At 63.3% G+C, this 49,354-nt stretch carries 44 protein-coding genes and 1 tRNA gene (1 of these 45 only partly in view); 37 read left to right on the top strand and 8 right to left on the bottom strand.

Annotated features, from left to right (window positions below):
* From FJ960_RS08890 to FJ960_RS08870, 5 genes are all read left to right on the top strand, one after another.
* The coding region (locus FJ960_RS08890) for a zinc-binding dehydrogenase (protein ID WP_140713236.1) at positions 1-747 on the top strand (747 nt) is incomplete at its 5' end.
* Between the two features lie 139 nt (positions 748-886).
* Positions 887-1,528 carry an ABC transporter permease gene (locus FJ960_RS30135; protein ID WP_140503823.1) on the top strand — a complete coding sequence of 214 codons (642 nt, stop codon included), beginning with the start codon at positions 887-889 and terminating at the stop codon, positions 1,526-1,528.
* Positions 1,422-2,000, top strand: a complete 579-nt coding sequence (locus FJ960_RS30130; RefSeq protein ID WP_281405561.1) for a hypothetical protein — start codon at positions 1,422-1,424, stop codon at positions 1,998-2,000. Before FJ960_RS30135 ends, FJ960_RS30130 begins: the two co-directional genes overlap by 107 nt.
* Positions 2,001-2,403: 403 nt before the next feature.
* Complete coding sequence (locus FJ960_RS08875) at positions 2,404-3,189, top strand: DeoR/GlpR family DNA-binding transcription regulator (protein ID WP_140713234.1); 786 nt, start codon at positions 2,404-2,406, stop codon at positions 3,187-3,189.
* Positions 3,190-3,271: 82 nt separating this feature from the next.
* Positions 3,272-5,749, top strand: coding sequence for an FAD-dependent oxidoreductase (locus FJ960_RS08870; protein ID WP_140713232.1), 2,478 nt, complete (start codon positions 3,272-3,274; stop codon positions 5,747-5,749).
* Here the strand turns inward: FJ960_RS08870 and FJ960_RS08865 are convergent.
* The gene (locus FJ960_RS08865; protein WP_140713230.1) at positions 5,746-6,615 is read right to left on the bottom strand and encodes a LysR substrate-binding domain-containing protein; all 870 of its coding nucleotides are present in this window, start codon (positions 6,613-6,615) and stop codon (positions 5,746-5,748) included. The two genes, FJ960_RS08870 and FJ960_RS08865, sit on opposite strands and share 4 nt — an antisense overlap.
* Positions 6,616-6,760: 145 nt before the next feature.
* On the opposite strand from FJ960_RS08865, the gene FJ960_RS08860 reads away from it, so the two are divergent.
* From FJ960_RS08860 to FJ960_RS08815, 10 genes are all read left to right on the top strand, one after another.
* Positions 6,761-8,461 carry a Na/Pi cotransporter family protein gene (locus FJ960_RS08860; RefSeq protein WP_140713228.1) on the top strand — a complete coding sequence of 567 codons (1,701 nt, stop codon included), beginning with the start codon at positions 6,761-6,763 and terminating at the stop codon, positions 8,459-8,461.
* Between the two features lie 142 nt (positions 8,462-8,603).
* Positions 8,604-9,803, top strand: a complete 1,200-nt coding sequence (locus FJ960_RS08855; protein ID WP_140713226.1) for a 2-aminoethylphosphonate--pyruvate transaminase — start codon at positions 8,604-8,606, stop codon at positions 9,801-9,803.
* Between the two features lie 25 nt (positions 9,804-9,828).
* On the top strand, positions 9,829-11,085 hold the full coding sequence (phnA, locus tag FJ960_RS08850; protein WP_140713224.1) for a phosphonoacetate hydrolase: 1,257 nt from the start codon (positions 9,829-9,831) through the stop codon (positions 11,083-11,085).
* A gap of 234 nt (positions 11,086-11,319) precedes the next feature.
* Positions 11,320-12,777, top strand: a complete 1,458-nt coding sequence (gene phnY / locus FJ960_RS08845) for a phosphonoacetaldehyde dehydrogenase (protein WP_140713222.1) — start codon at positions 11,320-11,322, stop codon at positions 12,775-12,777.
* Positions 12,778-12,850: 73 nt separating this feature from the next.
* Positions 12,851-14,209 carry an aspartate aminotransferase family protein gene (locus FJ960_RS08840; RefSeq protein ID WP_140713221.1) on the top strand — a complete coding sequence of 453 codons (1,359 nt, stop codon included), beginning with the start codon at positions 12,851-12,853 and terminating at the stop codon, positions 14,207-14,209.
* A gap of 2 nt (positions 14,210-14,211) precedes the next feature.
* Entirely contained in the window at positions 14,212-15,225 is a 1,014-nt protein-coding gene (locus tag FJ960_RS08835; RefSeq protein ID WP_140713219.1) for an NAD(P)-dependent oxidoreductase, read from the top strand.
* Between the two features lie 252 nt (positions 15,226-15,477).
* The gene (locus FJ960_RS08830) at positions 15,478-16,509 is read left to right on the top strand and encodes a 2-aminoethylphosphonate ABC transporter substrate-binding protein (protein WP_140713217.1); all 1,032 of its coding nucleotides are present in this window, start codon (positions 15,478-15,480) and stop codon (positions 16,507-16,509) included.
* 32 nt (positions 16,510-16,541) lie between these two features.
* Positions 16,542-17,687 (top strand): ATP-binding cassette domain-containing protein, encoded by a 1,146-nt coding sequence (locus tag FJ960_RS08825; protein ID WP_140713215.1) that lies wholly within the window; start codon positions 16,542-16,544, stop codon positions 17,685-17,687.
* The gene (locus FJ960_RS08820; RefSeq protein WP_140713213.1) at positions 17,680-18,537 is read left to right on the top strand and encodes a 2-aminoethylphosphonate ABC transporter permease subunit; all 858 of its coding nucleotides are present in this window, start codon (positions 17,680-17,682) and stop codon (positions 18,535-18,537) included. Before FJ960_RS08825 ends, FJ960_RS08820 begins: the two co-directional genes overlap by 8 nt.
* Before the next feature lie 2 nt (positions 18,538-18,539).
* Positions 18,540-19,337 carry an ABC transporter permease subunit gene (locus tag FJ960_RS08815; protein ID WP_140713211.1) on the top strand — a complete coding sequence of 266 codons (798 nt, stop codon included), beginning with the start codon at positions 18,540-18,542 and terminating at the stop codon, positions 19,335-19,337.
* A 549-nt stretch (positions 19,338-19,886) separates the two neighbouring features.
* On the opposite strand, the gene FJ960_RS08810 is transcribed toward FJ960_RS08815, so the two are convergent.
* The 4 genes from FJ960_RS08810 to FJ960_RS08795 form a co-directional block, all read right to left on the bottom strand.
* Positions 19,887-20,597 carry a GntR family transcriptional regulator gene (locus tag FJ960_RS08810; RefSeq protein WP_140713260.1) on the bottom strand — a complete coding sequence of 237 codons (711 nt, stop codon included), beginning with the start codon at positions 20,595-20,597 and terminating at the stop codon, positions 19,887-19,889.
* Between the two features lie 156 nt (positions 20,598-20,753).
* Positions 20,754-22,226, bottom strand: a complete 1,473-nt coding sequence (locus FJ960_RS08805) for an amidohydrolase family protein (protein ID WP_140713209.1) — start codon at positions 22,224-22,226, stop codon at positions 20,754-20,756.
* Positions 22,216-23,412: an amidohydrolase gene (locus FJ960_RS08800; RefSeq protein WP_140713207.1), complete on the bottom strand. Its 1,197-nt coding sequence runs from the start codon at positions 23,410-23,412 to the stop codon at positions 22,216-22,218. Before FJ960_RS08800 ends, FJ960_RS08805 begins: the two co-directional genes overlap by 11 nt.
* A 40-nt stretch (positions 23,413-23,452) precedes the next feature.
* On the bottom strand, positions 23,453-24,823 hold the full coding sequence (locus FJ960_RS08795) for an amidohydrolase family protein (protein WP_140713205.1): 1,371 nt from the start codon (positions 24,821-24,823) through the stop codon (positions 23,453-23,455).
* 163 nt (positions 24,824-24,986) lie between these two features.
* Here FJ960_RS08795 and FJ960_RS08790 point away from each other — a divergent pair, with 163 nt between their 5' ends.
* From FJ960_RS08790 to FJ960_RS08750, 9 genes are all read left to right on the top strand, one after another.
* Positions 24,987-26,558 carry an ABC transporter substrate-binding protein gene (locus FJ960_RS08790; RefSeq protein ID WP_140713203.1) on the top strand — a complete coding sequence of 524 codons (1,572 nt, stop codon included), beginning with the start codon at positions 24,987-24,989 and terminating at the stop codon, positions 26,556-26,558.
* A gap of 119 nt (positions 26,559-26,677) precedes the next feature.
* Entirely contained in the window at positions 26,678-27,643 is a 966-nt protein-coding gene (locus FJ960_RS08785) for an ABC transporter permease (protein ID WP_140713201.1), read from the top strand.
* A complete protein-coding gene (locus FJ960_RS08780; RefSeq protein WP_140713163.1) occupies positions 27,643-28,542 on the top strand; it encodes an ABC transporter permease in 900 nt (299 codons plus the stop codon). The genes FJ960_RS08785 and FJ960_RS08780 overlap by 1 nt, the downstream gene beginning before the upstream one ends.
* Positions 28,542-30,266, top strand: a complete 1,725-nt coding sequence (locus FJ960_RS08775; RefSeq protein ID WP_140713161.1) for an ABC transporter ATP-binding protein — start codon at positions 28,542-28,544, stop codon at positions 30,264-30,266. The genes FJ960_RS08780 and FJ960_RS08775 overlap by 1 nt, the downstream gene beginning before the upstream one ends.
* Positions 30,267-30,277: 11 nt before the next feature.
* Positions 30,278-31,720: an amidohydrolase family protein gene (locus tag FJ960_RS08770; protein ID WP_140713159.1), complete on the top strand. Its 1,443-nt coding sequence runs from the start codon at positions 30,278-30,280 to the stop codon at positions 31,718-31,720.
* A gap of 84 nt (positions 31,721-31,804) precedes the next feature.
* Positions 31,805-32,572 carry an aspartate/glutamate racemase family protein gene (locus FJ960_RS08765; RefSeq protein WP_140713157.1) on the top strand — a complete coding sequence of 256 codons (768 nt, stop codon included), beginning with the start codon at positions 31,805-31,807 and terminating at the stop codon, positions 32,570-32,572.
* Positions 32,569-33,228: an ankyrin repeat domain-containing protein gene (locus FJ960_RS08760; RefSeq protein ID WP_140713155.1), complete on the top strand. Its 660-nt coding sequence runs from the start codon at positions 32,569-32,571 to the stop codon at positions 33,226-33,228. The genes FJ960_RS08765 and FJ960_RS08760 overlap by 4 nt, the downstream gene beginning before the upstream one ends.
* A gap of 45 nt (positions 33,229-33,273) precedes the next feature.
* Entirely contained in the window at positions 33,274-34,500 is a 1,227-nt protein-coding gene (locus tag FJ960_RS08755; protein WP_140713153.1) for a cyanate transporter, read from the top strand.
* Between the two features lie 44 nt (positions 34,501-34,544).
* Positions 34,545-34,847 carry a transposase gene (locus FJ960_RS08750; RefSeq protein ID WP_140503780.1) on the top strand — a complete coding sequence of 101 codons (303 nt, stop codon included), beginning with the start codon at positions 34,545-34,547 and terminating at the stop codon, positions 34,845-34,847.
* A 43-nt stretch (positions 34,848-34,890) separates the two neighbouring features.
* Here the strand turns inward: FJ960_RS08750 and FJ960_RS08745 are convergent.
* A tRNA-Ser gene (locus FJ960_RS08745) sits at positions 34,891-34,980 on the bottom strand.
* Positions 34,981-35,426: 446 nt separating this feature from the next.
* Here FJ960_RS08745 and FJ960_RS08740 point away from each other — a divergent pair.
* From FJ960_RS08740 to FJ960_RS08730, 3 genes are all read left to right on the top strand, one after another.
* Positions 35,427-36,095, top strand: coding sequence for a 50S ribosomal protein L21 (locus FJ960_RS08740; protein WP_140509965.1), 669 nt, complete (start codon positions 35,427-35,429; stop codon positions 36,093-36,095).
* Between the two features lie 97 nt (positions 36,096-36,192).
* Positions 36,193-36,462: a 50S ribosomal protein L27 gene (rpmA, locus tag FJ960_RS08735; RefSeq protein ID WP_015315190.1), complete on the top strand. Its 270-nt coding sequence runs from the start codon at positions 36,193-36,195 to the stop codon at positions 36,460-36,462.
* 117 nt (positions 36,463-36,579) lie between these two features.
* Positions 36,580-37,167: a GNAT family protein gene (locus FJ960_RS08730; RefSeq protein WP_140509963.1), complete on the top strand. Its 588-nt coding sequence runs from the start codon at positions 36,580-36,582 to the stop codon at positions 37,165-37,167.
* 183 nt (positions 37,168-37,350) lie between these two features.
* Here FJ960_RS08730 and FJ960_RS08725 read toward each other — a convergent pair whose 3' ends face one another.
* The gene (locus FJ960_RS08725; RefSeq protein ID WP_140713151.1) at positions 37,351-38,220 is read right to left on the bottom strand and encodes an endonuclease/exonuclease/phosphatase family protein; all 870 of its coding nucleotides are present in this window, start codon (positions 38,218-38,220) and stop codon (positions 37,351-37,353) included.
* A 132-nt stretch (positions 38,221-38,352) separates the two neighbouring features.
* Here FJ960_RS08725 and obgE point away from each other — a divergent pair, with 132 nt between their 5' ends.
* From obgE to FJ960_RS08700, 5 genes are all read left to right on the top strand, one after another.
* Positions 38,353-39,384: a GTPase ObgE gene (gene obgE, locus FJ960_RS08720; protein WP_140713149.1), complete on the top strand. Its 1,032-nt coding sequence runs from the start codon at positions 38,353-38,355 to the stop codon at positions 39,382-39,384.
* 4 nt (positions 39,385-39,388) lie between these two features.
* Positions 39,389-40,615 carry a glutamate 5-kinase gene (gene proB / locus FJ960_RS08715; protein ID WP_140713147.1) on the top strand — a complete coding sequence of 409 codons (1,227 nt, stop codon included), beginning with the start codon at positions 39,389-39,391 and terminating at the stop codon, positions 40,613-40,615.
* A gap of 3 nt (positions 40,616-40,618) precedes the next feature.
* Positions 40,619-41,905, top strand: a complete 1,287-nt coding sequence (locus FJ960_RS08710) for a glutamate-5-semialdehyde dehydrogenase (protein ID WP_140713145.1) — start codon at positions 40,619-40,621, stop codon at positions 41,903-41,905.
* Between the two features lie 331 nt (positions 41,906-42,236).
* The gene (locus FJ960_RS08705) at positions 42,237-42,824 is read left to right on the top strand and encodes a nicotinate-nucleotide adenylyltransferase (protein ID WP_140510005.1); all 588 of its coding nucleotides are present in this window, start codon (positions 42,237-42,239) and stop codon (positions 42,822-42,824) included.
* A gap of 71 nt (positions 42,825-42,895) precedes the next feature.
* Positions 42,896-44,194 (top strand): MFS transporter, encoded by a 1,299-nt coding sequence (locus FJ960_RS08700; RefSeq protein WP_140713143.1) that lies wholly within the window; start codon positions 42,896-42,898, stop codon positions 44,192-44,194.
* Here the strand turns inward: FJ960_RS08700 and FJ960_RS08695 are convergent, their stop codons facing one another.
* Positions 44,195-45,046, bottom strand: coding sequence for a mechanosensitive ion channel domain-containing protein (locus FJ960_RS08695; RefSeq protein ID WP_027141726.1), 852 nt, complete (start codon positions 45,044-45,046; stop codon positions 44,195-44,197).
* Between the two features lie 242 nt (positions 45,047-45,288).
* On the opposite strand from FJ960_RS08695, the gene rsfS reads away from it, so the two are divergent.
* The 5 genes from rsfS to FJ960_RS08670 all read left to right on the top strand — a co-directional run.
* On the top strand, positions 45,289-45,666 hold the full coding sequence (rsfS, locus tag FJ960_RS08690; protein WP_140713141.1) for a ribosome silencing factor: 378 nt from the start codon (positions 45,289-45,291) through the stop codon (positions 45,664-45,666).
* Between the two features lie 82 nt (positions 45,667-45,748).
* Complete coding sequence (gene rlmH, locus FJ960_RS08685; protein WP_140509951.1) at positions 45,749-46,231, top strand: 23S rRNA (pseudouridine(1915)-N(3))-methyltransferase RlmH; 483 nt, start codon at positions 45,749-45,751, stop codon at positions 46,229-46,231.
* 155 nt (positions 46,232-46,386) lie between these two features.
* Positions 46,387-47,724, top strand: a complete 1,338-nt coding sequence (locus FJ960_RS08680; protein ID WP_140713139.1) for a murein hydrolase activator EnvC — start codon at positions 46,387-46,389, stop codon at positions 47,722-47,724.
* A 1-nt stretch (position 47,725) separates the two neighbouring features.
* Positions 47,726-49,057, top strand: a complete 1,332-nt coding sequence (locus tag FJ960_RS08675; protein ID WP_027141729.1) for a S41 family peptidase — start codon at positions 47,726-47,728, stop codon at positions 49,055-49,057.
* A gap of 177 nt (positions 49,058-49,234) precedes the next feature.
* A protein-coding gene (locus tag FJ960_RS08670) for a divergent polysaccharide deacetylase family protein (protein ID WP_140713137.1) crosses the window boundary here: on the top strand, positions 49,235-49,354 show its 5' end (the start). The gene runs 1,062 nt beyond the window's last position; only the first 120 of its 1,182 coding nucleotides appear in the window; its start codon is at positions 49,235-49,237; the stop codon falls past the right edge of the window.

Genomic DNA, 49,354 nt, shown 5'->3' with positions numbered 1-49,354 from the left:
GGCAAGGACAAGATCTTTCATTACATGGGCTGCTCGACCTTCTCCAACTTCACCGTGCTGCCGGAGATCGCGGTCGCCAAGGTCAATCCGGACGCCCCTTTCGACAAGATCTGCTACATCGGCTGCGGCGTCACCACCGGCATCGGTGCGGTCATCAACACCGCCAAGGTCGAGCAAGGTGCGACATCAGTGGTCTTCGGCCTCGGCGGTATCGGCCTCAATGTCATCCAGGGCCTGAAGCTTGCCGGCGCCGATATGATCATCGGTGTCGATTTGAACAACGACAAGAAGGAATGGGGCGAGCGCTTCGGCATGACGCATTTCGTCAATCCGAAGGAGATCGACGGCGACATCGTCCCTCACCTCGTCAACATGACCAAGCGCGGTGCCGACCAGATCGGCGGCGCCGACTACACATTCGACTGCACCGGCAACACCAAGGTGATGCGCCAGGCGCTGGAAGCTTCGCATCGCGGTTGGGGCAAGTCGGTCGTCATCGGCGTCGCCGGCGCCGGCCAGGAGATTTCGACACGGCCGTTCCAGTTGGTCACCGGTCGCAGTTGGATGGGCACCGCCTTCGGCGGCGCACGCGGTCGCACCGACGTGCCGAACATCGTCGATTGGTACATGGACGGCAAGATCCAGATCGACCCGATGATCACCCACACGCTGAAGCTCGAGGACATCAACAGGGGATTCGACCTCATGCATGAGGGCAAGTCGATCCGGAGTGTCGTGGTTTACTGAAGACGGCCACACGCCGCCGGCCATCCGGCCAGCGACCCCAGGAAGACAACCGTCTCGGAAGTCGGCGCCATGATGATCGGACGTAGGGAGGAGGCTATTCAATCATCCCCTTCGAACCAAGAACCGAGCGCGATGGCCCATGGCCGCCGCGTCCTTCGCCATGGCCATTGCCGCCGGACTTGCCGTGTCCGCCCTGCTGCCCGCCTCGACCGGCGCCAATGTCGGCCAGGTTTTTTCAACACTCGTGCAAGGCGCCGTCGGCTCGCCCAAGGCGATAGCCACGACGCTGGTCAAGGCGACGCCGATTATCCTTACCGGCCTGGCCACCGTCATCGCCTTCCGCGCACAGTTGTGGAGCATCGGCCAGGAAGGTCAGGTGTTTGCAGGCGCCATGGGCGGCTATCTCGGCGCGCAGGTGCTGGCCAGCCTGCCAGGCGTGGTGTTCTTCCCTGGCGTGCTCGTTTTCGGCATGGCGGCCGGCGTGGCGCTTGGCTGGCTCGCCGCGGTGCTCAAGAACCGTTTCGGCGTCAATGAAATCATCTCGACGGTGATGCTCAACTATCTCGTCGTCTACCTGCTCTCCTGGATGTTGCAGGGCGGCCCGTGGGGTGAGAGCGGCGGCACGATTTCTACCAACAGTCGCCAATGCTGCCCACCGAAGCCTTCCTGCCCGCATTGTTTGGCAGCAGCAGGTTGCATGCAGGCGTGCTGTTGCCCTTCTCACCGCCGCCATCTGCTCAATGGTGCTGTCGCGGACGCCGCTTGGCTACGCGATCCGTGACCTTGGCTACAATCCAGAGGCGCTTCGGCACAAGGGCGTCAACATCGGCCGCACGGTCACCATCATCCTGATGGCAAGCCGGGCGCTCGCGGCACTTGCCGGCGCAATCGAGCTGTTCGGCGTGGCGCATAGGCTGCGCGCCGACAACCTTGTCCGGCTTGGCTATGCCGGCATCATCGTTGGCATGATCGGCGGCTTACGACCGCTTGGCACGGTCATGGCAGGGCTGTTCTTCGGAGGGCTGGCCAGTGGCGCCGTCTATATGCGCGTGCTTGGCGATGTGCCCGCGGCACTGGTGCCGGCCATCCAAGGCATCAGCTTGGGGTGGTTGCGGCCGTTTCTGCCTACCACCTGGATGCCGGATGTCGTCTTCTCGGCAAAAAGCGGCCAGTCGCTCGTTTCGCTGATCGCTCGTTTCACGCCGCTCGGGGAGCGTTTGTCCATGAGCTGGGGCATGCGAGACATAGTCTGAAGCGTCGGGTCATGCTTTTTGTTTCGAAATTTGATCATTGCGTCGTCGATCTGCTTTGTCGCCAGCCTATGGGTGAGTCACCGATGATCATTTCCGCTGTCGTCGCAAATTATCCGGGCGAGGATTTGTGCGCATATCGATTTTGGCAAATTACGCTTCCACTGCCTGCCCGTGACAAGTGAACCATGTCACCGCAGGAGGCGGAACTCTGTCCACGGATACCGAAATTGGTGCCTGCTCGCCACATGCAGGTTTCCTCTCAGACGAGCTGGCGGCGAAGCTCGCCGGGCGCCGTGCGGTTGTGTTTGCCGATTAAGAAGCGATGGTGGTATCGACCATCAAGTTGGGCACACCGGCAAATGCCGCATCTTGCAACATTGCCGGGGTTTGGCCAAGGTGGAGCATGTCTGAATCGCAACCTGCTGTCAGCCGAGTCCTTGCGTCCCGTCGCCATGCTGAGATCCTGAAACGCGTTCGCGCCCAGGGATCAGTCAGCATTGCTGAACTCGCCGGCTTCTTCGATGTCTCGCGCGAAACCATCCGTCGTGATCTGAAGCTGCTGTCGGATCAGGGACAACTCGACATTGTGCACGGTGGTGCTGCCCGCTTTGAACCGAGCGAACCGGCGATGAGCTTGCGCAGCCAGGAAAACGCTCATGGCAAGGCGGCGATCGGCAAGGCGGCCGTCGGATTGATCAGGAATGGCATGGTGGTCTTTCTCGATTCCGGCACCACCACCTTGGCCGTCGCGCAGGCCATGATCAAGTTGCGCGATCTTACCATCTGCACGGCAAGCCTGAAGATAGCGCTGCATCTGTGCCATGTCCCGGGCATGCGCGTGCATATGCTGGGCGGCGAAATCGATCCGGGCGAGGAGGCGGCTTCCGGCATCGACACACTCGATGCAATGGGCCGCTTTCGCGTCGACATCGCCTTTCTCGGTGGCGGCGCCCTGTCGCCGGAAGGCGACGTGACGGACTTCACCCGTGCCGGCGCCGAGCAGCGCGGCCGTATGATCGCGCTCGCCGGCAAGGCTTATTTCGTGCTCGATAGCAGCAAGTTCGGCAAGCTGACACCGCTCAGGATTCCGAATTTCGAACGGGCTGCCGGCGTTATCGTCGACGCCAATCCCGGACCAACGCTTGCGGAGGCGCTTTCGCGAAAGGGGCCAGAGCTCCTCGTTGCTTGATGTGATATTTTGTGACTTTTTGAGTTGATATTTGGTTTCTCTGTGTTAGTGTCCCGACCATCCCTCCAATGGCGGAACGCTCATGGCAAATGAATTTCCCACCCACGCTCGCGTTGTCATCGTCGGTGGCGGCATCATTGGCTGCTCGGTCGCCTATCATCTGACAAAACTCGGCTGGACCGATGTTGTCCTGCTTGAGCAGGGACAACTCAGCGGCGGCACCACCTGGCATGCCGCCGGTCTTGTCGGTCAGTTGCGCAGCCATTCGAACATGACCAGCCTGATCAGATACTCCACCCAGCTTTACAGCGAGTTGGAGGCCGAAACCGGCCTTGCCACCGGCTGGAAGAATTGCGGCTCGCTGTCTGTTGCGCGCACCGCTGATCGCATGACGGTGCTGAAGCGCACGGCCGCGTCGGCGCGTGCTCAGGGCGTGGAGATCGACGTCATCTCGCCCCGGGAGGCTGCAGATCTCTGGCCGGTGATGGCGACGGACGATCTCGTCGGCGCCGTCTGGCTGCCGGGAGACGGCAAGGCCAATCCCACAGACTTGACGCAATCTCTGGCCAAGGGCGCGCGCAACCGCGGCGCTAGGATATTCGAGCGGGTGAAGGTCACCGGCATCACGGTGAAAAACGGCGTCGCCTGCGGCGTCGAAACGGAGCGCGGCGACATCGCCACCGAGATCGTCGTCAACTGCGCCGGCCAATGGGGGCGCAAGGTGGGTTTGATGTGCGGCGTCTCGGTGCCGCTGCATTCGGCCGAGCATATGTACATCGTCACCGGCAGGATCGAGGGCGTGCACCCGGACCTGCCTGTGATGCGCGACCCTGACGGCTTCATCTACTTCAAGGAAGAGGTCGGCGGCCTGGTGATGGGCGGCTTCGAGCCGCATGCCAAGCCGTGGGGCATGAATGGAATCCCTGAAAATTTCGAGTTCGCGCTGTTGCCCGACGATTGGGACCAGTTCGAAATCCTAATGGAAAACGCGCTGGTCCGCGTGCCGCAGCTGGCGCATGCCGAGGTCAAGAAATTCTACAACGGTCCCGAAAGCTTCACGCCGGACAACAATTTCATCCTCGGCGAAGCACCGGAACTGAAGAATTTCTATGTCGGCGCTGGCTTCAATTCGATGGGCATCGCCAGTGCCGGCGGCGCGGGCAGGGCACTGGCCGAATGGATCGTCAACAGCGCACCGACCATGGATCTGTGGCCGGTCGACATCAGGCGCTTCGCCTCGTTCAACAACAACCCGCGCTGGCTGCATGACCGGGTCAAGGAGACGCTCGGCCTGCACTACGCCATGCCATGGCCGAACCGGGAACTCGACACCGCGCGGCCGTTCCGCCGCTCGCCGCTCTATGACCGGCTGGCCGCCAGGGGCGCCTGCTTCGGCTCCAAGATGGCCTGGGAGCGCGCCAACTGGTTTGCCGCACCGGGAGAGAAGCCCGAGAATGACTATGCCTTCGGCCACCAGAATTGGCACGAGGCGGTCCGCCGTGAGATGAAGGCGACGCGCGAGGCTGTCGCCATCTTCGACCAGACGTCTTTCGCAAAACTGCTTGTCCAGGGCCGCGACGCTTGCGCCGTGCTGGACCGGATCTGCGCCGGCAATGTCGATGTACCTATAGGCACGTCGGTCTACACGGGTGTGCTCAACGCGCGTGGCGGCTATGAAAGCGATCTCACCGTGATGCGGCTGGGCGCGGAAAAATTCCTCATCGTCACAGGGTCCGCGCAAGCGGTCCACGACGCCGACTGGATCATCAAGAACATTCCGGCCGATGCGCATGCGATCCTGACTGACGTCACCTCCGCCTACGCCGTGCTGGCCGTGATGGGGCCACGCTCGCGCGATCTCCTCGCCAGACTGTCGTCGGCCGATCTCTCCAACGCGGGCTTTCCCTTCGCCACCATCCGCGAGATAGATATCGGCCATGCCACCGCCTATGCCAACCGCATGACTTATGTCGGAGAGCTCGGCTGGGAGCTGATCGTGCCGACCGAATTTGCCGTCGGCGTCTACGAGGCGCTGCATGATGCCGGCCGCGAATTCGGAGTGCTGGACGCCGGCTACTATGCGCTCGACGCCTTGCGCATCGAAAAGGGTTTTCGCGCCTGGGGTCGGGAATTGACCCCTGACATCAACCCTTGGCAGGCCGGGCTCGGCTTTGCCGTAGCCATGGACAAACCCGGCGGCTTCATCGGCCACGAGGCGTTGGTCAAGGCAAAGTCATCGGCGGCACCAGTAAAGCGCGTCGTGCTGTTCACTCTCGACGATGCCGAACCGATGCTGTGGGGCGGTGAACTGATCCTGCGCGACGGCAAACCGGTGGGCGAAGTCCGCTCGGCTGCCTACGGCCACACGCTTGGCCGCTCGGTAGCGCTCGGACTGATCGAGAATGAAGCTGGCGTCGATGCCGCGTTCGTCACCGGCGGACGTTTCGAGATCGACCTTGCCGGCGTGCGCCATACTGCCACGGCGCATCTGCGCAGTCCCTACGATCCAAAGTCGGAGCGGGTGAAGGCGGATGTGGTGGAGGTGAAAGCTGCAGCTTAATCCACCGACATGGAACGCGCCATGTCGAGAAAAGTGCGCACGAGCTTGCCGCCGCTGCGTTCACGCAGGCAGATCAGCGCTTCGTCCATCAAGGTCTCGGGGGCGTCGATGGTAATCGCCACCAGCCGCGAATCCTGGCCGAACTCGGCCGCCGAGACAAAGCCGATGCCGGCGCCCGAGGCGACGATTTCGCGGACCGCCTCGCGGCCTTCGGCCTCGATCACGGGTCTCAATTCGATCTTCGACACCGCGGCGAGTTCTTCGAGCTTCTGACGCGTCTTCGAGCCGCGCTCGCGCATCACCAGCGATTCCAGCGCGAGTTGCTTGAGGGTCAGCGATTTCCTACCCGCCAGCGGATGATCGATGGAGGCGAAAGCGATGATCGGCGTGGAGTTGAGCTTCAGCACTTCGAAGTCGCGCCCCGTAGGCACCTCGCCCAGCACGCCGATGTCGGCATCGTAGCTGTAGAGGCTGCTGATCACCGTCTCGGTGTTGCCGGCGCGCACCGAAACCTGGACACCGGGATAGCGCGCCCGGAAGCTGCCGAGGATATGAAGAAGATGATGCGCTGCATCGGCCACGATGCGCAGCGTGCCGGCGCGCAGGGCGCGCGATTCCGTCAACAGTTCGAGTGCCTGTTGCTCGGTGTCGAACATGCGGTGGGTTATTTCGAGCAGCTTCTGGCCCGAATGGGTCAGCGTGACCTGCTTCTTGTTCCGGTTGAAGAGCAGGACGTCATACTCTTCCTCGAGCTTGCGCACCTGGTCCGAGATGGCCGGCTGGGTCAGGAACAGCGCTTCCGCAGCGCGTGAAAAACCGCCTGAAATCGCCACCTGATGAAAGGCCCGCAACTGGACGTAGCGCATCTTTTCCGCCCTTCGAGATCCGGAAGCCTATCATAAGCCACATTAATTGAAAAATAGAAATGAACGATTTGACTTATGTTCAGCCAAATCTAGCCTGAGTGAGGGTCGACGTCTTTGCCGGCCGCGGACACCCGGAGGCGTAACCATGCAATTTTCCATCATCCTGCTGCATTTGGCGGGTGCTGTCATGCTGCTGCTTTGGGCCGTGCGCATGGTGCGCACGGGCGTCGAGCGGGCCTGCGGGCCTGCATTGCGCGATGCCCTGCGACAGGCTCGCGATGCGCGGGTCAGGTCGGCGGGGATTGGCATCGTGCTTGCCGTCCTGCTGCAGAGTTCCACCGCCGTCGCCGTGCTGGCGGCAGGGTTTGTCGCCAGCGGCATGGTGTCGGTGACCGCCGGGCTGGCGATCCTGCTTGGCGCCGACCTTGGTTCGGCGTTGGTCGTGCAGGTGCTGTCGTTCGACCTCAGCTGGTTGATACCGGCGCTAATCCTGGTCGGCGGCGCGATGTTCCTGAAGTTCGAGGCACGCAGCATCAAGCAAGGCGGACGCATCATGATGGGCATCGCCTTCGTGCTGTTGTCGCTGCACATGATCGGCGAGACGACCGTGCCGATGCGGCAGAGCACATTGCTGCCCCTGGTGATCTCTTATCTGCGCGCCGACTTTTTCACCGCCTTTGCCGCTGCCGCGCTGTTCACATGGTTGATCCACTCCAGCGTGGCGGCAATCCTGCTGTTCGTCACGCTCGCCGCGCAGGGAGTCTTGCCAGTCGAGGTCGGTCTTTTCTTCATCCTCGGCGCCAATTGCGGCGGCGCGCTGATCGCCGTGTGGCTCACGCGAGGCGAGGCCGTCGAGGCGCGCCGCGTCCCGCTCGGCAATCTGATCTTCCGTGGCGCGGCAGCACTTGCCGCCCTGTTTGCGCTTCAGGCGGTGGTGTTTCCGACCCATCTGTTTGGTTCGACCGAAGGCCGGCAACTGGTCAATTTGCATCTCGCTTTCAATCTGGCACTCGTCGCCTGCTGCCTGCCTTTCACCGGCATGATGGAAAGGCTGGTGACTTTGCTGATCGCCGACAGACCGCCGGCAAAGGCACGCGCGGACCTCATGTCGCGCCGCAGCAGCGCGCTTGATCGTACCGTCATGCGCACGCCAGGTCTCGCGCTGGCCAGTGCCACCCGCGAGTTGCTGCGCATGGGCGAGGTCGTCGAGGTGATGCTGCGCCCGGTGATGGATTTCTTCGACGCCGGCACCGCCGATCAGATCCGCCAGGCGCAGAAGCTCGATGACGAGGTCAACCGCGCCCATACCGAGATCAAGCTCTACATCGCCGAGGTCAATCGCGGCAGCATGACCGCGACCGAAGCCCAGCGCGGTATCGAACTCACCGATTTCGCCATCAATCTCGAACGCGCCGGCGACATCGTCGCCAAGAACCTGCTCGTGCTCGCCCGGGAATTGCGCGACAAGAACCTGCGCTTTTCACGCGATGGCTGGAGCGAACTGTCCGGGCTTCATAACCGTGTCATGGCTAACATGCAGCTTGCGCTCAACGTGCTGGTGTCGAGCGATCTCGACTCGGCGCGGCAACTCGTCGTCGAGAAGGAGCGGATGCGCAAGCTGGAACGCATGAGCCATGATCGTCACCTGAAGCGCCTGCAATCGGGAATGCCGCAGAGCATCGACACCAGCGACATCCATCTCGAGGCGGTCGGGGCATTGAAGGAAATCAACTCGCTGATGGCGTCGGTCGCCTATCCCCTGCTGACGCAAAGCGGCGATCTGCTCGAAAGCCGGCTGGCGAAGGGCGGCGGGGTTGCGGATGAGATGGCTTCCGCGGTGGCATGACAAGGCGGAACTGCTCGATGAAGCCGGCAAACTTATCCATCGCCCAAATCGATACATCGATACAAAATAACGATTTTACAAATATGTCGTCCAGGCCGAAACTTAGGCCATATCAAAAAGCAGCGATCTGTCGGAGGACACCATGCTCGCCGAGACCAAATTTGCCGCCGAGCCGCTGGCCAGTCCGGCACTGGGCGAGCCCTATCTTCTGACCCCAGGCCCCCTGACCACGGCCTATTCGGTCAAGCAGGCCATGCTGCGCGACTGGGGATCATGGGACGGCGATTTTCGCGGCATGACCGCCGATATGCGCCGCCGCCTGCTGGCGCTGACCGGCGACACGACTGGCGATTTCGATTGCGTGCCGATGCAAGGCAGCGGCTCCTTTTGCGTCGAGGCGATGCTGGGTTCGTTCGTGCCCAGGGATGGCAAGGTGCTGGTCCTGGCCAACGGTGCCTACGGCCTGCGTGCCGCGCAGACCATGCAGTATCTTGGTCGCGCCTATATGCTGATCGACAAGGGCGACTATCTGCCGCCGCGCGGTGACGAGGTGGCGGCGGCTCTCGAGGCCGACCCGGCGATCACGCATGTCATCGCCATCCATTGCGAAACCAGTTCGGGCATCCTCAATCCGGTCGCCGAGATCGCCGAAGCCGTCCACGCCAAGGGCCGCAAGCTGCTCGTCGATTCCATGAGCGCCTTCGGCGCCGTCGCGCTTGATGTCAACGATATCCGCTACGAGGCGATGGTCTCCTCCGCCAACAAATGCATCGAGGGCGTGCCGGGCTTTGGCTTCATCATCGCCCGCAAGAGCGAATTGGAGGCCGCCAGGGGCCGCAGCCACTCGCTGTCGCTCGATGTCCATGCCCAGTGGGCGCACATGAACAAGACCGGCCAGTGGCGTTACACGCCGCCGACACATGTCGTTGCTGCCTTCCTCGAAGCGCTGCGCCAGCACGAGGCCGAGGGCGGCGTCGCCGGCCGAGGTGCTCGCTACACCAGGAACCGCGACGTGATGGTGGCCGGCATGCGCGACCTTGGCTTCGAGACCTTGTTGAAAGACCGCTGGCTGTCGCCGATCATCGTCACCTTCTTCAACCCGGCCCATGCCAATTTCGCCTTCGACCGCTTCTACGAGCTGATGAAGGACAAGGGCTTCATCATCTATCCGGGCAAGCTGACCGCCGTGGACTCCTTCCGCGTCGGCTGCATCGGCCAGATGGACGAACATGTCATGCGCCGCGTCGTCGGGGCGGCGGCGCAGTCACTGAAGGAAATGGGCGTAGACACGGCTGCCCCACCCGCCGCTGCAATCGCCGAGCGCGCCAAACTCGCCGCCTGAAGCGGCACTATTCAAGGGATTTTCGATGAACCAGATGTCTCCGATCAATGTCGCGGTCAACGGCCGCACCTACGCCTGGCCGCGTGTGCCGGCCATCGCCATCTGCCTTGACGGCTGCGAGCCGGCCTATCTCGACGAAGCTATTCATGCCGGGCTGATGCCGGCTCTGGTCAGGATCAAGGAAAAGGGCACGGTGCGCTTCGCCCACTCGGTCATTCCGAGCTTCACCAACCCCAACAATCTGTCGATCGCCACTGGTCGGCCGCCTTCAGTGCACGGCATCTGCGGCAACTATCTTTACGAGCGCGAGACCGGCAAGGAAGTGATGATGAACGACCCGCGCTTCCTGCGCGCGCCGACGATCTTCCAGGCTTTCTATGATGCCGGCGCCAAGGTCGCGGTGGTCACCGCCAAGGACAAGCTGCGCGCCTTGCTCGGCAAGGGATTGGCCTTCGACGAAGGCCGCGCGCTGTGTTTCTCGGCGGAAAAGTCGGACACCACGACTGTCGCAGAACACGGCATCGACAATGCCTCGAAGCACTTTGGCCTGCCGGTGCCCGAGGTCTATTCGGCCGAGCTGTCGGAATTCGTCTTCGCCGCTGGCGTCCAGTTGCTGAAGGAGTTCCGCCCCGACATCATGTACCTGACGACGACAGACTATGTGCAGCACAAATACGCGCCTGGCGTGCCGCAGGCCAACGCCTTCTATGAAATGTTCGACAAGTACCTGACCGAACTCGATGCGCTGGGCGCGGCGATCGTCGTCACCGCCGACCATGGCATGAAGCCCAAGCACAAGGCCGACGGTTCGCCCGACGTCGTCTATGTCCAGGACCTTTTGGACGAGTGGTTGGGCAAGGACGCCGCCAGAGTCATCCTGCCGATCACCGACCCCTATGTTGTGCACCACGGCGCCCTCGGCTCGTTTGCCACCGCCTATCTTCCTGATGGCGCAGACCGGGCCGGCATCATGGCGCGGCTGGCCAAGATCGATGGCATTATGCTGGTCGTCGACAGCCCGACGGCTTGCGAGCGTTTCGAGCTGCCGGCCGACCGCATCGGTGACATCGTGCTGATCTCGACGGAGAACAAGACCATTGGCACCAGCGAACACCGACATGATCTGGCGGCGCTCAACGAACCGCTCCGCTCGCATGGCGGGCTGACCGAGCAGGAGGTGCCGTTCATCGTCAACCGCGTGCTGCTGGATTTGCCGAACGAGCCGACGCTGCGCAATTTCGACGCGTTCCTCTACGCAACGATGGCAGCGGCGCAGGCTTGATGTCGAGCGCGATTGTCGACCCCCACTCCGCCGAGCTTCGCTCGGCACCTCTCCCCCGATCGACGGGGGAGAGGAAGGGCGCGCGGGTTGCCGATCTTGGCTTCCTTCCTCTCCCTCCGGAGAGGGGAGAGGTGGCGCCGCGCAGCGGCGACGGAGTGGGGGAAGCATCGCCAAGACGCGATGGTCGCGCCGACAAAAGTTCGATGTGGCTCACTAAGCACCGGGAAGACTCACATGACCAAGCTTGACCCTGCCATCAAAGTTCGTCATGAGCCGATGCGTATCGCCGGCAAGAAGGTCGATGCCGACGGCGTCGTCGAGGTGCGCTACCCCTGGAACGATACCGTTATCGGCACCGTGCCGGCGGGCCGCGCCGAGCATGCCCGCAAGGCGTTCGACATCGCCGCCGGCTATAAGTCGAAGCTGACGCGTTATGAGCGCCAGCAGATCCTGTTTCGCACCGCGCAAGCGCTGGCGTCGCGCCGGGAAGAGATCTCCGATCTGATCACGCTCGAACTCGGCATCTCCAAGACGGATTCGCTCTATGAAGTTGGCCGGGCCTATGACGTGTTCACGCTGTCGGCGCAGATGTGCATCCAGGATGATGGCCAGATTTTCTCCTGCGATCTCACACCGCATGGCAAGGCGCGCAAGATCTTCACCACCCGCGAGCCGCTGAGGGCGATCTCCGCGATCACGCCGTTCAACCATCCGCTCAACATGGTCTCGCACAAGGTGGCGCCGGCGATCGCCACCAACAATTGCGTGGTGGTGAAGCCGACCGAACTGACGCCGATGACTGCGCTGCTGCTGGCCGACATTCTTTATGAAGCCGGCCTGCCGCCGGAAATGCTTTCGGTGGTGACCGGCTGGCCGGTCGACATCGGCAACGAGATGATCACCAACGAGAATATCGACTTGATCACCTTCACCGGCGGCGTGCCGGTCGGCAAGATGATCGCCCGCACCGCCGGCTACAGGCGCCAGGTGCTGGAACTCGGCGGCAACGATCCGCTGATCATCCTCAACGATCTCTCCGATGACGATCTAGCCAAGGCCGCCGATCTCGCCGTCGCCGGTGCGACGAAGAATTCCGGCCAGCGCTGCACGGCGGTCAAGCGCATTCTCGTTCAGCAAAGCGTCGCCGACCGTTTCGTGCCGCTGGTGCTGGAGCGGGCGAAGAAGATCCGCTTCGGCGATCCGATGGACCGTTCGACCGATCTTGGCACCGTAGTCCACGAGAAGGCGGCGGCGTTGTTCGAAGCCCGCGTCCATATGGCCGCCGAGCAAGGTGCCGAGATCCTCTACAATCCCGGTCGCCAGGGTGCGCTGCTGCCGCCGATCGTCGTCGATCGCGTACCGCATAAGTCGGAACTGGTGATGGAAGAAACGTTTGGGCCGATCATCCCGATCGTGCGCGCGCCTGACAATGACGAGGCACTCATTGCGCTCTCCAACTCGACCGCCTTCGGCCTGTCATCGGGTGTCTGCACCAACTCGTTTCCACGCATGCAGAAATATATCACCGGTCTGCAGGTCGGCACGGTCAATATCTGGGAAGTGCCGGGCTACCGCATCGAGATGTCGCCCTTTGGCGGCATCAAGGATTCGGGCAATGGCTACAAGGAAGGCGTCATCGAGGCGATGAAGAGCTATACCAATGTGAAGACGTTTTCGCTGCCCTGGTCCTGACCGGATCACACTGACTGGCAGGACAAAACGAGGGGGCGTTCCACGCTCCCTCATTCGCGTTTCGGAGAGCGTTATGGCCGCAATATCTGAGCTTGTGCATACCGAGGGTGATTCCAACACCACGGCGGCGCGCGGCCGCTGGGACGCCGGCCAGGATGATCTGCGTATCCGCGGCCTGCTCGACCGCGATGCTGCCGCCTTCATGCACCAGAGCCTGTCCAGTCCCTGCCTGTCGACGATCGCCAAAGCGGAAGGCATCTGGATCGAGGATACGGCCGGCCGGCGCTTCATGGATTTCCATGGCAACAGCGTGCATCATCTCGGCTACGGCCATCCGAGGCTGGTGGCCGCTATCAAGAAGCAGCTTGATGATCTCTGCTTCGCACCGCGCCGCTTCACCTGCGAGCCCGCTGTCGAGCTGGCCGAAAAGCTCGCGGAACTTGCTCCCGGCGATCTCGGCAAGGTGCTGTTCACGACAGGCGGCTCGGATGCCATCGAAGTGGCGCTGAAGATCGCGCGTGCCGCGACAGGCCGCTTCAAGACGGTGTCGTTCTGGGATGCGTTTCACGGCGCCGGTTTCGGCGCGGCAAGTGTCGGCGGCGAAGCGACTTTCCGTTCGCACATCGCCGGCCCGATGATGACCGGCACCGAGCATGTCGCGCCCTGGGACGGCTATCGCTGTCCCTACGGCCACGATTCGCTGGAAGCGTCGGGGACCGCCTGCGCCAACATGATTGCCTATGTGCTCGGCCGCGAGCAGGATGTGGCGGCGGTCGTCGCCGAGCCGATGCGGGCGACGCCCAATCCGCCGCCGCCCGGCTTCTGGAAGCGGGTGCGCGAAGCCTGCGACCGGCACGGCACGCTGCTGATCTTCGACGAGATCCCGACCGGCCTCGGCAAGACCGGCAAATTCTTCGCGCACGAGCATGATGGCGTGACGCCCGACATCGTCGTGCTCGGCAAATCGCTGGGCGGCGGCATCCTGCCGATCGCCGCCGTCATTGCGCGGCGCGACCTCGACGTCACCGGCGGCTTCGCCATCGGTCACTACACCCACGAAAAGAACCCGGTGACGACTCGCGCCGCGCTGACCACGATCGACATCGTCCTTGAGGAAGGGCTGGTCGAGCGCGCGGCCGAGCTTGGCCAACATATGTTGGGACGCATGCAAGACCTGATGGCTCGCTCGGCCCATGTCGGCGATGTCAGGGGCAGGGGGCTGATGGTCGGCGTCGAACTGGTCGAGGATCGGGCCACGCGGCAGCCGGCGCGCGCGCTTGCCGAACGGGTCTTCTATGCCTGCCTGGAGCAGGGCCTGAGCTTCAAGATCAGCCAGGGTAACGTGCTGACGCTGTCGCCGCCGCTGGTCATTTCGAAGAGTGATCTCGACCGGGCGCTCGACATTGTCGAGCGCGCCGTGCTGGCGGCCTGACCATGAAGGCCGTGCGCACCGATCGGGAACTCGAATGCCCCGGGATTGACGCCGGTTTGCGGGCGCGCGGCGTGGAACTCGCGACACTGCCTGACGGCATTCCCGAAGACGATCTCATCGAGGCCGTCGCTGACACCGATCTTCTGCTCATGTGCTACACGCCGATTACGGCGCGGGTGATCGACGCCGCACCGAAATTGAAGGGCATCGTCAAATATGGCGTCGGCGTCGATGCCATCGACATCCCCGCCGCGATCCGGCGCGGCATTCCCGTCGTCAATGTGCCCGAATATGCCGAGGAGACCGTCGCCGAAGGCGCCTTCGCCCTGATGATCGCGCTTGCCAAGCGGCTGCCCGCTATCACGGCGGCAGTGTCGCGCGACGGCTGGGTCTGGCCCACGCAACACTGGCTCGGGCGTGACATTTCCGGCGCCACGCTGGGGCTCGTCGGCTGCGGCAAGATCGGCCGCAGCATGGCACGCATGGCAGGCCAAGGGTTTCGCGCCCGTGTGCTCGGCTTCGATCCCGGTGTCGATGCCGCAAGCATGCATGCCGCCGGCATCGAGAAGGTCGACGACCTCAAGACGATGCTTCGCGTCTGCGATTTTGTCTCGATCCATTGTGTGTTGAACGACAAGACGCGCGGCCTGATCGGCAAGGCGGAACTCGCCTGCCTGAAGCCTTCCGCCATCATCGTCAATGTCTCGCGCGGTGCACTCATCGATGAGGCGGCGCTTGTCGAGGCTGTCGTCGCCGGGCGCATCGGCGGCGCCGGGCTCGACGTCTATTCGGTGGAGCCGCTCTCCAGGTCGGCCCATCCGATGCGTGCGCTGTTCGATCGCGACAACGTGATCCTGTTTCCGCATCTCACTTTCTTCACGCACGAAGCAATGCGCCGGCTTGAGGAGGACACGCTCGCGCGTTGTTTCGAGATCATCGAGGGCCGGCCAGTGACCATCCGCTCCCATGACCCGCGTTTGCGGGCGCAGACGGCTGGCGTTCTGTTCAGCGGATAAAGCATATATTTCAATAGGATAGATGCCCTGTGCGTGGGCGCGATCGCGCCCGCGACAGGGATGCGACAGTTCCATGACAACTATCAGTAGAAGCTCGTCTGTCATAAAATAAATAGATTTTACTTATCGATTGCCGATCCCCAAAGTTGTCACAACGACGACATCCAATCGGCTCAACGTCCGCCAGAGATATGAAGCCGATCGGTCCTAGTGCATCGCAGAATGTGCCATCAATCAAAGGGGAACTGATCCATGAAATCGCGAAACGCAACCATCGCAATGACCTTCGCCGCGTCGCTTCTGGCGTCGTCGGCTCTCGTCGCACCGGCGTTCGCCGACGGCGTCGTCACTATCTATTCCGCCGACGGCCTGCATGATGGCAATGACAGCTGGTATGAGACCGAATTCGCTGCCTTTACCAAGGCCACCGGCATCACCGTGCAGTATATCGAGGCCGGTTCGGGCGGCGTCGTCGAGCGCGTCGCCAAGGAAAAGTCGAACCCGCAGGCCGATGTGCTGGTAACCTTGCCGCCCTTCGTCCAGCGCGCTGCCGCCGACGGCCTGCTGCAGGATTACAAGCCGCAAGGCGCCGACCAGATCGACGGCGGCACCGACAAGTACCGGCCGCTGGTCAACAACTACATGAACTTCATCTACAACAGCGCCGTGCTGTCGGAAGCGCCGAAGAGCTACAACGACCTGCTCGATCCGAAATTCAAGGGCAAAATCCAGTATTCGACGCCCGGCCAGGCCGGCGACGGCACCGCCGTGATGCTGCAGATCATCCACGCCTTCGGCGGTGAGGATGCGGGCTTCGCGTTCATGAAGAAGCTTCAGGAAAACAATGTCGGCCCGTCCGCCTCGACCGGCAAGCTGACCGCGCTCGTCAACAAGGGCGAATTGCACGTCGCCAATGGCGACCTGCAGATGAACATGTCGCAGATGGCAGACAATCCGAACATCAAGGTGTTCTGGCCCGCAGGGCCGGACGGCACCCGTTCGACCTTCGCGCTGCCCTATGAGATCGGCCTGGTGACCGGCGCTCCCAACGGCGACAACGGCAAGAAGCTGATCGACTTCCTGCTCTCCAAGGATGCGCAGTCGACGGTGAGCTCCATTGCTATCGGCCTGCCGGCCCGCAAGGACGTGACGCCGAACGACGCCAACTTCGCGAAATTGCAGGACGCGATGAAGGGCCTGACCATCTGGTCGCCGAACTGGAATGACGCGCTGGCCAAGCTTCCCGACTACGTCAAGAAGTGGAACGAAGCGACCGGAAGTTGATCCCCAAGGGAACCAGTCGGGAGAACAACGCCATGTCGGCCGTCGCCTTCACGGGTACCAGTGTCATGGATATCGACGCCGCGAAGGTTCGCGGCGCCGGTTCCAACGTCCACTTCGACAAAGTCAGCGTCGCCTATGGCGCGCTTGTCGTGCTGCATCCGCTGACCCTGGACATCGCGCCGGGTGAAATCCTGGCGATGATCGGCCCGTCGGGCTCCGGCAAGACGACCGCCCTGCGCGCCGTGGCCGGCTTCGTGCGGCCGGCAAGCGGCCGCATCCGTATCGGCGCGACGGACGTGACCGACCTGCCACCTTACGAGCGCGGTCTTGGCATGGTGGTGCAGAACTACGCGCTGTTTCCGCATATGCGGGTTGAGGACAATGTTGCTTTTGGCCTCAGGGCGCAAGGCGCCGACAAGGCGTTGATCGGCGAACGGGTGAAAGATGCGCTCGCCACTGTCGGCATGGCGACCTTTGCCCGGCGTTATCCGCGTGAGCTTTCGGGCGGCCAGCAGCAGCGTGTCGCAATTGCCCGCGCGCTTGCCGTGCGGCCGCGCGTTCTGCTGCTCGACGAGCCGCTTTCGGCGCTCGACGCGCAGATACGCCGCAACATGGTCGAGGAGATCGCCCGCCTGCACCGCAGCCTGCCGGGCCTGACCATTCTCTACGTCACCCACGACCAGACCGAGGCGCTGACGCTCGCCGACAAGATCGCCATCATGCGCGACGGCAGGGTCTGTTCGCATGGGCCGACGACGGAACTCTACCGTCGTCCGCCGAACCGCTTCACCGCCGAGTTCCTCGGTCGTGCCAACCTCCTGCCGGTGACGGTTGCCGAAGCCGTTGGCTCGAAGGGCTTTGCGACCGCCAGGTATGGTGACGCAGTGCTCACCGGCGCTGGCCGGGACGAGAAGGCCGGCGACAAGAGCCTGCTTTGCATCCGGCCCCAGCATCTGAGCCTGACGGCCGACGCCGAACACACCAACCGCATCGTCGGTACGCTGCGGGAAGTGCACTGGCAGGGCGAACTCACCCATCTCGTGCTCGACGTCGACGGCACGCCGGTGCGCGTCTCGGCAACCAAACTGCCGATCGCCTTGCCCGAACCCGGCGCCAAGGTGCCGCTGTTCTTCGCGCCCGCCGACACGTCGCTGCTTCCGGAAGATTCCGGTGTCTGACGCCGTCGCAATTGGCGTGCCGGCGATCAGGAGAGAGCCCGGCAGATTCTGGATCGTGCCGCCGGCGGCCCTGCTGGCCCTGCTGTTCTTCTATCCGCTGGCGCTGATTGCCCGGCAGGCCTTTCTGGATGACGGCGGTGTCGCCAATGCCACCGAGATTTTTCGCGTGCTGCATTCGCGCTTCTTCCTCAACGCGCTGATCAACACGGTGACGATCTCGGTCACGGCCACGGCCGGATGCCTGGTGGTCGGCCTCGTGCTGGCACTGATCCTGGCCTTCGTGCCGTTCCCCGGCAGCGGCTTCATCGCGCGGCTGATCGACACCTTCATCGCGCTGCCAACCTTCCTGGTGACGCTTGCCTTCACCTTCCTCTACGGCTCCGCCGGGATGCTCAATACGGGACTGATGGAGGCCTTCTCGCTGCCGCTGCCGCCGGTCGATTTCCTCTATTCGACCTGGGGCGTGGTGCTGGCCGAAGTCACCGTCTATACGCCCTTCATCCTGCGGCCGCTGCTTGCCGCCTTCTCGCTGGTCGACCGCGGCCAGATCGAAGCGGCGAGCGTGCTTGGCGCACGCCCGTTCCGCATCGTGCGTCAGGTCATCCTGCCGGCGGCAATTCCGGCACTCATTGCCGGCGGCAGTCTCTGCCTGCTGTTGACCGTCAATGAATTCGGCATCGTGCTGTTCATCGGCGCCAAGGGCGTCATCACGCTGCCGCTGCTGATCTACGGCAAGGCGATCCAGGAATCGGCCTATCAGGTCGCCTGCATCATCGCCGTGGTCAACATCGCGCTGTCGCTCGGCCTGTTCGGCCTATACCGCTTCGCCGCCGGCCGGCTGGGGGTCTAGTCATGCTGGTCTGGTCGCGCCTTGGTCGGATCGTGCTGTGGATGCTCTTCGCGCTGATCTTCGGCGTGCTGTTCCTGGCGCCGCTGGCGGTCATTCTTTTGTCCAGTCTCGCCGACCAATGGAACGGTGTGCTGCCCAATGGCTTGACGACGGAGCACTACGCCGACGTCGTCAAGGGCGCGGCCTGGAATTCGGTCAAGGCCAGCCTCATCACCGGCTTCCTGGCCAGCGCCCTGGCGCTGGTCAGCGGCACCTGGGCGGCCCTTTCGCTTCGCCTTCATGCGCATGCCTTAAAGCGGCTGCTTGGCCTGTTGTTCTTTGTCCCCAGCGCGGTGCCTTCGGTATCCGTCGGGCTTGGCCTGCTGGTTGCGTTCAGCCATCCGCCGCTTCTGTTCAACGGCACGGTAGCGATCGTCATGATCGCGCATTTCGTGCTGATTTCGGCTTTCACTTTCGGCAATGTCTCGGCCGGGCTGGCACGGCTTTCGCCCGATTTCGAACAGGTGGCGTCGAGCCTTGGCGCCAGGCCGGCCTACCGGCTCTGGCATGTCACGCTGCCGCTGCTCGCTCCCTATCTGGTCGCTGCCTTCGGCTTAAGCTTCGCACTCTCCATGGGTGAGCTTGGCGCGACCGTGATGGTCTATCCGCCAGGCTGGGTGACGCTGCCGGTGGCGATCTTCAGTCTGACCGACCGCGGTGACATCTTCAACGGAGCGGCGCTCACCATGATCCTGGTCGCCGCAACGCTGATACTACTGCTTGGTCTCGAACGAGTTACCACGAAGGCGGTTGGCAGGTAGGTCGCGTGGAATGCTCGAGCTTGCGGAATATCCTTAGAGCGAGCGGAGGATTTGCTCGAAGGCTTGGCCGAAGCACTGGCCACTGCGTAGAGTGCCTTCGGCCAAGTGGCCAGCCGACCTCGCCCGCCTCAGGCCGCAATCACCTCAACATCCAATTCGTCGGCAATCGCGTTGACGATCCGACGCAGTTCGCGGCCAAAGCTTCCGTAGCCGGTGAGGCGATCTCGGAAGCGCGGGAAGGCAGCCCAACCTGGCGCCGGGCCAGCGGATCCTTGAGCGCGACGAAATGTAGGTCGCGCTACGAGGCTGGCAGTGAAAGCCGCGGCAGCACCGGTGGGTACATTCGCAGGTACGGTCTTGTTCGCTGGTTGAACTGGTGGCCAACAGCAACTGGCAACGCGGAATAACGCTGTGCCATCAGCGAATTCTGCGGCCAGGATGTGCTTGCCAGCTTCGCCGCGCCGAGACGGAGCGTCTCCAAGGTTCGGCGCTGATGGTATTTACGCAAAACAACCACGATACGCCGTGCAGCCGGGCCCATCCAATACCTCACAGGCCTTCCTCCCGTGCGTAGGCGGCGAGGAGATCGGGAAAATCATTTCCTGGATTGGCCTTCAGCAGCGCGCGCGTGGTGATTGCATCGATATGATGCTCCATGAGGGCAATCGCCTTGTTCCGATCAGCCTGCGCGAGCGCGGCGATGATCTCACGATGTTCCGAGACGGCGCAATCGGCCGAATGCGGCCGTGCGTAAAGCGACAGAATGAGCGACGAGCGTGATACGAGTTCCGTGACATAGCGCACCAACAGATCGTTTTCCGTCAGCATGGCGAGGAGCACGTGAAATTCTCCGGCCAGTCGAACCGATGCCGCGGTGCTGTTGGCTTTTGCTGCATCTTCCGCGGCGACATGGGCTTCGAGTTGCCGGATCGTCTGCGGTGTAAGCTTGCCGATCAGCGTATCGATCGCCAGAGCCTCCAACGCACGCCGCACCGCAAAGATGTTGCGGCCGTCGTCAAGGCTTGGCTCGGCCACGCAGGCTCCCTTGTGCGGACGCAATTCAACCAGGCCCTCGCCGTTCAGCCTTGCCAATGCCTGCCTGACGATGGTGCGGCTGACACCCAACCGTTCGCCAATCGAATCCTCGGGAAGTTTGGTTCCCGCCGTCAGCGCCTGATCGAGTATTGCGCGTTTCAAGGTGCGATAGACCGCATCGGATTTGGACCCGGCAGATTTCTGGTTACGTATCGTCAGTGTCATGGCCGATCCTGAGTTCATGTCCAAGCGCGCACGAAGAAAAGCATTCGCAAAGCAAGAGTTTAGAAAAGTTGCCAGCCCGCCGTCGAGGTCATAAGGCCGCCGGCCTGCATGCCGGCAAATCATTTCCAATTGCCGGCAGGTGTTTGTGTAAGACTCTCATGCCACGAATGTCCGATAGCTGGGTGGAAAAATCTCCGCAATGCCGGGATGTTGCCAGGTGCGTTGCGGATAGCGATGTAGAAGGCGCTCGAATTGGGCCTGCGCACGGCCGTGGGCCGTTTCGAAATCGAAGCCGGCGATCGTTCCGGCGCTCATCACCGTGCGGCCGTCGATGATGACAGTGTGCACGTCGCGCCCGCTCGCGGATGTCATGAGGCAGGCAATCGGATCGACCACTTGGCCCAGGTGATTGCCGGACAGGTCGAACACGACGATATCGGCGGCTGCCCCCTCCTGCAGGCGCCCGAGATCGGGCCTCCCAAGCGCATCGGCGCCGCCGGTTGTCGCGGCGTCATAGAGGTCGGCTGATTTCGGCGTTTCGAGATTGCCGGCCATGATCCGGCCGAGCATCAGGCCAAGCTGCATGTTCAAGACCATGTCTGGCGGCCAGGTATCCGTGCCCATGCCGATGCGCAAACCCTGGCTGCGGAGCCGCGCGAAATTGTCGAGCGCCGCGCCATGCCGCGCCATCACCAGCGGACAATGGACCAATGTCGCGCCGGAGTTGGCGATGATACAGAGATCGTCGTCGGTGGCATGGGTCCCATGCGGCAGCAACGCCCTGTCATCGAGAAAGCCGATGTCCTGAAGCCAGCGGACCGATGTCGTGCCGAACCGGCCACGCATCGTCTCGACCTCGAACGAAGACTGGCAGCAGTGGAGGCGGACAGGCACGTCGAGATCGCGCGCTGCATCGGCGGTCCGGCGCAACAGGCCGGGGGTCCAGAATTCCACCCGGTCCGGCGCGAGCATCGTGCGCACCAGCCCGCCAAACCGGCTCTCATGCTTCTCGCAGAAGGCTATGGCCTGTTCCAAACCTTCCAAACCGAGCCCTTCATCCACCTCGACGACGACGCTGCCATCCGCTTCAACGACGGAGTGGCCGGCGCGAAAGGCTGGCCCGAGATAGACGCGAAGTCCCAATTCCGCGGCGCTTTGCGCGGCGGATGCGAATTCGTCCGGTGTTTCGTTCCAGGCGCGATAGAACAGCGATGCGATCGGCAAAGCGGTGGTGATGCCGTTGCGGATCAACTGCGCGAAAGCATAGCGTTTCTGAAAGGCCAGTTCGTCGGGGTCCAGCATTTCGACAGGCCCGGCTTCTACATAGTCGCGCGGCCAGACGCGGCCCTTCTTCCAGCCCGGCTGATGATCGAGACCGCGCACGCCGGTGTCCAGGTCCGAAAGCGCGTCCAGATCGATAAACCCCGGACCGATAAGCGCCATGCCATGATCGATCCGCCGTCTAACAGGTCCGGCATAATGATGGCCGACAAAGACGATCCTGCCGTTCTCATGGACGATCTCGCCATGTTCATAAAGGACATGGCGTCCATCCCGGTGGCCGACGACCCACCGCGCGGTGAGCAGGGTAGGGCCGTCGTCGCGCCGGTTCTGACGGCTATGCGGCATCAGGCAGGTCTCCGGCCAGGACACCGTCGCGTACAAGCACGCGTCCGCCACGGATAACGGTGCGCTTCTGCGGGGTTAGGGCGACAGCTTCGGCAAGGGTCCGCACGCCAACCAGCACGACGTCGCCATGGCAACCAGGCGAAAGCCCATAGTCGGTCAGGCCGATGCCCTCGGCGCCGCCGAAGGTGCAAATGCGTGCCGTCTCCTCGAGGTCGGCATCATTGGTCATGCCGTTGCGCTGCGCCAGATATTTGGCACGCTCCAGCATGTCGCCATTGCCCCATGGCTCCCAGGTGCCCTGGATGCCGTCGGAGCCGGACGCCATCACGAGGCCGGATTGGCGCATCATGCGCAGCGGCACCGCCGGCGCGGACGGGCTGCCGACGGTCATGACGGCGATTTCTTGAGCGACGAGCGCGTCGACCTGCGCGTGCTGCCTCTGTGTATCCAGCATGCCGAGGCAATAGGCATGGCTCACCATGACGCGGCCCTGGAGGGACAGCGCCCGGGTGCGTTCGACGATCAGTTCGAGGCAGAAGGCGCCCAACTCTCCCGGCTCGTGCAAATGAATGTCGATCGGCTTGCCGTACCGATCGGCGAGCGCGAAAATCGCGTCGAGATGGCGCACTGGGTCCCGCTCGATCGTCGCCGGGTCGATGCCGCCGACGATGTCGGCACCCGCCTTCAGCGCACTCTCCATCAGCGCCAGCGTGCCTTCGCGTCCGAGCATGCCGCTTTGCGGGAAGGCGACGATCTGCACGTCGACCAGCCCTTTGAAGGCTTCCCGCGTTGCTACGACGCCCTCGATGTTGGCGATGCCGATTTCCGTGTCGACGTCGACATGGCTGCGGATATGCGTGACGCCGAAAGCCAGCGTCTGCAGGATCTGGCGCGCTGACTGCCTGCGCCCGTCGATGCCGAGTTCCCGCTTGGCCGTCCGGTCGGCGAGGATCCTGTCGTTGCGGGTGGGGCCGACACGATTGTGAAACCAGTCCATGCCGACAAGCGTCTTGTCGAGATGCGTATGCGCCTCGACCAAGCCGGGCAGGGCGATGTGCCCGCGCCCATCGATCTCGTGTGCCGCTTTCCCGCCGGTTGCTTGCGCGAACCGGCCGTCGCGAATGTAGAGATCGGTCACGGCGCCGCCCAGTGGCCTGACATTGCGAATGAGAAGGTCTTCAGTCATCTGGGTCTCCCCCTGTTTCCGGTCCCGGCTTGCCACGGGCCTATGCCAGCCCGGCGCGGTTCATCATCAGATGGAAAGCCCTTTCGGCGCGATCCAGAATGGCATCCTCATCACGTTCGACGAGCTTGCGTGCGCGCATCAGGATGCGGCCGTCGACAATCGTCGTATCCACGTCCGCACCGTTGGCGAAGCGTGCTAGCCTTTGCACGGGATGCGCCGGTGGCCACAGATGCGGCTGGCGCATATTGACCAGGATGATGTCAGCGCGCTTGCCCAGCTCTAGCGAGCCGATCTCGCTTTCCATCGACAAAGCGCGCGCGCCTTCGATGGTCGCCATCTCCAGCAGCTGCATCGGCGGCAAGACTGCGTCGTCCCTGAAATGCCGGGCATGGTAGCGGTGCGCCTGGAACATGTTGCGGAACATGTCGAAGGAGCGGTCGGGTGCCGACGCGTCCGTGCCGAGCGATACGGTGACGCCGTCCTCCATCAATTCTATCGCCGGGCAGCGGCCGGAGACCGACATCAGCGCACTTGGATTGTGCGCCACCTTGGCGCCGGTGTCTTTCAGCGCGGCAATGTCGGCTTCGGTCAGTTCGACGCAATGCGCCAGCAGCGAATGTCCATCGAACAGCCCGAGCCGCTCCGCATTAGCGGCGATAGACCCTCCGCGATGCCCGTCCTGTATGAGCAGCATACCCTTTTCCCGAGAAAAGTCGCGCACTTTGCGCGATAGATTGTATACTGCCGGATCTTCGAGCTCGCGTGCGGTGAAAACCGGAAGGGTAATTGCGAGCCGCAAACGACCGTTGCGGTCCTGCCAGTCGTCGACAAGTCTGGCGCACACGGCCAACTGGGCCTCCGGCGAAACGGAGATGTCCGCACAGGGGCTTCGTGAGTAGTCGCGATAGACGTGGGCCGCGCCCGGCCGGTTCGGACCGACACCGAGTATCTCGCGCACGCCCATCCCGGCGACGGCGGCCAGATGCGCCTGAGCCGCCTCGGGCGCCTCGGTGCGCATAATATCCGGCCCGCCGCCAAACAGCAGCGCGGCGGTGGTCGTGCCGCATTTTATGCGCTCAAGCGCTGATAATGCGCCTTCCGCAGCCCAGAATTCGCTGTCGGTTGCCTCGGCATAGATACGCCCGGCCGTATTCATCCATGCTTCCGAATCGTCTCCCAGGCCCTTGGTCAACATGTGGCCCGCATGGGCGTGTGTGTCGACGAGTCCCGGCATCACCACCATTCCGGAGGCGTCGATGCGTGTTGCATTCGTGTCTGGCGCGGGCGGCGCGCAATCGCCGATCGCGGTGATCCGGCCATCCTCCATCAGGACATGACCCTTCGAGAAAATCCTTCGCCCTGCGTCCATGGTGACGATCACGCCGTTTTCTATGAGCAGAGCCTTGGTCATCGGTATTTCCCATTCCGGAACGGCATTTCAGTGCTTTTGCACATGCGAAAGCGAAATCGCAGACAGCAGACTTGATATTGTGCACGAGATGTGTACGGTGTCCACGGGAATAATCGTATCCAATCTGAACGAAAATTGGTATACAAAGAAATGGGAGAAGCGTGTGAAGAAGTGTATTAAGGCCCTCCTGGCGGGGCTCGCGATGGTCATGTCGGTAACGGCGCCGTCGCTTGCGCAGACATTGCGCTGGTCGTCGTCGGGCGACGTCATCTCGTATGATCCGAACGCCCAGGTCGACAGCTTTACCCAAAGCGTGCAGAACATGGTGTTCGACGCGCTGGTGCGGCGCAACAAGGATATGGCCATCGAACCGGCGCTCGCGACCTCCTGGGAGGTCGTCTCGCCGACCCGCTGGCGCTTCCATCTGCGGCAGGGCGTCAAGTTCCACGAAGGCCAGCCCTTCAATGCCGACGACGTGGTCGCCACCATCCAGCGCCAGATAGATCCGGGTGCACGCAACAAGGAAAACCTCTCCGCCGTCACCGGCGTCGAGAAGATCGATGACTACACGGTCGACATGACCTTGCGCGGGCCCTATCCGCTGCTGCTGAACGATCTCGTCGCCATCTACATGATGAGCAAGCCGTGGATGGAGGAGCACAACGCCCTCAAGCCCGGCAATGCCTCGACCGGCGTCGTCACCTATGCCAGCAACCATGCCAATGGCACGGGCGCGTTCAAGCTGGTCAGCTACGAACCGGACTCGCGCTCCGTCTTCGCCGTCAACAAGGATTGGTGGGACAAGCCCCAGCACAATCTGACAGGGGTCGAATTCCGCCCGATCGCGTCGGCCGCCACGCGCGTCGCCGCGCTGCTTTCGGGAGAGTTGGACATGATTGCCCCGATTCCGCTGCAGGATATCGACCGGATCACAAACACCCGGGGCCTGAAGGTGGTCGAGAACCCGTCCCTGCGCGAGATTTTCCTCGGCTTCAGCTACCGGCCCGAACTTCATGCTGAGCCCGGCAAACCCAATCCGCTGCTGAACCTCAAGGTGCGCCAGGCGCTTTGGCATGCGGTCGACCTGAACACCATCCAGAAGCGGCTGATGCGCGGAAAGTCCCGCACGTCGGGCATGCTGGTCGCGCCCGAGGTCACCGGCTACGACAAGTCGATCGACGTGCCGCTGGACTATGATGTCGCCAAGGCGAAATCCCTGCTGGCGGAAGCCGGCTATCCCGACGGCTTCAAGGTCGGGCTGGCATGTTCCAACGACCGCTATATCGCCGACGAACAGATCTGCCTGGCGATCGCTTCGATGTGGGCCAAGATCGGTGTCCAGGCCGACGTTCATGTCGAAAGCAAGACAACCTATTTCCCGCGCATGGACAAAGGCGATCTTGACATCTACATGCTGGGCTGGGCTTCCCTGCCGCCAATGGACGGCTACAGCGTGCTGCAGGCCCTGCTGGCGACCAATGACGGCAATTTCGGCGGCAGTAATCCTAATGGCCTTTCCAATGCCAAGATCGACGAACTGGCCCGTTCGGCTTCGACCGAACTCGATGAGGCCAAGCGCGTCGAGATGCTGAAGGAAGCCTTCAAGATCACGCATGACGAAGCCCTCTATCTGCCGCTGCATCAGCAGCCGGTGGCCTGGGCGATGAGCGACAAGGTCGACATGCCGCAATTCCCCGACGAATACGTGCGTCCCTGGTTCGCGCATATGAAATAGCTACTGAAACCACGCCGCCGGTGTGTGCCCACGAAAGCGAAGCCGCTTTTGCGCACGCCCACCGGCGGCCGGTGCAAATCCCATCCGGCTCGATCCGCGCTTCCTACAAGGTATTCCTGATGATCCGGGTTCTATCGGTAAGATTGCTTCAGGCCATCCTCGTGATGGCTGCCGTAACTGCCATCGCCTTCATCATGTTCCGCTTTGTCGGCGACCCTGTCGCCACAATGGTGCGTGAAGGAGCCAGCCAGGCCGAGAAGGACGCATTGCGCACCACGCTCGGCCTCGACAGACCGCTTCTGGTCCAGTTCCTCGGCTTCGTGGGGCGTGCGCTCCACGGCGATCTGGGAACGAGCTTTCGCTATCAGGAATCGGTCGTCAATCTTCTGTTGACCAGGCTTCCCGCAACGCTGGAACTGGTGGTGGTCGCGACCGTCATGTCGCTGGCCATCGGCATTCCGTTAGGGATCGTGTGCGCCTTGAGGCCGAACGGCTTCCTGTCGCGGCTGATCCAGTCGCTGTCGCTGGTCGGCATTTCGATGCCGACATTCGTTACCGGCCTGCTGCTGATCCTGATCTTCGCCGTCAACCTTCGCTGGCTCCCCTCATCCGGACGAGGAGACCTCGTCGATCTCGGCTTCTGGAAGACCGGCTTCCTGACGGCTTCCGGCCTGAAATCGCTGATTCTGCCGTCGATCACACTGGCCTTGTTCCAACTGACGCTGATCATGCGCCTGGTGCGCTCCGAGATGATCGACGTGCTGTCTTCGGACTATATTCGTTTCGCCTTCGCGCGCGGTCTGCCTCGCACCTACATTTATGGACGTCTGGCGCTGCGCAACGCATTGATGCCGGTCGTAACCGTCACGGGCCTGCAGATCGGCCAGCTCATCGCCTTCGCCATCGTCACCGAAACCGTCTTTCAATGGCCGGGCATGGGACTGCTCTTCACCAACGCCGTCAGTTATCCGGACATCCCGGTTCTTGCTGCGTATCTCCTCTTCGTCGGCTTCCTGTTCGTGCTGATTAACATGCTCGTCGACATGCTCTATGCCTTCATCGACCCCCGGCTGAGGACAAGATAATGGCGACGAATGCCACCCTGCTGCGCAGGCTTCCGCCCGTCTCGGTGATGATTGCCGGCCTGGTCCTGGCGACCATGCTGGTGCTGGTGATCTTCGCCCCGCTGATCGCGCCGATCGATCCGCGTGACGTCTCCTCCTATTCGCTGATCGACATGGAAATTCCACCTGTGTTCATGGACGGTGGCGATCCGCGCTTCCTGCTCGGCACCGACAACCAGGGGCGCGACCTGGTGTCGGTCATCTTGTTCGGGTTGCGCATATCTGTCCTGATCGGCGCCGGGGCGGTGCTGCTGGCCGCCGCGATAGGTGTGGCGCTCGGATCGATAGCCGGCTATTTCGGCGGCATCATCGACAGCATCGTGATGCGGATCGCCGATGTCCTGGTCAGCTTCCCGACGATCCTCGTCGCGCTTCTGATCAGCGGCATCGCCCGCGCGCAACTAAGCGCCGAAACCGTGACGAGCTGGGCTCCGCTTATCCTGATCTTTGCGATCGCGATCAATGAATGGGTGCAATATGCGCGCACCGTGCGGGCATCCAGCATGGTGGAGATTTCCCGCGACTATGTGCGGGCCGCCAAGGTCATCGGCCTTCCGTCTGGCCGGATCATGATGCGCCAGATCCTTCCCAATGTGATGAGCTCGGTGATGGTGATCGCCACCATCAACCTCGCCGGCGCTATCCTGACCGAAGCCACGCTGTCATTCCTGGGCGCGGGCATGCCGGCCACCTATCCCTCGCTCGGCACGCTGATCCGCATCGGCAACGAGTTCCTGTTCTCGGGTCTGTGGTGGATCGCCGTGATGCCCGCCATCGTGCTGGTGATTCTGGTTCTGGCCGTCAACGTGATCGGCGACTATCTGCGTGATCGCTTCAACCCCAAACTGATGACGAACTGATGGAAAACGCAATTTCGCCCGTCCTCGACATCCGGAACCTGCGGGTCGAATATCCGCTTGCCAACGGCAGCGTCCTCGCCGCGGTCGACGACATCGACCTGACGATCTTACCCGGCGAGATTCATGCACTGGTCGGGGAATCCGGGGCGGGAAAAACGACCGTCGGCAACGCGGTGATGGGTTTGCTGCAGGCGCCCGGCAGGATTGCCTCGGGCGCCATCACCATAGCGGGCAAACCGATCGACATCCGCACCGGCCGCACCAAGGGGATCATTCCTGGCCGCGACGTCGGCGCGATCTTCCAGGATCCGATGACCAGCCTGAACCCGCTTTTCACCGTGGAAAGCCAGCTGTGCGAGGGCATGCTGACGCATCTGAAGATCGGGCGCCGCGAAGCCCGCGACCGCGCGCTCGACCTGATGAAGGCGGTCGGCATTCCCGAGCCGGAGCGGCGGCTTGGCAGCTATCCGCATCAATTGTCGGGGGGGCAGCGCCAGCGCGTTGTCATCGCCACCGCGCTCGCCTGCGGTCCCAGGTTGATTGTCGCGGACGAGCCGACGACGGCGCTCGACGTGTCGGTGCAGGCGCAGATCCTCAAGCTGATCCGCGATCTCGCCGATGACCGCCGCGTCGGTGTCCTGCTGGTGACCCACAATATGGGCGTGGTGGCGGAAATCGCCGACCGCGTGACGATCATGCAGAACGGTTGCGTGGTGGAAAGCGGGCCCGCGCGTGATGTGCTGGCCAAGCCGAAAGCACCTTACGCGCGCACGCTGATCGGAGCCGTTCCGCCGATCGACATCCGGCTCGAGCGCCTGCCGGTGCCGAGCGAGGAGACGAAAGCAACGCTGGAGGCGCGCCAGGCCGTGCGCAGCAAGAATACCGGCGGCGCCACAAGCGGCGGTGGTGAGGCCAAGCTGACGGTGCGAAACCTGTGCGTGGAGTACGGCCAGCGGTCCTTCATCCCGGGCCGCAGGGCATCGGTGTTCAAGGCTGTGAAGGACGTGTCCTTCGATGTGCGCCGTGGCGAAATATTCGGACTTGTGGGCGAGTCCGGCTGCGGCAAGACCACCGTCGCCAACACCATCGCCGGTCTTGTAACGCAGAGTTCGGGAACGATCGATTTTCAGGGCACGGCGCTTGGCGCGCGTCGCGACAAATCCGTTCGCCAATCTCTGCAGATGGTGTTTCAGGATCCTTATTCGGCCCTCAATCCGAGGCTGCGGATCAACGCGGCCATCGCGGAACCGATCCTGTTCTACAAGCTCGCCTCGAACGCGGCGGAGGCGCGGCTGGATGCCGAGACGCTGCTGGAGGCGGTCGGGCTTCCGGGCGATGCGGGCACGCGGTTCGCCCACGCTTTTTCCGGCGGCCAGCGCCAGCGTATCGCGATCGCAAGGGCGCTCGGCCCACGGCCATCCCTGCTGATCTGCGACGAGCCGACCTCGGCGCTCGACGTATCGGTGCAGGCGCAGATCCTGAATCTGTTGAAGGACCTACGCGATCTCGCGGGCCTGTCGATGCTGTTCATCAGCCACGACCTCGCGGTGATACGTCAGATGTGCGACCGCGTCGCGGTGATGAGACAGGGCGAGATCGTCGAACTTGCGGACGCCGAAACGCTGTTTACCGCTCCCGCCCATGAATATACGCGGGAATTGCTGCGCCTCGCGCCCTCGCTCGACCGCGTCCTGTCCAGAGAAAATGCTCAAGCGAGCCTGTGAGAGATAGCAGCATGACAGATGTTCTGATCAGGGGCGGCACCGTCATTGCAATCGATCCCGAACGGCGGATCATCGCCAATGGCGCCGTCGCCATAAAAGGCGATCGCATTGTTGCTGTCGGCCGCGCGGAGGATGTGGCGACAGCCCATCCAGCGTGCAAAACGATCGATGCCACTGGGATGGCCATCATGCCCGGCTTCGTCGACAGCCATGCTCATGCCGGGCATGGGCTGATCAAGACGTTGGGCGGCGGACGCAGTGATCTCTGGTACCGGGCATGCCAAGGGGCCTACACGGTGGGCTCGACGCCGGAGTTCTGGCACGCGGAGGCGCAGCTTGCCGCGCTGGAGCGCCTGCGGTTCGGCGTGACGACCGGTGTGTCCCTGCTGGGTGGCGGCGATTCCGTCATGCGCACCGACGACCCGGCCTATGGCAATGCGCATATGGAGGGCGTGCTCGGCATCGGCACGCGTTCCGTCGTGGCCGTCGGCACGACGCGCCCGCCGCATCCCCTGACCTATGCGCGCTGGGAAGGCTCCAGCCGCACGGACTATCCGGTATCGTTCGACCAGCAGCTTGCCACTTCCCAACAGCTGGCCGACCGCTGGCATGGCACTCACGAGGATCGCCTGCATGTCGCCCTGCTGACGCCGACCGTGCATCAAGAGCATCTCGATGGTCCCGGCGCCGGGGATGCCATGGCGCAATCGCGAAAGGTCAAGGGGATCGCCGAGGAGCGCGGCCTGGTCTTCACCCAGGATGGTCATACCAAGGGCAGCGTGAAGATCGCCCGAGAGATCGGCGTTCTCGGACCGCGCACGCTGCTCTCGCATGCAACCGCTCTTACTCAAGAGGAAATCGCCATCTGCGCCGAGACCGGCACCAGCATCGTGCACAATCCCAGCGCGGTAGCCGCCATTCTGGCACGTTGCCCGGTGACCGAACTCCTGGACGCCGGCGTCACGGTCGCCATCGGCTCCGATGCGACCGCACCAGATCGCTCGGCGGATATGTTCCGCCACATGCAGCAATGCATGCACTACCACCGCACCTACTTCCACGACCCAAGCTGGCTTCCGCCGGGCAAGGCGTTGGAGATGTGCACCATCGACGGCGCGCGCGTGCTTGGGCTCGATCATGAGGTCGGATCGCTGGAGCCCGGCAAGAAGGCCGATGTGATCCTGGTCGACCTCCGACGTCCGCATCTCTACCCCGCGAACATGCCGGAATTCCGCGTCACCTATTTCGCCAATGGAAACGATGTCCACACCGTGCTGGTCGGCGGACGCGTGCTCTTGCGGGACCGCAAGCCCGTTCATGTCGATCAGGATGCCGTGCTCGATGCCGCGCAACGCGAGACGGAACTGATGATCGAGCGGCTGGGCCTGCGCGAGCTGCTCAGGACCCCCGCCAGGTTCTGGCGGCACAGCCGCGACACGGATCTGATCGAATAGGTCGATCTGGAGACGAAACAGGTCACCGGCGATCGCCGGCGGTTGCAACGCTCGTTCCATCGGTCAGCCCTCAGGAACTATCGCATGACACGCATCGGCATCATCAATCCCAATTCGACAGCGTCGATGACGACGTCCATCGGTGCCGCGGCATCTCGGGCAGCGCAGGCAGGCACGGAAATCATCGTCATGCAGAACGAGAACGGACCTGCTTCGATCGAGGGCGCGATCGATGGCGCAATGGCGGTTCCGGGTCTTCTCGAGCGCATCGAACGCGCCGAGCAGGACGATGCCGTCGATGCCTATATCATCGCCTGCTTCGACGACACCGGGCTCGACGCCGCGCGTATGCTGACGCGCAAGCCCGTCATCGGCATAGGCGAGGCCGCGGCGCGTGTCGCGAGCATCATGGCGAGGCGCTTCACGGTCATTACAACCTTACCGGTTTCCATTTCCATTCTCGAGGACAATCTGGTCCGCTACGGCCTTTCGTCCTTCGCCACGGTACGGGCAAGCGGCATTCCGGTGCTGGCGCTGGAAGCGGACGGCGAGGCGGCATTGTCGATCATCGGCGCCGAGATTCGGGAGGCGCTCCGGGTGGATCGCGCCGACGCCATCGTCCTTGGTTGCGCCGGGATGGCCGGCATGGCGAAGCGGCTGTCAGGCCTTCATTGCATCCCGGTGGTCGAAGGGGTTTCGGCGGCTGTCAGGCTTGCCGAGTTGCTTGTCGGTCTGGAATTGCACCCCAGGCATGATTTCACCGCCTCCCGGCAGGGCAAGGCAGCGTCGTTCGCCGCGGCAAGGCATCCGGGTTCCGCAGCCAGCCTATCGAGGAGCTTGGCCGGATCATGAAGCGCAGAATTCTGCGGTGCGGGATCGCCGCCTGCATTCCATTGATCGCGTTGGGACAGACCATGAATGAGACGACACTTTATTCGGCGGCGGAACAGGACGACGTCGCCACGGTCAAGACGCTCGTTTCCAAGGGAGCCAGCATCGACGCGCGCGACGCAAACGGCCGCACGGCTCTTCTCGTCGCGATCCAGCGCAACAGGGTGGACGCCGCCAGGGCCCTGATCGAGGCCGGCGCTGACGTCAACGCCAAGGACAATATCAGCGACAGCCCATACCTTTACGCGGGCGCCCGCGGGCATATCGAAATCCTGAAGATGACGCTTGAGCACGGAGCCGACCTCAAGAGCACCAACCGTTACGGCGGCACCGCTCTTATTCCGGCATCCGAACGCGGGCATGTCGAGGCCGTCAGCATGCTGATTGAGGCCGGCGTCGATGTCGACCACGTCAACAAGCTCGGCTGGACCGCCTTGCTGGAGGCCATCATTCTGGCCGATGGCGGACCGCGTCATGTTGAGATCGTAAGCCGGCTGATCAACGCCGGCGCCGACGTCAATCTCGCCGACAAGGATGGCGTGACGCCGCTGCGGCACGCGCGCAAGAACGGCTACGTGCAAATGGTGAGCCTGCTGGAAAAGGCGGGCGCCAGATGAGCGGCATCGGCAAAGCCCGCACTGTACCAGAAGGTTAGGAAGACCATGTCGGGGACCACACAGCCTGCGGCCGGCAGGCAATGGAGTTTGCTTGTCCTGGTCGTATTGGTCGGAATCAACCTGCGTCCCTTCCTGACGGCGCCGGGGCCGATATTGGCCAATATCGTGGCCGACACCGGCATGGGCTACAGCAGCTTGGCCATGCTGACACTGCTGCCGATGCTGTTGATGGGTGTCGGTGCTTTTGTTGCACCAGGCATCCAGGCGGCTGTCGGGACACGCCGGGGCCTACTCCTGGCTCTTGCGGTGCTGACCTCGGGCTCGTTGATCAGGCTTGTCGCGACCGGCGGCCTGTCACTGATCCTGACAGCCGCACTTTGCGGGGCAGGGGTGGCCTTCATCCAGGCGGCCTTTCCGGGGATTATCAAGGCAAAATTTCCGGCAAGCACGCCTGCGGTGACCGGCCTCTATTCCTGCATGATCATGGGCGGCGGCGCACTCGGCGCGCGCCTGACGCCCCAGCTTGTCAACAGTGGCTACAGCTGGCGTGCGGCACTGGCCTGGCTCGCCGTTCCCGCCGGCATCGCACTATGCGCGGCATTCCGCGTCCTGTCCGACGCCAGGGAGGCAAGACCCGATCGCGCCTTGACCGGCCTGCTGCTGCGCCGCCCGCGGACATGGGCGCTGATGGCGGCATTCGGACTGGTCAATTCCGGCTATTCATCCATGGTTGCGTGGCTTGCACCCTATTACCAGGCGCAAGGGTGGAGCAGTGTTGCAAGCGGCAACCTCGTCGCCGTGATGGCCGTTTGCCAAGCGATCTCGGCCCTGGCGCTGCCGATACTTGCCCGCGCAAACGTTGACCGTCGACCCTGGCTCTTGCTGACCTTGTTTCTGCAGGCAGCAGGCTTTGCCGGATTGGCGTTCTTTCCGGCACAGTCGCCCATTCTCTGGGTTGGGATATGCGGCGCCGGCCTTGGTGGAAGCTTCTCGCTTGCGATCGTCATAGCCCTGGATCATTTGCCGCGACCGGAGCAGGCCGGCGCCCTGGCTGCGCTGATGCAGGGCGGCGGTTTCCTTATTGCGGCACTTGGCCCCTTTGCCACCGCTCTCTTGCATGACTGGAGCGGGAGCTTCGCCTCCGGATGGACCATGCATCTTGTCTGCGTGACGACCACAACATTCCTTTATCTGCGCTTCAATCCCAAAGGTTACGCCGAGATCATGAGGCCTGCGGGGAATTCGCCGGCTCCGTCCGCTGCGAGCCGCTGAACTCATCGGCGAAGTCTTGCGAGCAGCCGCATGAGGCGCTCGACATGAAGGCGCCAGCGGACCTGTACGCACCCTCTTCAAGAGCCTATGCCGGCTTGCAGGACTTGCACTACCCTTTCCACGACCGCGACATTCTCGTCACCAACTGCGGCCGCATCTGCATGCATAGGAAGAAAATCAACATCTCGCATGTGCTCGCCGGTCAACGGCTCGGCATCAAGGAAGTCGACGACGCCATTTGGCTCGTCTCCTTCATGAGCTATGATCTCGGGTACATCGACCTGGAGCAGAGAACCTTGCAGACCATCGACAATCCGTTCGGCACGAGATTGTCACCCATGTCTTAGGTACGAACTGTTACCCATCTCTCCGGAACGGACCCGAAGGCCCTGGCGGAGAGGGAGGGATTCGAACCCCCGATGGGCTTGCACCCATGCCGCATTTCGAGTGCGGTGCATTCGACCACTCTGCCACCTCTCCGCGGTCATGGTCGGCCGTTGCCGGCGCGGCGCACTAGATAACGGCTGAACGGGCAGGTTACAAGGCCAAATCCAGCGATATTTGGCTTGCCGGACAAGCAGTGTGCTCAGGCAGCGGGTTCAAGGCGGCATCCGCCGCTCATCGGGTGGTCCGCCATTGGCGGCCTCGGCCGCCGTCGCTGTCGTCACCGGTTCTCCCGGGGCGTAAGCCTTGCCGTCGTTGTCGCCGCAGAAGCTTGCCGCGGCCGCATCGCCGAGCGGCCAATAACAGCCTCGGCAATGGCTGTTTGCCTTGACTCCCACTCAACCTTCGGTTAGGGACAGCGCGCAATCGGCGTGGAGGGTTCTTCCGCGCCGCTTGTTTTTTGAACCCGCAGACTGACAAAAAGACGGCCGAACCGCCAGAGGCGGATCATCAAGGCCGAACCGAACAGCGAAAGGCAAAAAATGTTCGCAGTCATTAAAACGGGCGGTAAGCAGTATCGCGTTGCCGCCAACGATCTCCTGAAGATCGAAAAAGTCGAAGCCAATGTCGGCGACATCGTCGAGATCGGCCACGTGCTCGCGCATGGCGAGGGCGAGAATGTCACGTTCGGCGCGCCGTTCGTCGATGGCGCTCTGGTCACCGCCGAAGTCGTCGAGCAGGGCAAGAACCGCACGGTCATCGCTTTCAAGAAGCGCCGCCGCCAGAATTCGCGCCGCAAGATCGGCCATCGCCAGCTTTTGACCACCGTGCGGATCTCCGAGATCCTGCTGGGTGGCGCCAAGCCGACGAAGACTGCAGCGGTCAAGGCGCCGAAGAAGGAAGCCAAGGCAGAGGCAGCCACCGAAGCGAAGGCGGAAGCCGCGCCGAAGAAGGAGCCCAAGGCCAAGGCAGCCGAGACCGCGGCCGCGCCGCTGTTCAAGGCGCCGAAGGGCGAGCCGGACGACCTGACCGTGATCAAGGGCATCGGCCCGGTCGCCGCCAAGGATCTCGCCGAGCAGGGCATCATCACCTTCGCGCAGCTCGCCAAGCTGTCCGACAAGGATGTCGCCAAGATCGACGAGCACATGCCGTTCAGCGCCGACCAGATCAAGGACTGGCGCGAACAGGCCAAGGAACTGGCGAAGAAGTAATTTTCCGGCCAAACATCAGCCGGATCGGACTTGAAACGGAACGCGAACGCGTTCATAACGCCTATTAGGCGCCTCGCGGCGCAACGGAGTTAGTTAGATGGCACACAAGAAAGCTGGCGGCTCGTCGCGCAACGGTCGCGACTCGCATTCCAAGCGTCTGGGCGTGAAGAAGTTCGGCGGCGAAGCCGTCATCCCGGGCAACATCATCATTCGTCAACGCGGCACCACCTGGCATCCCGGCGTCAATGTCGGCATGGGCACGGACCACACCCTTTTCGCGCTCGAAACAGGCGCCGTGACGTTCAACAAAAAAGCCAACGGCCGAACCTACGTATCGGTCAATCCGATTACCAAAGCCGCGGAGTAGCCGGTTCCGCACTAGAACACCGGCACCCATCTCGGGACCGGTGTCTGGCAAAGCCAGGAAAAGGATCAGGGGAGATGGGTTTCCATCTCCCTTTTCTTTTGCCTGGAGGACTTTGAAATGGTTGCCGAAGCGGAAGACTCAGAAGACGAAAGTTACGCGATAGATTGTCCGGTGCTGGTCACCGAGCGGCTGGTGATGCGGGCTCCAGACGAGCGGGATATCGCGCAACTGGTCGAGCTTGCCGACAACCGTCACGTCGCTGAGATGCTGGCACGCATGCCGCACCCCTATGGCGAAGCCGAGGCTCGCGCTTTCCTCGCCATGACCAAGTCACGCCGCGCCGGCATTGCCTATGCGCTGACGCTGGCCGGCACCGACACTTTCGTCGGCTGCGCCGGGCTGAACACCACCGATCGCGGGCTGGAGCTCGGCTACTGGATCGGCGAGCCCCACTGGAAGCGCGGCTATGCGACCGAAGCAGCCCACGCGCTGGTCGATCTCGCCTTCCAGAGCACCTCGATCCAGGTGCTGCATGCCTCGACCCGGGTCATCAATCCGGCCTCGCGCCGGGTGATCCACAAGTGCGGCTTCCAGTATGCCGGCCAAGGCATGCTGAACTCGATCGTGGCGGGCCAGGTGCCGGTCGAGCGTTACCGGCTCGACAGGAAGACCTGGACCAGCCTGCGCAACTGGGTGCACTTCTGATGTGTGCTGATATTCAGGTGAGGCCGGCCTGCAAACGTTGATTTTCTGCGCTTCCGATGCTCGCGTACGATAAGTACGCTCCGCTCCGGTTCTCGAAAACCAATGTTTTCGGCTCGGCCTGACCTGAATCTCAACACACATCGGGGTCCAGGTCGATACCAAGGGTGCCGGGCTGGACTGGGCTCAGCCCAGTTCGGCCCACACCGGCAGATGGTCCGAACCGGTTGCCTGATGGTCGACCCACAGGCGCTGCAGCGATCTGGCCAGCGATGCGCTGGTGAAGATGTAGTCGATGCGCTTGTGGCGGCTGGTGTTGGCGGGGTCCTTGGGATCGACCCAGGAGACGAGATCGTCGCCGGCGACATCGAGGCGCATGGCGGCATCGACGGCGAAGTCTGCGGTCAGCGGCATGCCGAATTCATGGTCCGGCCGGCCGGCGAGTTCGACATATTCGGGCGACCCGGCCAGCATGTTGAAATCGCCCATGCCGACAAAGGCTTCCGGATGCGGCAATTCCGGCAGGCCGATCTCGGCGACGCCGGACAGCGCGCCGCCTTCGAGCGCATAGTTCAACAGGCGCCGGCGCAGGAACTGGATCTGGCTGGCGCGTTCGACCGGGCTGCGGTGATCGAGATGGATGGAATAGAAGCGGATGAAACCAAGCGGCGTCTCGATCAGCGCCTCCAGCGCGCCGCGCTGGAAGTTCATCATCTCGAAGCTGCGGCTGCGCGGCAAAAGCAGGTTGCGCGACAGATGAATTGGCGTTTTCGACAGGACCATATTGCCGAGCTGGAAGGTGGTGGTGATGGCGCGGCCATCCTCGATGCGCGAGCCGATATTGGCCTCGAAATTGCTGCCGTAGACGGCGAAATATTCGGGCAGCGCCTCGCCGATCTCGGCGACCATGTCGCGGCTGCCGTTCCTGGGGTTGTTGCGGGTGACCTCCTGCAGGGCGATCACGTCGGCGCCGCGTACGGCATCGGCAATACGCCCGACATCGTAGCGTCCATCGAGACCGATGCCGTATTGGATGTTGTAGGTTACAAGCTTCATGCCGCAATCTCTCCGGCCAACCCCGCGTGGCCATCGTCATAAAACGGCCTCGCCCTTCGCCGCGCCTTGGTTTAGAGCAAGGCCCAAGGTTTAGAGCAATGCCGCAAGGCCAATAAAAGAAACTGCGATCCCATGAAATTTCTCGATCAAGCCAAGGTTTATGTCCGCTCCGGCGACGGGGGCGCCGGTTCGGTGTCGTTCCGGCGCGAGAAGTTCATCGAGTTCGGCGGGCCGGATGGCGGCGATGGCGGCCGCGGCGGCGATGTCTGGCTGGAAGCGGTTGACGGGCTGAACACGCTGATCGACTATCGCTACCAGCAGCACTTCAAGGCCAAGACCGGCGTCCACGGCATGGGCCGCAACATGACCGGCGCCAAGGGCGCCGATGTGACGCTGAAGGTGCCGGCCGGAACGCAGGTCTTCGAAGAGGACAATGAGACGCTGATCTGCGACCTCACCGTTGTCGGGCAGCGGTTTCTCCTGGCCAAGGGCGGCAATGGCGGCTTCGGCAACCAGCATTTCAAGACCTCAACCAACCAGGCGCCGCGCCGCGCCAATCCCGGCCTGCCGGGCGAGGAGCTCAACATCTGGTTGCGGCTGAAGCTGATCGCCGATGCCGGACTGGTCGGGCTGCCCAATGCCGGCAAGTCGACATTCCTCGCCGCCGTCACCGCGGCCAAGCCGAAGATCGCCGACTATCCGTTCACGACGCTGCATCCGGGCCTCGGCGTCGCCCGCATCGATGCGCGCGAATTCGTCATCGCCGACATTCCAGGTCTGATCGAAGGCGCGCATGAAGGCGTCGGCATCGGCGACCGCTTCCTCGGCCATGTCGAGCGCACGCGCGTGCTGCTCCACCTGGTTTCCGCGCAGGAGGAGAACCCGGGCAAGGCCTACAAGACCGTGCGGGCCGAGCTCGAGGCCTATGGCCACGGCTTGACCGACAAGGCCGAGATCCTGGCGCTGAGCCAGGTCGACACGCTCGACGCCGACGCGCGCAAGAAGAAGGTCGCTTCCTTGAAGCGCGCCGCCGGGCGTGCGCCGATGCTGCTGTCCGCTGTCACCGGCGAAGGCGTCGAGGCGGTGCAGCGCGCGCTGATGGCGGTGATCGCCGAAGCCCGCGCGCAAATTGCCGCCCCGGTCGAGACGCGCTGGGAAAAGTAGGACCATGCAGTCACTCAGGAAATACCGGCGCATCACCGTCAAGATCGGCTCCGCACTGCTCGTCGACCGAGCGAGCGGCCTGAAGCGCGACTGGCTCGACTCGCTCGCCGACGACATCGCCGCGCTTGCCAATGGCGGTGCCGAGATCCTGGTCGTGTCGTCGGGCGCCATCGCGCTTGGCCGCACCATACTTGGCCTCGGCAAGCGTGCCTTGAAGCTCGAGGAAAGCCAGGCGGCGGCCGCCGTCGGCCAGATCGCGCTGGCCGGCGCCTGGTCGGACGCACTCGGCAAGGGTAGCCTGAAGTCGGGCCAGATCCTTTTGACGCTCGGCGACACCGAGGAGCGCCGCCGCTACCTTAACGCACGCGCGACGATCTCGACGCTGCTCAAGATGAAGGCGGTGCCGGTCATCAACGAGAACGACACGGTGGCGACCTCCGAAATCCGCTATGGCGACAATGACCGGCTGGCCGCGCGCGTGGCGACGATGATGGGCGCGGACCTCCTGGTGCTGCTGTCCGACATTGACGGGCTCTACACCGCGCCGCCGGCCCGCGACCCGCAAGCCAAGTTCATCCCGGTGGTCGACCGCATCACGCCTGATATCGAGGCGATGGCGGGAGCCGCCGCGTCCGAGCTGTCGCGCGGCGGCATGCGCACGAAACTCGATGCCGGCAAGATCGCCACCGCCGCCGGCACCGCGATGATCATCACCTCGGGCACTAGGCTGTCGCCGCTGATGGCGATCGAACGCGGCGAGCGCGCCACCTTCTTCAAGCCGAGCACCAATCCTGTCAAAGGCTACAAGACCTGGATCGCCGGCCAGCTCGAGCCGGCCGGGCGGCTGACGGTCGATGCCGGCGCCATCGGCGCGCTCATTTCGGGAAAATCGCTGCTGCCGGCCGGCGTCAAACTGGTCAGTGGCAATTTCTCGCGCGGCGACACGGTGGCGATCCTGTCGCCCGAGGGCCGCGAGATCGCGCGCGGGCTGGTTGCCTATGATGCCGCCGATGCCGTAAGGATCGCAGGCCTGAAGACGGTCGAGATCGAGACGGTGCTCGGTTACGAGGCGCGTTCGGCGATGATCCACCGCGACGATCTTGTGGTGAGTCATTCCAGTGACCAAGTGCGGGCCAGTGACCAAGTACGGGCCAGTGACCAAGTACGGGCCAGTGACCAAGTACAGGCCAGTGACCAAGTGCGGGCTGAAGGCGACATAAGCGGAGGATGAGCCATGCTGAAGCTGCATGAAAAATCCGGGGACGACACCGTGGCGCTGATGGCCGGCATCGGCCGCCGCGCCCGCGCTGCCGCCCGACCGCTGGCCATCGCCACCACCGCCGCCAAGAACGCCGCGCTTGCCGCCATGGCCGAGGCAATCGTCGCCCGGGAACGGGACATTCTCGATGCCAATGCCATCGACGTCCTGAACGGCGAGCAATCGGGATTGTCCGCATCCTTCATGGACCGGCTGAAGCTCGATCCGGCGCGCATCCGCGCCATGGCGGACGGCATTCGCGAAATTGCCGGGCTCAAGGATCCGATTGGCGATATCATCGCCGCGTGGGAGCGGCCGAACGGCTTGCATATCGAGCGCGTGCGTACGCCGCTTGGTGTCGTCGGCGTCATCTATGAAAGCCGGCCGAACGTGACTGCCGATGCCGGTGCGCTTTGCCTCAAGGCCAGCAATCCGGTGATTTTGCGCGGCGGTTCGGATTCGCTCAATTCCTCCTCGATGATCCATGCCTGCCTGGTCGAGGGACTGAAGGCGGCCGGGCTGCCCGAGGATGCCATCCAGCTGGTGCCGACCACGGACCGCGCCGCGGTCGGCGAAATGCTGAAGGGGCTTGGCGGCGATCTCGACGTCATCATTCCGCGCGGCGGCAAAAGCCTTGTCGGGCGGGTGCAGAGCGAGGCGCGGGTGCCGGTCTTTGCCCATCTCGAAGGCATCTGCCATCTCTATATCGACCGCTCCGCCGAGCTCGACATGGCGGTGCGGATCGCGGTCAACGCCAAGATGCGGCGCACCGGTGTCTGCGGTGCCGCCGAAACGCTGCTGGTCGACCGCGCCATCGCCACCACCCATCTGGTGCCGATCCTCGACGCGCTGCGCGCCGCCGGCTGTGAAATTCATGCCGATGCCGAGGTGTTGAAAGTCTTCTCCGACGCCAGGCCGGCGACCGATTCCGACTGGGTGACGGAATATCTCGACGCCATTATCGCGGTGAAGCTGGTCGATGACATCGGCGGTGCGATCGATCATATCGAGACATTCTCCTCGCACCACACCGAGGCGATCGTCGCCGAGGACGCCAAGACGGTCGAACGGTTCTTCAACGAGATCGATTCGGCGATCCTGCTGCACAACGCCTCGACGCAGTTCGCCGATGGCGGCGAGTTCGGCATGGGCGCCGAGATCGGCATCGCCACCGGCAAGATGCATGCGCGCGGACCGGTCGGCGTGGAGCAGCTGACCTCGTTCAAATACCGCGTTCGCGGATCAGGACAGGTGAGGCCTTGATGTCTTTCGCCCACCAGGCCTGAAACTTTGCGCCCAGGCAACCCCCTCCGTCCTGCCGGATCCGGCCCTTCGCTGTCGCTCCGGGCGTTCGTTATTCGGAAAGCCAAGCAATTGGCTTTCCGTCCGCTTCGCGGACCACTCCTCACCCCCCTCAGGGGGGGAGATCGGCTGACATTTCCGGTGTCGCTGATTGTGGGCGTTGCAAGATCTGCGCCTGCGCTGAAACTGCTGATCTCCCCCCTTGCGGGGGAGATGCCCGGCAGGGCAGAGGGGGGCGCCTAGCACCATGCTTTCGTCCCCTCAGCCCACGGTCTCTTCCCACCACCTCAAGATGCCGCACGCCGAAAAAGGCCTCGCCGTCGGCCTGTTCGGCGGCTCGTTCAACCCGCCGCATGCCGGCCATGCGCTGGTTGCCGAAATCGCTTTGCGGCGCCTGGCGCTCGACCAGCTGTGGTGGATGGTAACCCCGGGCAATCCGTTGAAGAGCGCACGCGAGCTGGCACCGCTGGCCGAGCGGCTGCAACTGTCGGAGAAGATCGCCAGGAACCCGAAGATCAAGGTCACGGCCTTCGAGGCGGCACACAATGTGCGCTACACCGCCGACACGCTGGCTCTGGTCAAGGCGCGCAATCCCGGCGTCGACTTCGTCTGGATCATGGGCGCGGATAGTTTGCGCGATTTCCATCATTGGCAGCGATGGCGCGAGATTGTGCTCACCTTTCCGATCGCAGTCATCGATCGTCCGGGCGCCACGCTGTCGTTCCTGTCGTCGGTGGTTGCCAAGACCTTCGATTACGCCCGCATCGACGAGGGCGACGCGCCGCTGCTCGCCCGCATGAAGGCGCCGGCCTGGACCTTCATCCACGGTCCGCGTTCCTCGTTGTCGTCGACCGCGATCCGGAAAATGACGAAGGGTTGAGCATCTCGTCCATCCGGCCATGTCGTTTTTACAGCGGCGTCCGCCTGACCGATGGGCGATGCTGATCAGCCATGGCGGTCCAAAAGAAAACCCACCCCCAAATCGATCCGACACAGGGCAGTGCACCGACGCCGCTGACCGCGATTGCCAGCGTCATCGTGTCGATGGCGCTGATTGCCATCGGCAACGGACTGATGTTCGCCTATATCCCCGTCCGGCTCGGCGTGGAGGGGTTCGACCCGGTCTGGGCAGGGCTGATCGTCACCGGCCTGTCGGCCGGCGGCCTTGCCGGCTGTATCCTGACCGGCCCGCTGGTGCGCAGGGTCGACCACGCACGCGCCTTCATGGTGCTGTCGGCATTGATCGCGCTGTCCAATGTCGCCATCGGCGCCGGACCGCATCCGCTGCTGTGGATCGTGGCGCGTGCGCTCTACGGCTTTGCCATATGCGGGCTGTTCATCGTCGCCCAGAGCTGGCTCAACGACGCGCTGCCGAACGCCATACGCGGCCGGGTGATGGCGGTGTTCTACGTCGCCTACGTTGCCGGCCTTGGCGTCGGCTATGCGACGCTTGCCGTCATCGACATCCACACGGCCGCGGCGCCGTTGATCGGCGTCACCTTCACCGCTCTGTCGATCCTGCCTGTCGGCATGACGCGCCTTGCCCAGCCGCCGGCGCCGCAGGCTGCTTCGGTGGCGCTGCGCCAGGCTTGGCGGATTTCGCCGGTCGGGGTCGCTGGCATGCTGGCGGTCGGCGGCCTGTCGATGATCATTTCCGGCTTCGCCCCCATCCATGCCACGGCCAAGGGTTATAGCCAGGCCGACGTGGCGCTGCTGTTGTCGGCAATGCCGGTCGGCACGCTGATCCTGCAGATACCGCTTGGCTGGCTTTCCGACCGCACCGATCGGCGTTACGTGCTTGCCGGCGCCGCGGCGCTCGCGGTCTTCGCCAGCGTGCTGGCCGTAGCCTTCGACGGCGGTGCGCTGATGGCCCTTTTGGTGATCTACCTGATTTGGGACGGGGCGGCGGAATCGATCTACGCGCTCTCCAGCGCGCATGCCGCCGACCGCGCCAGGAAGGATGAACTGCTTGCCCTGTCGAGCTCGATGCTGTTTGCCTGGTCGCTTGCCGGCTTCATCGTGCCAAGCATCGTCACGGCGCTTTCCGCCGTCTTCGGCACGGCAACCTTCATCTATGTCGGCATCGTCATCGCCTCGGCATTCTGCCTGTTCGTGCTGTGGCGGGTGATCGCGGTGCGGCCTGTTCCGGCGGCCGCCACGGGCAGTTTCGCGCCGATGTCGGCGCAAGCACCGCTGCCGGTGGAACTCGCCTTCGCGCCGGACGAAGAGGCCCGCCGCAGAGGCGGTTGATTACTGCTTGCGGGTCTCGGGCGACGGTGCTTCCGGGGGTGGCAGCGGGATGGAGATGCCTTCACTGTCAAAGGCCTGCTTGGCGCGTTTGGTCATATCGATCTGGGTGGCGAAATAGTCCGCCGCCGCGGTCCAGTAGCGCAAGGTGAGCGAAACGGTCGTATCGCCGAGTGCGCCCACGAAGGCGATCGGCGCCGGTTCGCGGCGGATGCGCTTCTCGGCGCCGGCAATGCCAAGCAATGTCTTCTGCGCGCCGTCTATGTCGTTCCAGGAGCCGATGCTGAGCGTGATGTCGGTGCGACGCACGCCATTACGGGTGAAATTGCGTACCGGTTGGTTCCACAGCGTCGAATTGGGGGCCAGTATATAGACGCCGTCGGCGGTCCTGAGCTTGGTGGCGAAGAGGCCGATTTCCTCGACCGAACCGGCAATGGCGCCGACCTCCACCGATTCGCCGATTCGGAACGGCCGCAGCGCCAGAAGCATGATGCCGGCGGCGATGTTCTGCAGCGTGCCTTGCAGCGCGAGACCGATGGCCAGGCCGATCGCGCCGATCGCGGCGATGATCGATGCGGTCTGCACGCCGAACTGGCCGAGCACCATGATGACGACGAGGATCAGGATGGCGTAGCGGACGATCTTGGAAAAGAAATGCCGCAGCGTCGCGTCGAAACCGTGGATATGGCCGAGGCCAGCCGAGATCGAGCGCTCGGCAAGGTTGGCAACGATGTAGCCGACCACCAGGAGGATGACGGCGCCGATGGCGGAGAAGGAATAGGAAACGATCAGCGTACTCAGCTGCGCGAGGCCGGCCTGGACGGTGAGAAGGGTGTTTTGCGGGTCGATCGGCATGATGGGATTCCGGTTGGTCGGTCAGCCGATAACCGCTGCGGAACGCCTGGGTTCCGATGTTTCTGCGTCTCGCGTGGAACAATATACCAGTCGGCGAGTTCGCGTGAGTTGGGGCTCCGTCTTGAAACTGCAACGGAACTCTGCCTATCTAAGAGGTGTCACCTGCTTCAAGGGGTGATTTGGTTGTTCTTGCTGCGAAAGGAAATACACTGAGAACAGCACTGCGGAAGAAGGCCGATATCATGCCTTCGCCGGCCAGGATCAGCGTAGACGACGCCGTGTCCCGTGCCATCAAGACAGTCCTTGCCAGTCTGGAAGACTCCAAGGCCGAAAATATTGTCTCAATCGACATTCAGGGAAAATCGAGCCTCGGCGACTACATGGTCGTCGCGTCGGGTCGGTCGCACCGTCATGTCGCGGCTGTCGCCGATCATCTCCTCAAGGCGCTCAAGGATGCCGGCCTCGGCACTGCGCGCGTCGAGGGATTGTCCGGCGCCGACTGGGTCCTGATCGATTCTGGCGATGTCATCGTCCATGTCTTCCGCCCCGAAGTCCGCGAATTCTACAATCTCGAAAAGATGTGGCAGGCGCCGGACCTCGAGGAAGAGACCCTCCACTAGGCCGCCTTTGTTGATGCATGCCATGCCGAAAAACCGGCTCCCACCCTTGGGTGACATGCACTAGCGGCTTATAGAGGCGAGGATGAAGATTTCAGTTCATGCCGTGGGCCGAATGAAAGCCGGCCCCGAGCGGGAGTTGGCCGACCGCTATTTCGAGCGCTTCGCCAAGAGCGGACCCGCCGTGGGGCTCGAATTCGCCGGCATCACCGAGATCGCCGAGGGCCGCGCGCAGAGCGCCAGCGAGCGGCAGCGCGACGAAGGCTCGCGCCTGCAGGCGCAGCTGCAGCCAGGCACGGCATTGATCCTGCTCGATGAAAAAGGCAAGAGCCTGTCCTCGCAGGATTTCGCCGGCCGTATCGGACAGTTGCGCGATGGCGGACGCAAGGCGCTGGTGCTCGCCATTGGCGGCGCCGACGGCCACGATCCGCCGCTGCGTGACCAAGCCGAGCTGGTGCTGTCGTTCGGGGCGCTCACCTGGCCGCATCAGCTGGTGCGCGTGATGCTGGGCGAACAACTCTACAGGGTGGCGACGATCCTGTCGGGCCATCCCTATCACAGATCCTGAAAGCCGCCGGGTCGCACCGAATTTAGCCCCAATGCCGCGTAAAATTCATTCTGGGGCTGCCTTTGCTTTGCAGGGCGTTATTGCGACCCCTTGGGCGACAGGCGCTAACATGGTTGATGATTCGTTAACGAAGCAGCGGATAGAATCGATCGCGAATGTCTGAAGGCTGGAAATCGACGACGGGCTCATCGACCGGGAGTTCCTGGCGCGCGTGCGGTATCGCGGCGGCGGCGGTGCTTCTGTCGCTCCATGCGGCGCGGGCCGAAAACACGCTCGACATGGCGCCCGATCCGGACCAGAGCCGCGCGGAATACGAGCAGGTTTCCAAGGAAATAACGCTGTCGTCGGAACGGCTGGCGAAGCTCGCCGCCGATATCGCCACGGTCAAGAAGGACCACGCCTCGATCACCGCCGCGCTGATCCAGTCGGCGATGACCGAACAGAAGCTTGGCCAGGACATCGAGGACATCGGCGCCAAGCTGGAAGGACTGAAGGGCCAGCAACAGAAGATCCGCGCTTCACTGGCGGCGCGGCGCGACGTGCTGGCCGAAGTGCTGGGCGCCCTGCAGCGCATGGGGCTCAATCCGCCGCCGGCGATCCTGGTCAAGCCGGAGGACGCGCTGTCGTCGGTGCGCAGCGCCATCCTGCTCGGCGCCGTGGTGCCGGAATTGCGCCTGGAGACCGACAGTCTGCTGGCCGACCTCAAGGAGCAGACCCGGGTGACGGCCTCGATCGAGGCCGAGCGGACGCGGCTGACGGCAGCGGTCGGCGACCAGGCGGCGGAGAAGAAGCGGCTCGGCATGCTGCTGGAGGCCAAGCAGAAGATCGAGGCCGACACGAAGGCGCAGATGGCGGCCGAACAGCAGCGTTCCGAGCAATTGGCCGCCAAAGCCAGCAGCCTGAAGGATCTGATCGCTTCGCTCGAAGCGCAGGCCGACAAGAACCGCAAGGCCGCGGATGCCGCGAAGGCAGCCGATGCGGCAAAGGCCGAGCCCGGTGGCGACCAGACAGCATCGCTGCCGGTTCCCGAAGGCAACAGGCTGACCGCGGCGACGCCTTTCTCGGCACTGCAGGGACAGATCGCCTTGCCGGTCACCGGCCGCATCAAACGCCGGTTCGGCGCCGACGACGGTAACGGCGCCTTGATGCTTGGGGACATGGTTGCGACACAATCGGGAGCCATCGTTACGGCGCCGGCGGATGGGAATGTGCTTTATGCGGGACCGTTTCGCTCCTATGGTCAGCTCTTGATCCTCAATGCCGGCGACGGTTATCATGTCGTTCTGGCTGGGATGAGCAGAATCAGCGTCGCGACTGGCCAGTCAGTGCTCGCAGGAGAGCCGGTCGGTGCGATGGGAGAAGCCCGGGTGGCAAGCACCTCGGTTTCGAAGAATGGAAATGCCACGCCGGAACTCTATGTCGAGTTCCGCAAGGATGGAAAACCCGTCGATCCGGCCCCATGGTGGGCGGACCGTTTTTCTGGAAGGACGTGAAATGATGCGGAAACTGTCGCTTCTGATTGCCGGTGCGCTGATGGGCGCCTCCGCCATGAGCCTTGTCTATGGCGCACCCGGCTCGGCGGCGAACGCTGCAGGGTCGGAGACCTACAAGCAACTGGCGATCTTCGGCGACATCTTCGAGCGGGTGCGGGCCCAGTATGTGACCCCGCCCGACGACAAGTCGCTGGTCGAGAACGCCATCAACGGCATGCTTTCCTCGCTAGACCCGCATTCCTCCTACATGAACGCCGAGCAGGCGCAGGACATGCGCGTGCAGACCAAGGGCGAGTTCGGCGGCCTCGGCATCGAGGTCACCATGGAGAACGACCTGGTCAAGGTGATCACGCCGATCGACGACACGCCGGCTGCCAAGGCGGGCGTGCTGGCCGGCGACTATATCGCCAAGATCGACGGTGAGGAGGTTCGCGGCCTGACGCTCAACGACGCGGTCGACAAGATGCGCGGCCTGGTCAACACGCCGATCAAGCTCACCATCCTGCGCCAGGGCGCCGACAAGCCGATCGAACTGACGGTGGTGCGCGACATCATCAAGGTCAAGGCGGTCAAGTTCCGGGTCGAGAACGACATCGGTTACATGAAGATCACCTCCTTCACCGAAAAGACCTATGACGACCTCGAGAACGCCATCGACACCATCAAGAAGCAGGTGCCGGACGACAAGCTCAAGGGCTATGTGCTCGACCTGCGCCTCAATCCGGGCGGCCTGCTCGACCAGGCGGTGAGCGTGTCGGATGCCTTCCTGAAGCGCGGCGAGATCGTCTCGACGCGCGGCCGCGATCCGAAGGACGTCACCCGCTTCGACGCCAAGCCGAAGCAGACCGACGACATCAACGGCAAGCCGATGATCGTGCTCGTCAATGGCGGCTCGGCCAGCGCTTCGGAGATCGTCGCCGGCGCGCTGCAGGACTTGCGCCGCGTCACGGTGGTCGGCACGCAGTCCTTCGGCAAGGGCTCGGTGCAGACCATCATCCCGCTCGGCGAGAATGGCGCGCTCAGGCTGACGACGGCGCTCTATTACACGCCGTCGGGCAAATCGATCCAGGGCAAGGGCATCACGCCCGACATCAAGGTAGACCAGCCGCTGCCGCCGGAACTGCAGGGCAGGGACCTGACGCGAGGCGAATCCGATCTCAAGGGCCATATCAAGGGTGCCGACGAGAGCAAGACCGGCTCCGGTTCCGCAGCCTATGTGCCGCCGGATCCGAAGAACGACCTGCAGCTCATCTATGCCGAGCAGCTGCTGCGCGGCCAGAAGACCGATCCGTCCTTCCCGCCCAATCCGGAAAAGGCCGTGCTCAACCAGTAAGGTCGGCAACCGGTCTGGCCGGTTGAACGAAGCAATGCGATGCTGCCGGGACCGAAAGGTTCCGGCAGTTTGATTCGGGGGGCAGGACCAGGCCTCCAGGCGGGCGCCAGGATTGATGATTTCGTGCATCTGTTGCCGAAGGGGGTCGTCTTCGGAACCGGGCACCGGGGACAGGGCTTGGCTGATATCGGCAAGGACATCGAACGCCCGCTTGGACAGACTGTCCGGGTGCCGCGTGCCGCCGGCAAGATCAGCGTAGGCGTGATCGCGGCGAGCGCGGTCGTGCTGGCCGTGGTC

Origin of the sequence: Mesorhizobium sp. B2-3-11 (assembly GCF_006442215.1) — a bacterium.
Lineage (GTDB): Bacteria > Pseudomonadota > Alphaproteobacteria > Rhizobiales > Rhizobiaceae > Mesorhizobium > Mesorhizobium salmacidum.
Note: the sequence above shows the minus strand (reverse complement) of the source record. Positions and strands in the feature narration are given on the sequence as shown.

Bases quoted from the DNA above. Each gene is read 5' to 3' on its own strand.
- FJ960_RS30135 (WP_140503823.1), top strand. From the start codon at position 887: ATGGCCGCCGCGTCCTTCGCCATGGCCATTGCCGCCGGACTTGCCGTG.
- FJ960_RS08875 (WP_140713234.1), top strand. From the start codon at position 2,404: ATGTCTGAATCGCAACCTGCTGTCAGCCGAGTCCTTGCGTCCCGTCGC.
- FJ960_RS08870 (WP_140713232.1), top strand. From the start codon at position 3,272: ATGGCAAATGAATTTCCCACCCACGCTCGCGTTGTCATCGTCGGTGGC.
- FJ960_RS08865 (WP_140713230.1), bottom strand. From the start codon at position 6,615: ATGCGCTACGTCCAGTTGCGGGCCTTTCATCAGGTGGCGATTTCAGGC.
- FJ960_RS08860 (WP_140713228.1), top strand. From the start codon at position 6,761: ATGCAATTTTCCATCATCCTGCTGCATTTGGCGGGTGCTGTCATGCTG.
- FJ960_RS08855 (WP_140713226.1), top strand. From the start codon at position 8,604: ATGCTCGCCGAGACCAAATTTGCCGCCGAGCCGCTGGCCAGTCCGGCA.
- phnA (WP_140713224.1), top strand. From the start codon at position 9,829: ATGAACCAGATGTCTCCGATCAATGTCGCGGTCAACGGCCGCACCTAC.
- phnY (WP_140713222.1), top strand. From the start codon at position 11,320: ATGACCAAGCTTGACCCTGCCATCAAAGTTCGTCATGAGCCGATGCGT.
- FJ960_RS08840 (WP_140713221.1), top strand. From the start codon at position 12,851: ATGGCCGCAATATCTGAGCTTGTGCATACCGAGGGTGATTCCAACACC.
- FJ960_RS08835 (WP_140713219.1), top strand. From the start codon at position 14,212: ATGAAGGCCGTGCGCACCGATCGGGAACTCGAATGCCCCGGGATTGAC.
- FJ960_RS08830 (WP_140713217.1), top strand. From the start codon at position 15,478: ATGAAATCGCGAAACGCAACCATCGCAATGACCTTCGCCGCGTCGCTT.
- FJ960_RS08825 (WP_140713215.1), top strand. From the start codon at position 16,542: ATGTCGGCCGTCGCCTTCACGGGTACCAGTGTCATGGATATCGACGCC.
- FJ960_RS08815 (WP_140713211.1), top strand. From the start codon at position 18,540: ATGCTGGTCTGGTCGCGCCTTGGTCGGATCGTGCTGTGGATGCTCTTC.
- FJ960_RS08810 (WP_140713260.1), bottom strand. From the start codon at position 20,597: ATGACACTGACGATACGTAACCAGAAATCTGCCGGGTCCAAATCCGAT.
- FJ960_RS08805 (WP_140713209.1), bottom strand. From the start codon at position 22,226: ATGCCGCATAGCCGTCAGAACCGGCGCGACGACGGCCCTACCCTGCTC.
- FJ960_RS08800 (WP_140713207.1), bottom strand. From the start codon at position 23,412: ATGACTGAAGACCTTCTCATTCGCAATGTCAGGCCACTGGGCGGCGCC.
- FJ960_RS08795 (WP_140713205.1), bottom strand. From the start codon at position 24,823: ATGACCAAGGCTCTGCTCATAGAAAACGGCGTGATCGTCACCATGGAC.
- FJ960_RS08785 (WP_140713201.1), top strand. From the start codon at position 26,678: ATGATCCGGGTTCTATCGGTAAGATTGCTTCAGGCCATCCTCGTGATG.
- FJ960_RS08780 (WP_140713163.1), top strand. From the start codon at position 27,643: ATGGCGACGAATGCCACCCTGCTGCGCAGGCTTCCGCCCGTCTCGGTG.
- FJ960_RS08775 (WP_140713161.1), top strand. From the start codon at position 28,542: ATGGAAAACGCAATTTCGCCCGTCCTCGACATCCGGAACCTGCGGGTC.
- FJ960_RS08770 (WP_140713159.1), top strand. From the start codon at position 30,278: ATGACAGATGTTCTGATCAGGGGCGGCACCGTCATTGCAATCGATCCC.
- FJ960_RS08765 (WP_140713157.1), top strand. From the start codon at position 31,805: ATGACACGCATCGGCATCATCAATCCCAATTCGACAGCGTCGATGACG.
- FJ960_RS08760 (WP_140713155.1), top strand. From the start codon at position 32,569: ATGAAGCGCAGAATTCTGCGGTGCGGGATCGCCGCCTGCATTCCATTG.
- FJ960_RS08755 (WP_140713153.1), top strand. From the start codon at position 33,274: ATGTCGGGGACCACACAGCCTGCGGCCGGCAGGCAATGGAGTTTGCTT.
- FJ960_RS08750 (WP_140503780.1), top strand. From the start codon at position 34,545: ATGAAGGCGCCAGCGGACCTGTACGCACCCTCTTCAAGAGCCTATGCC.
- FJ960_RS08740 (WP_140509965.1), top strand. From the start codon at position 35,427: ATGTTCGCAGTCATTAAAACGGGCGGTAAGCAGTATCGCGTTGCCGCC.
- rpmA (WP_015315190.1), top strand. From the start codon at position 36,193: ATGGCACACAAGAAAGCTGGCGGCTCGTCGCGCAACGGTCGCGACTCG.
- FJ960_RS08730 (WP_140509963.1), top strand. From the start codon at position 36,580: ATGGTTGCCGAAGCGGAAGACTCAGAAGACGAAAGTTACGCGATAGAT.
- FJ960_RS08725 (WP_140713151.1), bottom strand. From the start codon at position 38,220: ATGAAGCTTGTAACCTACAACATCCAATACGGCATCGGTCTCGATGGA.
- obgE (WP_140713149.1), top strand. From the start codon at position 38,353: ATGAAATTTCTCGATCAAGCCAAGGTTTATGTCCGCTCCGGCGACGGG.
- proB (WP_140713147.1), top strand. From the start codon at position 39,389: ATGCAGTCACTCAGGAAATACCGGCGCATCACCGTCAAGATCGGCTCC.
- FJ960_RS08710 (WP_140713145.1), top strand. From the start codon at position 40,619: ATGCTGAAGCTGCATGAAAAATCCGGGGACGACACCGTGGCGCTGATG.
- FJ960_RS08705 (WP_140510005.1), top strand. From the start codon at position 42,237: ATGCCGCACGCCGAAAAAGGCCTCGCCGTCGGCCTGTTCGGCGGCTCG.
- FJ960_RS08700 (WP_140713143.1), top strand. From the start codon at position 42,896: ATGGCGGTCCAAAAGAAAACCCACCCCCAAATCGATCCGACACAGGGC.
- FJ960_RS08695 (WP_027141726.1), bottom strand. From the start codon at position 45,046: ATGCCGATCGACCCGCAAAACACCCTTCTCACCGTCCAGGCCGGCCTC.
- rsfS (WP_140713141.1), top strand. From the start codon at position 45,289: ATGCCTTCGCCGGCCAGGATCAGCGTAGACGACGCCGTGTCCCGTGCC.
- rlmH (WP_140509951.1), top strand. From the start codon at position 45,749: ATGAAGATTTCAGTTCATGCCGTGGGCCGAATGAAAGCCGGCCCCGAG.
- FJ960_RS08680 (WP_140713139.1), top strand. From the start codon at position 46,387: ATGTCTGAAGGCTGGAAATCGACGACGGGCTCATCGACCGGGAGTTCC.
- FJ960_RS08675 (WP_027141729.1), top strand. From the start codon at position 47,726: ATGATGCGGAAACTGTCGCTTCTGATTGCCGGTGCGCTGATGGGCGCC.